General features: G+C 31.3%; 54 protein-coding genes and 4 tRNA genes (1 of these 58 only partly in view). 37 read left to right on the forward strand and 21 right to left on the reverse strand.

The features are described from left to right. The 4 genes in view from BMX42_RS11990 to mraZ are tightly spaced (each overlapping or abutting the next) and all read right to left on the reverse strand, a layout consistent with a single transcriptional unit that may run on beyond the window. On the reverse strand, window positions 1-800 hold the beginning of the coding sequence (locus BMX42_RS11990; protein WP_091314583.1) for a penicillin-binding protein. It extends 1192 nt beyond the left edge of the window; only the first 800 of its 1992 coding nucleotides appear in the window; it begins with the start codon at window positions 798-800; its stop codon lies beyond the left edge, outside the window. After that, a complete protein-coding gene (locus tag BMX42_RS11995) occupies window positions 791-1150 on the reverse strand; it encodes an FtsL-like putative cell division protein (RefSeq protein ID WP_091314586.1) in 360 nt (119 codons plus the stop codon). The genes BMX42_RS11990 and BMX42_RS11995 overlap by 10 nt, the downstream gene beginning before the upstream one ends. Next, window positions 1150-2058 (reverse strand): 16S rRNA (cytosine(1402)-N(4))-methyltransferase RsmH, encoded by a 909-nt coding sequence (rsmH, locus tag BMX42_RS12000; protein ID WP_177169169.1) that lies wholly within the window; start codon window positions 2056-2058, stop codon window positions 1150-1152. The genes BMX42_RS11995 and rsmH overlap by 1 nt, the downstream gene beginning before the upstream one ends. Next, the gene (gene mraZ / locus BMX42_RS12005; RefSeq protein ID WP_091314867.1) at window positions 2033-2503 is read right to left on the reverse strand and encodes a division/cell wall cluster transcriptional repressor MraZ; all 471 of its coding nucleotides are present in this window, start codon (window positions 2501-2503) and stop codon (window positions 2033-2035) included. Before mraZ ends, rsmH begins: the two co-directional genes overlap by 26 nt. Window positions 2504-2832: 329 nt before the next feature. Between mraZ and BMX42_RS12010 the strand changes: the two genes are divergently transcribed. Together BMX42_RS12010 and yihA are read left to right on the forward strand one after the other, a co-directional pair. After that, window positions 2833-3588, forward strand: a complete 756-nt coding sequence (locus tag BMX42_RS12010; RefSeq protein ID WP_091314590.1) for an alpha/beta fold hydrolase — start codon at window positions 2833-2835, stop codon at window positions 3586-3588. 50 nt (window positions 3589-3638) lie between these two features. After that, window positions 3639-4256, forward strand: coding sequence for a ribosome biogenesis GTP-binding protein YihA/YsxC (yihA, locus tag BMX42_RS12015; RefSeq protein ID WP_091314593.1), 618 nt, complete (start codon window positions 3639-3641; stop codon window positions 4254-4256). 62 nt (window positions 4257-4318) lie between these two features. On the opposite strand, the gene gpmI is transcribed toward yihA, so the two are convergent. Next, window positions 4319-5842, reverse strand: coding sequence for a 2,3-bisphosphoglycerate-independent phosphoglycerate mutase (gene gpmI, locus BMX42_RS12020; RefSeq protein ID WP_091314597.1), 1524 nt, complete (start codon window positions 5840-5842; stop codon window positions 4319-4321). 71 nt (window positions 5843-5913) lie between these two features. Then, window positions 5914-8352: a DUF5916 domain-containing protein gene (locus BMX42_RS12025; RefSeq protein ID WP_091314601.1), complete on the reverse strand. Its 2439-nt coding sequence runs from the start codon at window positions 8350-8352 to the stop codon at window positions 5914-5916. A 288-nt stretch (window positions 8353-8640) separates the two neighbouring features. On the opposite strand from BMX42_RS12025, the gene BMX42_RS12030 reads away from it, so the two are divergent. Beyond that, a complete protein-coding gene (locus BMX42_RS12030) occupies window positions 8641-9390 on the forward strand; it encodes a murein L,D-transpeptidase catalytic domain family protein (protein WP_091314604.1) in 750 nt (249 codons plus the stop codon). On the opposite strand, the gene BMX42_RS12035 is transcribed toward BMX42_RS12030, so the two are convergent. Then, window positions 9387-11105 (reverse strand): L,D-transpeptidase family protein, encoded by a 1719-nt coding sequence (locus tag BMX42_RS12035; RefSeq protein ID WP_091314607.1) that lies wholly within the window; start codon window positions 11103-11105, stop codon window positions 9387-9389. The two genes, BMX42_RS12030 and BMX42_RS12035, sit on opposite strands and share 4 nt — an antisense overlap. Before the next feature lie 56 nt (window positions 11106-11161). Next, the gene (locus tag BMX42_RS12040) at window positions 11162-11611 is read right to left on the reverse strand and encodes a GNAT family N-acetyltransferase (RefSeq protein ID WP_245748290.1); all 450 of its coding nucleotides are present in this window, start codon (window positions 11609-11611) and stop codon (window positions 11162-11164) included. Between the two features lie 120 nt (window positions 11612-11731). Here BMX42_RS12040 and BMX42_RS12045 point away from each other — a divergent pair. Together BMX42_RS12045 and BMX42_RS12050 are read left to right on the forward strand one after the other, a co-directional pair. Then, window positions 11732-11804, forward strand: a tRNA-Gly gene (locus BMX42_RS12045). Between the two features lie 32 nt (window positions 11805-11836). Next, window positions 11837-11909, forward strand: a tRNA-Gly gene (locus tag BMX42_RS12050). A 37-nt stretch (window positions 11910-11946) separates the two neighbouring features. On the opposite strand, the gene pepE is transcribed toward BMX42_RS12050, so the two are convergent. After that, window positions 11947-12654: a dipeptidase PepE gene (gene pepE / locus BMX42_RS12055; protein WP_091314611.1), complete on the reverse strand. Its 708-nt coding sequence runs from the start codon at window positions 12652-12654 to the stop codon at window positions 11947-11949. Between the two features lie 139 nt (window positions 12655-12793). Between pepE and BMX42_RS12060 the strand changes: the two genes are divergently transcribed. From BMX42_RS12060 to BMX42_RS12080, 5 genes are all read left to right on the forward strand, one after another. Then, window positions 12794-13585, forward strand: a complete 792-nt coding sequence (locus tag BMX42_RS12060) for a hypothetical protein (protein WP_091314615.1) — start codon at window positions 12794-12796, stop codon at window positions 13583-13585. Next, window positions 13578-14081, forward strand: a complete 504-nt coding sequence (locus tag BMX42_RS12065) for a DUF6702 family protein (protein WP_091314620.1) — start codon at window positions 13578-13580, stop codon at window positions 14079-14081. Before BMX42_RS12060 ends, BMX42_RS12065 begins: the two co-directional genes overlap by 8 nt. A gap of 104 nt (window positions 14082-14185) precedes the next feature. Beyond that, window positions 14186-16456, forward strand: coding sequence for a M1 family metallopeptidase (locus BMX42_RS12070; protein ID WP_091314623.1), 2271 nt, complete (start codon window positions 14186-14188; stop codon window positions 16454-16456). A gap of 139 nt (window positions 16457-16595) precedes the next feature. Beyond that, a complete protein-coding gene (locus tag BMX42_RS12075) occupies window positions 16596-16928 on the forward strand; it encodes a Sec-independent protein translocase subunit TatA/TatB (RefSeq protein ID WP_091314627.1) in 333 nt (110 codons plus the stop codon). Further along, window positions 16928-17500: a phosphatase PAP2 family protein gene (locus BMX42_RS12080; RefSeq protein WP_091314630.1), complete on the forward strand. Its 573-nt coding sequence runs from the start codon at window positions 16928-16930 to the stop codon at window positions 17498-17500. The genes BMX42_RS12075 and BMX42_RS12080 overlap by 1 nt, the downstream gene beginning before the upstream one ends. Here BMX42_RS12080 and BMX42_RS12085 read toward each other — a convergent pair whose 3' ends face one another. After that, window positions 17501-18142 (reverse strand): O-methyltransferase, encoded by a 642-nt coding sequence (locus BMX42_RS12085; protein ID WP_091314633.1) that lies wholly within the window; start codon window positions 18140-18142, stop codon window positions 17501-17503. An 80-nt stretch (window positions 18143-18222) separates the two neighbouring features. On the opposite strand from BMX42_RS12085, the gene rlmN reads away from it, so the two are divergent. The 10 genes from rlmN to dnaG all read left to right on the forward strand — a co-directional run bounded on the left by rlmN (window position 18223) and on the right by dnaG (window position 28577). Next, window positions 18223-19263, forward strand: coding sequence for a dual-specificity RNA methyltransferase RlmN (gene rlmN, locus BMX42_RS12090; RefSeq protein ID WP_091314637.1), 1041 nt, complete (start codon window positions 18223-18225; stop codon window positions 19261-19263). Window positions 19264-19298: 35 nt separating this feature from the next. Next, entirely contained in the window at window positions 19299-20279 is a 981-nt protein-coding gene (locus BMX42_RS12095) for a polyprenyl synthetase family protein (protein WP_091314641.1), read from the forward strand. A 199-nt stretch (window positions 20280-20478) separates the two neighbouring features. Beyond that, window positions 20479-21051, forward strand: a complete 573-nt coding sequence (locus tag BMX42_RS12100) for an RNA polymerase sigma factor (RefSeq protein ID WP_091314645.1) — start codon at window positions 20479-20481, stop codon at window positions 21049-21051. Further along, the gene (locus BMX42_RS12105) at window positions 21038-21733 is read left to right on the forward strand and encodes a hypothetical protein (RefSeq protein ID WP_091314648.1); all 696 of its coding nucleotides are present in this window, start codon (window positions 21038-21040) and stop codon (window positions 21731-21733) included. Before BMX42_RS12100 ends, BMX42_RS12105 begins: the two co-directional genes overlap by 14 nt. 33 nt (window positions 21734-21766) lie before the next feature. Further along, window positions 21767-22804, forward strand: a complete 1038-nt coding sequence (locus BMX42_RS12110; protein WP_091314652.1) for a V-type ATP synthase subunit E family protein — start codon at window positions 21767-21769, stop codon at window positions 22802-22804. Between the two features lie 116 nt (window positions 22805-22920). Further along, the gene (locus tag BMX42_RS12115) at window positions 22921-23544 is read left to right on the forward strand and encodes a DUF6705 family protein (protein WP_091314657.1); all 624 of its coding nucleotides are present in this window, start codon (window positions 22921-22923) and stop codon (window positions 23542-23544) included. Between the two features lie 86 nt (window positions 23545-23630). Continuing rightward, complete coding sequence (locus BMX42_RS12120; protein ID WP_091314660.1) at window positions 23631-24251, forward strand: DUF6705 family protein; 621 nt, start codon at window positions 23631-23633, stop codon at window positions 24249-24251. Between the two features lie 157 nt (window positions 24252-24408). Next, window positions 24409-25764 (forward strand): hypothetical protein, encoded by a 1356-nt coding sequence (locus BMX42_RS12125; protein ID WP_091314664.1) that lies wholly within the window; start codon window positions 24409-24411, stop codon window positions 25762-25764. Window positions 25765-25775: 11 nt separating this feature from the next. After that, window positions 25776-26381 (forward strand): DUF6705 family protein, encoded by a 606-nt coding sequence (locus tag BMX42_RS12130; protein WP_091314668.1) that lies wholly within the window; start codon window positions 25776-25778, stop codon window positions 26379-26381. Window positions 26382-26597: 216 nt separating this feature from the next. After that, window positions 26598-28577 carry a DNA primase gene (dnaG, locus tag BMX42_RS12135; RefSeq protein ID WP_091314672.1) on the forward strand — a complete coding sequence of 660 codons (1980 nt, stop codon included), beginning with the start codon at window positions 26598-26600 and terminating at the stop codon, window positions 28575-28577. 87 nt (window positions 28578-28664) lie between these two features. Here dnaG and BMX42_RS12140 read toward each other — a convergent pair whose 3' ends face one another. Both BMX42_RS12140 and nadE read right to left on the reverse strand, forming a co-directional pair. After that, the gene (locus tag BMX42_RS12140; protein ID WP_091314676.1) at window positions 28665-29294 is read right to left on the reverse strand and encodes a response regulator transcription factor; all 630 of its coding nucleotides are present in this window, start codon (window positions 29292-29294) and stop codon (window positions 28665-28667) included. A gap of 75 nt (window positions 29295-29369) precedes the next feature. Then, window positions 29370-30197, reverse strand: coding sequence for an NAD(+) synthase (gene nadE, locus BMX42_RS12145; RefSeq protein WP_091314679.1), 828 nt, complete (start codon window positions 30195-30197; stop codon window positions 29370-29372). Between the two features lie 79 nt (window positions 30198-30276). On the opposite strand from nadE, the gene gldB reads away from it, so the two are divergent. Both gldB and gldC read left to right on the forward strand, forming a co-directional pair. Then, on the forward strand, window positions 30277-31236 hold the full coding sequence (gldB, locus tag BMX42_RS12150; protein WP_091314681.1) for a gliding motility lipoprotein GldB: 960 nt from the start codon (window positions 30277-30279) through the stop codon (window positions 31234-31236). A 57-nt stretch (window positions 31237-31293) separates the two neighbouring features. Next, entirely contained in the window at window positions 31294-31623 is a 330-nt protein-coding gene (gene gldC / locus BMX42_RS12155; RefSeq protein ID WP_091314685.1) for a gliding motility protein GldC, read from the forward strand. 28 nt (window positions 31624-31651) lie between these two features. Here gldC and BMX42_RS12160 read toward each other — a convergent pair whose 3' ends face one another. Beyond that, window positions 31652-32920 carry an acetyl-CoA hydrolase/transferase family protein gene (locus BMX42_RS12160; RefSeq protein WP_091314688.1) on the reverse strand — a complete coding sequence of 423 codons (1269 nt, stop codon included), beginning with the start codon at window positions 32918-32920 and terminating at the stop codon, window positions 31652-31654. A 123-nt stretch (window positions 32921-33043) separates the two neighbouring features. Here BMX42_RS12160 and map point away from each other — a divergent pair, with 123 nt between their 5' ends. The 5 genes from map to pruA all read left to right on the forward strand — a co-directional run bounded on the left by map (window position 33044) and on the right by pruA (window position 38162). Then, the gene (gene map, locus BMX42_RS12165) at window positions 33044-33862 is read left to right on the forward strand and encodes a type I methionyl aminopeptidase (protein WP_091314691.1); all 819 of its coding nucleotides are present in this window, start codon (window positions 33044-33046) and stop codon (window positions 33860-33862) included. 70 nt (window positions 33863-33932) lie between these two features. Continuing rightward, on the forward strand, window positions 33933-34703 hold the full coding sequence (locus BMX42_RS12170; protein WP_091314695.1) for a class I SAM-dependent methyltransferase: 771 nt from the start codon (window positions 33933-33935) through the stop codon (window positions 34701-34703). A gap of 49 nt (window positions 34704-34752) precedes the next feature. Further along, the gene (locus BMX42_RS12175) at window positions 34753-35994 is read left to right on the forward strand and encodes a type IX secretion system plug protein (RefSeq protein WP_091314698.1); all 1242 of its coding nucleotides are present in this window, start codon (window positions 34753-34755) and stop codon (window positions 35992-35994) included. Between the two features lie 51 nt (window positions 35995-36045). Continuing rightward, window positions 36046-36432, forward strand: a complete 387-nt coding sequence (gene apaG / locus BMX42_RS12180; protein WP_091314702.1) for a Co2+/Mg2+ efflux protein ApaG — start codon at window positions 36046-36048, stop codon at window positions 36430-36432. Between the two features lie 104 nt (window positions 36433-36536). Further along, entirely contained in the window at window positions 36537-38162 is a 1626-nt protein-coding gene (gene pruA, locus BMX42_RS12185; RefSeq protein WP_091314706.1) for an L-glutamate gamma-semialdehyde dehydrogenase, read from the forward strand. A 57-nt stretch (window positions 38163-38219) separates the two neighbouring features. On the opposite strand, the gene BMX42_RS12190 is transcribed toward pruA, so the two are convergent. The 3 genes from BMX42_RS12190 to sppA form a co-directional block, all read right to left on the reverse strand. Beyond that, window positions 38220-38498 (reverse strand): hypothetical protein, encoded by a 279-nt coding sequence (locus BMX42_RS12190; RefSeq protein ID WP_091314709.1) that lies wholly within the window; start codon window positions 38496-38498, stop codon window positions 38220-38222. A gap of 14 nt (window positions 38499-38512) precedes the next feature. Further along, on the reverse strand, window positions 38513-41092 hold the full coding sequence (locus BMX42_RS12195) for an AsmA-like C-terminal region-containing protein (protein ID WP_091314712.1): 2580 nt from the start codon (window positions 41090-41092) through the stop codon (window positions 38513-38515). A gap of 135 nt (window positions 41093-41227) precedes the next feature. After that, on the reverse strand, window positions 41228-43000 hold the full coding sequence (gene sppA, locus BMX42_RS12200) for a signal peptide peptidase SppA (RefSeq protein ID WP_091314716.1): 1773 nt from the start codon (window positions 42998-43000) through the stop codon (window positions 41228-41230). A gap of 208 nt (window positions 43001-43208) precedes the next feature. On the opposite strand from sppA, the gene folK reads away from it, so the two are divergent. Further along, the gene (gene folK, locus BMX42_RS12205; RefSeq protein ID WP_091314719.1) at window positions 43209-44345 is read left to right on the forward strand and encodes a 2-amino-4-hydroxy-6-hydroxymethyldihydropteridine diphosphokinase; all 1137 of its coding nucleotides are present in this window, start codon (window positions 43209-43211) and stop codon (window positions 44343-44345) included. A 20-nt stretch (window positions 44346-44365) separates the two neighbouring features. Here folK and BMX42_RS12210 read toward each other — a convergent pair whose 3' ends face one another. Next, a complete protein-coding gene (locus tag BMX42_RS12210) occupies window positions 44366-44893 on the reverse strand; it encodes an RNA methyltransferase (RefSeq protein ID WP_091314722.1) in 528 nt (175 codons plus the stop codon). A 111-nt stretch (window positions 44894-45004) separates the two neighbouring features. On the opposite strand from BMX42_RS12210, the gene BMX42_RS12215 reads away from it, so the two are divergent. From BMX42_RS12215 to BMX42_RS12235, 5 genes are all read left to right on the forward strand, one after another. Continuing rightward, entirely contained in the window at window positions 45005-45814 is an 810-nt protein-coding gene (locus BMX42_RS12215) for a tetratricopeptide repeat protein (protein ID WP_143055649.1), read from the forward strand. Window positions 45815-45970: 156 nt separating this feature from the next. Then, window positions 45971-48538: a DNA mismatch repair protein MutS gene (mutS, locus tag BMX42_RS12220; protein WP_091314880.1), complete on the forward strand. Its 2568-nt coding sequence runs from the start codon at window positions 45971-45973 to the stop codon at window positions 48536-48538. A gap of 145 nt (window positions 48539-48683) precedes the next feature. Continuing rightward, a tRNA-Gly gene (locus BMX42_RS12225) sits at window positions 48684-48756 on the forward strand. A gap of 45 nt (window positions 48757-48801) precedes the next feature. Beyond that, window positions 48802-48887, forward strand: a tRNA-Leu gene (locus BMX42_RS12230). 125 nt (window positions 48888-49012) lie between these two features. Beyond that, window positions 49013-49378, forward strand: coding sequence for a DUF1508 domain-containing protein (locus tag BMX42_RS12235; protein ID WP_091314725.1), 366 nt, complete (start codon window positions 49013-49015; stop codon window positions 49376-49378). A gap of 192 nt (window positions 49379-49570) precedes the next feature. On the opposite strand, the gene BMX42_RS14545 is transcribed toward BMX42_RS12235, so the two are convergent. The 4 genes from BMX42_RS14545 to BMX42_RS12255 all read right to left on the reverse strand — a co-directional run bounded on the left by BMX42_RS14545 (window position 49571) and on the right by BMX42_RS12255 (window position 53776). After that, window positions 49571-49792 carry a PG1828 family lipoprotein gene (locus BMX42_RS14545; protein ID WP_091314729.1) on the reverse strand — a complete coding sequence of 74 codons (222 nt, stop codon included), beginning with the start codon at window positions 49790-49792 and terminating at the stop codon, window positions 49571-49573. Window positions 49793-49930: 138 nt separating this feature from the next. Then, a complete protein-coding gene (locus tag BMX42_RS12245) occupies window positions 49931-52096 on the reverse strand; it encodes a S46 family peptidase (protein ID WP_091314883.1) in 2166 nt (721 codons plus the stop codon). Between the two features lie 5 nt (window positions 52097-52101). Beyond that, a complete protein-coding gene (locus BMX42_RS12250) occupies window positions 52102-52545 on the reverse strand; it encodes a GNAT family N-acetyltransferase (RefSeq protein ID WP_091314732.1) in 444 nt (147 codons plus the stop codon). Between the two features lies 1 nt (window position 52546). Then, window positions 52547-53776, reverse strand: coding sequence for a 3-deoxy-D-manno-octulosonic acid transferase (locus BMX42_RS12255; protein WP_091314735.1), 1230 nt, complete (start codon window positions 53774-53776; stop codon window positions 52547-52549). A 97-nt stretch (window positions 53777-53873) separates the two neighbouring features. Between BMX42_RS12255 and BMX42_RS12260 the strand changes: the two genes are divergently transcribed. The 4 genes from BMX42_RS12260 to BMX42_RS12275 are packed head-to-tail and all read left to right on the forward strand — an operon-like array spanning window position 53874 to window position 57609. Continuing rightward, on the forward strand, window positions 53874-55004 hold the full coding sequence (locus tag BMX42_RS12260; RefSeq protein ID WP_091314739.1) for a DegT/DnrJ/EryC1/StrS family aminotransferase: 1131 nt from the start codon (window positions 53874-53876) through the stop codon (window positions 55002-55004). Between the two features lie 4 nt (window positions 55005-55008). Beyond that, window positions 55009-56022 carry a UDP-glucose 4-epimerase GalE gene (gene galE, locus BMX42_RS12265; RefSeq protein WP_091314743.1) on the forward strand — a complete coding sequence of 338 codons (1014 nt, stop codon included), beginning with the start codon at window positions 55009-55011 and terminating at the stop codon, window positions 56020-56022. An 18-nt stretch (window positions 56023-56040) separates the two neighbouring features. Then, window positions 56041-56931: a DMT family transporter gene (locus tag BMX42_RS12270; RefSeq protein WP_091314745.1), complete on the forward strand. Its 891-nt coding sequence runs from the start codon at window positions 56041-56043 to the stop codon at window positions 56929-56931. Between the two features lie 12 nt (window positions 56932-56943). After that, window positions 56944-57609: a hypothetical protein gene (locus tag BMX42_RS12275; protein ID WP_091314748.1), complete on the forward strand. Its 666-nt coding sequence runs from the start codon at window positions 56944-56946 to the stop codon at window positions 57607-57609. The last annotated feature ends 62 nt before the right edge of the window (window positions 57610-57671 follow it).

The following is a 57671-nucleotide window of genomic DNA, read 5'->3' on the forward strand; positions in this document are numbered from 1 at the left end:
GTTTCCATAACAACTACACAACCATGATCTGCTTCATACAATTCTAATTGTTTAAGCAACGCATGATGCGCAATATCTTGGATAAAAACATCGATAGTTGAAATAATATCGTATCCATCAACTGGATCTAATTCATTGACATCCGATATTGGTTTCCACTGATTTTTTGCAATTTTTTGCATCCAGTGGTGACCATTTGTTCCGTTTAAATATTTACGAAATGCGTACTCTAAACCTTTACCTTGATTTCCATCACGTTCATACCCAATCGTTCTATTAGCAATTAATCCGACTGGATGCTTACGAACTGTTTGTTGTTCCGTAATGATTCCACCTTTGTTCGCACCTAATTTGAATAATGGAAATTTTTTAATTCGCATATATTCTGTGAAACTCAATTTTCTAGCAACTAAAAAATATCTGTTTTTGGTGTTTTTTGCTTTTCTTAAATCTCTTTGAAATTCGCCTGAAGGTTTTCCTAAAAGACGCGCTAACGAATCAGATAGCGCTACATAATTTTTTTCGAAATTTTCATCTGAAGGTGCTACAGCATCAAAACGAATGGTGTATTCAGGAATAGATGTTGCTAATAAACTTCCGTCAGAAGAATAAATATTTCCTTTGTTAGCAGGAATATCGAAGTTTTTAACTGTTCGTTGTTTCGCTAAATTTCTGTAATAATCACCTCCAACCCATTGGATATTGAATAATTTTACAGCGATGGCAATAGAAAACGCAAAAACACAGACTACTACAAAAGTGAGTCTGTATGAAATGATGTTATCTTTTTTTACTGCCATATTTTCAATTTATCGAAAAAGCTTTTGTCTTCTGGTTTATGAATTACAATTTTCTTTGGTGGAACCGATGAAGGTAAAATTTGTCTTTCTTCCATTTTTTTTGAAATTGTAGATTCCATTTTGAGTTTCATTAACTCGGAACGGGTGTCTACAAATCGGGAACGCAACTCTTTTACTTCATTGGTTAACCTTGTGATTTTATAATTTTTTTCGTCGTAATTATGATTAAAATATATCATTAACATAGCCAATGAAAACAAGAAAATAATGAATTTCCAAGTTTTAAGCGCGTCATCATCAATTAAGAATTTCGCTTTTAAAAGACTATATATGCTACTTTCTTTTGTCATTATTTTTTTTCTGCTACTCGTAATTTCGCACTTCTTGCTCTGTTGTTGATTTCAATTTCTGCTGCTGAAGGCACAATTAGTTTTTCAATAATTTTAAAAGGCACTTCAAAATTTCCGAAGAAATCGCGTTCTGGTTCACCTTCAAACATTCCATTTCTTATGAATCTTTTCACTAATCTGTCTTCCAAAGAATGATACGAAATCACGCTTAATCTTCCACCAGAAACTAATAATTCTTCCGTTTGTGTTAGAAATTCTTTTAGCACTTCAATTTCCTGATTTACCTCAATACGAATCGCTTGATAGATTTGCGCTAAAATTTTATTTGCTTTATGTCCAGGTAAAAATCTTGCTAAAACTTCTTTTAATTCTTCTGAACTTTTAATTTTTTTATCAGCTCTAGCCGCAACAATCACACTTGCCATTGCACCACCATTTTTCAATTCTCCGTAATCTAGAAAAACGCGTTTTAGTTCTTTTTCTTCGTAATCATTAATGACTTCATAAGCTGAAAGTGTATCATTTTGATTCATTCTCATATCTAAAGCACCATCAAAACGAGTTGAAAAACCCCTATCAGCTACATCAAATTGATGAGAAGAAACTCCGAAATCACCTAAAATTCCATCAACTTGTTTCACCCCGTAAAAGCGTAAAAATCTTTTTATGAATCGGAAATTTTCATTGATTAGCACAAATCTTTCATCGTCAATTGTGTTTGCTAATGCATCTGTATCTTGATCAAAACCAAACAATTTTCCGTTTGGTCCTAAATGTTTCATTATTTCTCTAGAATGTCCTCCGCCACCGAAAGTTACATCTACATATATTCCGTCAGGCTTAATATTTAAACCTTCAACCGTTTCTTTTAAAAGTACAGGATTATGATATTCCATCTTCGTCTTCATTTTGATTACCCATTACTTCTTCTGCCAAATCTGCAAAATCTACCATCGCATTATCTAAAGCAGATTCGTATAAATTTTTATCCCAAATTTCAATAATTGAAACCGCAGAGGACAATACAATATCTTTATCTATTTTAGAAAACAGCACTAAATCTTTCGGGATTAACAAACGACCTGTTGTATCAATTTCAACCATTTTCACACCAGCCGTAAACGCTCTAATGAAATCGTTGTTCTTTTTAACAAATCGGTTTAACTTGTTAATCTTTTGCATCACTTTATTCCATTCGCTCATTGGATACAATTCCAAGCAAGGTTGAAATACAGAACGCTTCAATACAAAACCTTCCTCAAGATTGCCCAATTGTTTCTTGAGGGGCGCAGGCACCATTAGCCTTCCTTTTGCATCGACTTTACACTCGTATGTTCCTAAAAATGTATTCAACTTTTTTGAATGAATTAATAATGAGACAAATTTAAAAAATATTTTACCACTTTTTACCACAAAATACCACTTTGTTAATAAGTTTTTACTCAAAAAAGACATAAATCCCACTTAACATCAGAAAACACACTTATTAACGAAGATTGGAAGTTTTTAACTAATTTTTATTTGATTAGAAAAACCTTGTTAATTACACCGATTGTCACGCAAACAAATTGAACATTAGACATTTAGCCATTAAACAATTTAATAATGAGCGATATAGACCAAATGTGAAAAATTTGTGTATTTTTGTAAATATTAGATTATTTGAACACGATACAGCATTTATGGTAAAGAAAGAAAAGAAATACACCTATTTTGAAGCAGGAGAAGGTACACCGATAGTGGTTTTACATGGATTAATGGGTGGTTTAAGTAATTTTGATGGAGTGGCTAATTTTTTTCCTTCGAAAGGATATAAAGTTATTATTCCAGAATTGCCTATTTACACGCAGAGTTTATTAAAAACGAATGTGAAAGCATTTGCTAGATATGTAAAAGATTTCATCACTTTTAAAGGGTATGAACGCGTTATTTTAGTTGGAAATTCTTTAGGTGGACATATTGGTTTATATTTTACGAAACAATATCCAGAATTGGTCAGAGGCTTGGTTATTACTGGAAGTTCAGGATTATATGAAAGCGCGATGGGTGAAAGTTATCCAAAGCGTGGCGATTATGAATACATTAGAAAGAAAGCTGAAGATGTATTTTACGATCCGAAAATTGCGACAAAAGAAATTATTGATGAAGTATTTGCAACAGTAAACGACAGAATTAAATTACTGAAAACGTTAACGATTGCTAAGAGTGCTATACGTCATAATATGGCTAAAGATTTACCAAAAATGCACGCACCAACGTGTATTATTTGGGGAAAACAAGATAAAGTAACTCCGCCAGAAGTGGCAGACGAATTTAAAAAATTGCTACCAAATGCGAGTTTATATTGGATTGACGAATGTGGACACGCAGCAATGATGGAAAAACCAGACGAATTTAACGATTTGTTATACGGATGGTTAACCGAAAAGAAATTATAACATAATTAAAGTCATTCTGTTTTAGAGTGGCTTTAAATTTTTTGAATAGTATGAAAATTAATACTGCAGAATTTGTAATTAGTAATTCCGAAGTGGAAAAATGTCCGAAAGACAGAATTCCGGAATATGCTTTTATTGGACGATCTAATGTTGGAAAATCATCGTTAATTAACATGATTACCAACCATAAAAACCTAGCTAAAACTTCAGGAAGACCAGGAAAAACACAGTTAATTAATCATTTTTTAATTAACAAAAACTGGCATTTAGTCGATTTACCAGGCTATGGTTATGCGAAAGTTTCGAAAACAACAAAAGCGAAATTTCAGCAATTTATTACCGACTATTTTGAAACACGTGAACAATTAATTTGCGCGTTTGTTTTAGTCGATATCAGACACGAACCACAAAAAATCGACACAGAATTTATTGAATATTTAGGCGAAAGCGAAATTCCGTTTTGTATTGTTTTTACGAAAGCCGACAAATTAGGAAAAACGCATATTCACAAACATGTGGAAGCTTATAAGAAAAATTTATTAGCGAATGATTGGGAAGAAATGCCTCAGTATTTTGTAACTTCTGCTGAAAGCACTTTGGGTAAAGAAGAGATTTTAACTTATATTGATGAAGTAAATCAGAGTTTATTTACGGGTTCTGATTTTTAATAACTCAATTACCGTATTAATAGAAACCCTCCAAGAGTTCAAAACTCTTGGAGGGTTTTTCTTTACCTTAACAACAACGAGTGCTGCGTCATCGCTTCTGGTTGTGCAATTCCCATTAAATCTAAAATAGTTGGTGCAATATCACCTAAAACGCCTGATTGAATGTGTATTTTATCGTTATCCACTAAAATCACAGGAACTGGATTAGTAGTATGCGCCGTATTTGGTGAACCATCACAGTTTATCATCGTTTCGCAATTTCCGTGATCGGCAATTACAATTGTAGTATAATTATTAGCTAAAGCTGTTTCTATAATTTCTTTCACACAAACATCAACCGCTTCGCATGCTTTTATAGCAGCTGGCATGCTTCCTGTATGTCCAACCATGTCGCCATTAGCAAAATTTAAACATACAAAATCAACCTCGCCTTTTTGCAATTCGGGAACTAAAGCATCTTTTAATTCAAAGGCACTCATTTCGGGTTTTAAATCGTATGTGGCAACTTTTGGTGAGTTTTTTAAGATTCGAGTTTCACCTTCAAAAGGCATTTCTCTTCCGCCAGAAAAGAAAAACGTTACGTGTGGATATTTCTCTGTTTCAGCAATTCTGATTTGTTTTTTTCCAGCTTTGGAAATCACTTCTCCTAAAGTTTCTATGATATTATCTTTATCGTAAACAACGTGTACATTTGAGTAGGTATTGTCGTAATTAGTTAGCGTAACGTAATACAAATCTAATTTGTGCATGTTTTCCTCATGACAATCTATTTGTGAAAGCGCTTCGGTTAATTCTCTACCTCTATCGGTACGGAAATTAAAGAAAATCACCACATCATCATCCTGAATGGTTGCTAGTGGATTCCCAAAAGGGTCGACAGAAACTAACGGATTGATGAATTCGTCAGTGACATTTGCATCATAACTTTTTTGAATGCTATCTACTAAATTCGTTGATTTTTCTCCTATTCCATTTACTAATAAATCGTAAGCAATTTTTATACGTTCCCAACGTCTGTCTCTATCCATTGCATAATATCTTCCAACAACAGAAGCTAATTGCGCATTGGTATTCGAAAGGAAATTTTGTAAATCTTGAATGTATTTTTTTCCTGATTTTGGATCGACATCACGACCATCGGTAAACGCATGAACAAAAGTGTTTTTCACACCATTTTCTTCAGCAGCTTCAATTAATCCACGTAAGTGCGAAGTATGAGAATGCACGCCACCATCTGAAACTAAACCTAGAAAATGAACTTTTTTATCATTTACTTTTGCATAATTGAAAGCACTAAGTAAAGGAAGTTCGTTTTTTAAGGTATGATTTTGAACCGCTAAATTTATTTTGGCTAAATCTTGATACACAATTCGACCAGCACCTAAATTCATGTGTCCCACTTCCGAATTTCCCATTTGTCCTTCAGGCAAACCTACATGAAGTCCGTCTGTACGTAATTCGGCATTTGGATAATTTTTATAAAGTGCGTCTATAAAAGGCGTATTGGCGTTGTCTATTGCAGAAACTTTCGGATCTGGAGAATGTCCCCAACCGTCTAAAATCATTAAAATTACTTTCTTGTTCATGATAAAAGTTTAAAGCACGAATTTAGCTAAAAAAATAGACTCTTCGTGCTTCAAAATGACAAAATTTAACTCTAAGATTTAAATACGTTCTTTGCTTGATTATAATCAATAAAATAACGAAGACTTATAGAAAACGTGTGATTTAATTGATCATTATTAAATACCGTTTTTAAATTATGATTAAAGTTTTTATCAATATTATCAGTACCAAACTCAGCATTATTACGATATAAAATTGTCATTTGACTTCCTGGCGCAAACCACCAACTATAGGTTAAATCATAATTCCAAGAACTATAATTTTCATTTGCGTTACCAGCATAAGCATAATCTTCCACATAACCGTTATCCAATAATTTATGATACGAATGGTTTTCAGAAAAAGACCAATATTGTCTTACATTTAATCCGAAATTCATTCTAGAAGTTATAGAATATTTACCTTCTAAGCCAGTTTCTACTGTTCGATTGTCTCTTTTAGCAAAAACAATATCATCTCCAACTCTATCTACTCTTCCTAAATCTTGATATTCATTATAAAAATTATTTCTATAAATTAAAGTAAATCTGTCATTGAAGCGGTATCTCGGACTCAGATTTAAGCCCCAAAACCACCAACCTTTGGCTTCAGCGAAACCGATATTTGGTTCAATATCAAAAGCAAATTTGTTATTATAATTAGAAGAAATAAAAACCCAAGTATTATAGTTTTTAGGAAAGATTACATACCTTCCTTTCACTCTTGGATTGTAAAAATCATGTCTTTCAAAAGGATTTACATTCATTCCAAAACCAGCAGAATGGTTCTTTTTATTGGTAAAATTCAAATTAATATTAAAATTTTGATCTTGTAAATAATTGGTTCGATTATCAAACTGAACATACGTATTAAAATTAACTCGGAATGAGTTTAGTTTATCTGTTGATTTTAAAATTCTATAATTTACATTTCCACTTAAAGAAAAATAGTTGGTTTGAAAATTCACACCTAAATCGTTATTATCAAAATCTTCAGAAATATATTGTCCTCCAATTGAATACCTAATTTTACCTGCTGTTTCTGCTAAATTTATATTGGTTGAAATTCCTTTTTTATCATCAAAATTTTTATAGCTATTTACATAACTGTATCTAAAAGCTCCACTTGCATTGTATGTGTTTTTCTTCGTGTTTAAATTAAAGACTGTAGCAGTAACATTTGAATCACGGAACTCTCCATTTCTGGTAACATTCGTATTTATTAAGGAAACTGATGAATTTCCATTAAAACGCTGATCAAAAACCAAAACATTATAATTAGCTAAAGGCTCAATAGTTTCAACTCTTTGATTTTTAGTTATTGTGTCTCGAATTACAACATTGGTATTTTCAGTAACTGCATTTAGAAATCCAATTCCCAATCCGTTTTTTGTTCTTCCAGAAATTTTTGTAGCATTTAGCAAACCTACAGCACTTGGCGATTCAATTATTTCTTCATTGTCACCCAATTCAAGTCTTTGCGTCGGTTTTCCACCAATTCTTCTCGAATAAAACAAGCCACCTTTATTAAACAAATCCGTTCCTTCTGTAAAAAAAGGTCTGTTTTCGTTTAAAACTTGTTCGAAAGGACCGAGATTTAGAATTTTATTATCGAATTTGGTTTGTCCGAAGTCGGGAATCAAAACCATATCTAAAGTAAACGCATCTGTTAATCCGTATTTTAAATCTAAACCACCTTTAATTGTTCCATAAGCCTTTTCTTGTGCTGGACTATTTAAATAAAAAGAAGAATATGGAATTAAAAACAAACGTGTTGGCGTATTAATATTTTCAATTCCTTCTAAAATACCAGATTGCTGCGTTAAATTTCCTGCTTTATTATCGACCTTATTCCAAGTAAATGTATGACGTAATTTTCTAACTTCTCTAAAGAAATTAATACCCCAAGTTTGTTTTTCTTCACCTGAAAAACGCAAAGCAGCATAAGGTATTCTCATTTCGACCACCCAACCTTTATCTGTTATTTTTGTTTCACTTGACCAAATGGCATCCCAAGAATAATCTTCACCTTGCGCACTTTGAACACAATCTGACTGACAGTTTGTAGGCCCAACATAAAAAGTATAACTCTGTTGCCCATCGTTAAACCCATTGATAAAAACCCCAAAATAATCTGAAGTTCCATCTTTATCTCTTTCTGTAATTTCTTTTAAAATGGAAAGAGGCTTATCATCATATAAGATAGCACCAATATAAATGGCGTCATCATCATATAAAACTTTAACTTCAGTTTTACGTTCTGCAGGTTCTGGCTTTCCATTATCTGGTTCCATCATAATAAAATCGTTAGCAACTGGAGCATTTGCCCAATCTGCTTCATTTAAATTAGCATCAATTTTAATTGAGTTTTTACTTTTTACTGTACTAATTTTTCTTTTAACGGGAAGTGTATTCTCTTTTTTTTCTTCTTCTTGCGCAAAAGAGTAATTAGAGAATAATACTAAACAACCAATCAACTTAATTAACTTCATGAAAACAATTTTATATGATATTAAGGTTTGTCTACGTGTAACAAGATTTGTTTCTAAAAGAAATGTTAAATTTTAAATCTAAAAAATTTAACACAAAAATAACGCAACTTGTTGTAAATATGAAATATACCCGTTTTAAAGGCGATTTGAAACCGAAAAAATCGACGAAATGCAAAATAATCGACGAAATGCAAAAAATAATCGTTAAAAAACACTGAAAATTTTTTTTTATTCGAAATAACTTCTATATTTGCGATATCAACAAACCAACTAACAATAAGATTAACAATGAGTTACAAATTCATACCCCTTGTTTTTTTAGGATTTATATTAAATTTATCAAACGATAAAACGACATCTAAAAGTATTTATAAGTCAGATTCTGTGAAAATAGAAGCTGGTAAGCCAACAGTTATTGCAGAAAACAAAGAATTAAGTTTTGAAGAAAAAACTGAAGCATTATATAACGAAATTGAAGCAGGACAATATTCATTACCAAATTTAGAAACTTTCATTCAAGCTTTTGAAGGATATACTGCATTAGAAAACCAGGGAAAAGTAAAAAACAACGTTTTAACGATTGTTGATTTTAGTTTTTCTTCTACTAAAGAAAGAATGTGGGTAATTGACATGGATTGCAAAAAAGTGATTTTACAAACTTTAGTTTCTCATGGAATGAATTCTGGTACAGAATATGCAAATTCATTTTCTAACCAAAACGAGTCATTTAAAAGTAGTTTAGGATTTTTCATTACTGGAGAAACTTACACTGGGAAACACGGAATTTCTTTAAAATTAGATGGTCAAGAATACGGATTAAACGACAACGCAAGACAAAGATCAGTTGTAGTTCATGGAGCAGATTATGTTTCTAAAAAATTAGCTAACAGACAAGGTTATATTGGAAGAAGCCAAGGTTGTCCAGCAGTTTCACCAGAAGTAGCTCCAACATTAATCAATACAATTAAAAACAAATCAGTTTTATTTATTTACCATCCAACAAGAACGTATGTAAATAAATCTAAATTAGTTTCTTAACTCCCTAGTTTATCATATAAAGTTTTATCTAAATTATAGATATCATCCCTAAATTGCAACCCCTTTTTATCTAACCAACTTGTCCAGTACAGTTGGTGGATATAAATGGGTTGTTTTACTTTAATATAATACGTTTCTTTTTTAGCTATAATTTCATCAATCTCATCTTTCTCTTCAGCAAGGAATTTTTGTTTTGCTTCTAATTCTTCAGCAGTGAGTTTTGCAGGCCTATAGTTTTTATTCTGTTTTAATTTAGCTTCTTTTGCAGCTCTCTCTTTTCTTATTGTTTCAATACTTTTCCAGCGTCCATTATCTTGTCCTTCTAAAATCATCTTAGCTAATACTACAGGATATTGTACTCGCACACAACCAGAACTTAAAGCTCTATATTTATAAACGAAATAATCTCTATGATTGGTATCGTGTAAATATACCGAATGGTGATTTGGAAAATTAAATTTCACAACACCTAACGAATTATCATAACCTGGCGTTTGCACATATCTATAACTTTCCGCTTTTTCAGGATTCCATTCGTATGGAGAAACTACAGTATTTGTTCCTTTATAAATTGTAATTCTGTTTCTACTAAAATAATTTCTATTAGCGGTTGCTTCTACAGACAAATCTTCTTTAATAATAGTTGGTGGCACTGTCCAAGTTGGATTGAACACAAAATTAGATAGTTTTGAAGATAAAATTGGTGTCATTCGTTGCGGTCTTCCACAAACAATTTTATGTTTTGCAACAGTGTCTTTATTTACAATATAATCTAATTCATAATCAGGTAAATTAATTAGAATATATTTCTCGCCTAAATTTCGAGAAAACCAACGCCAACGCTCTAAGTTAGCCAGAATTTGTCCTTTACGCGTCTCTTTATTACAATTTAAAGCTCTTATCGTTCCAATGCCAATTACACCATCAGCAAATAAACCATGTCTAGATTGAAATTTCTTTACAGCATCAAGCATTTTAGCGTCGTATTTACTCGTGTACAAAGTATCTTGTGGATTTAAATCTTTCCAATATGAAAGTCGTTTTTTAATTTCTTTTACGACATCTAAATTATCATTAAATTTAATTTTAAGATTTTTATCAATCGAATCAAACTTACTATTTGGTAATTTATCAATCTCCACTAAAGCCTCTTTTAAAGAAAAATACACAGGATGAGTTGGCAACAAACCTTTAATGGATGGTGCGATTTTTTTAGTATCTATTGATTCTTTCAAAAGTTTTGCGACGGAAAGTTTTTTATCGAATAAATCCCAATTATTATAAACTTCATCAGGATTAAATTTCCCTCTGTAGTAATGATTACAGAGTTTCTCATAGGTTTGAGTTAATAAAATATCGTAGGCTAATTGTTCTTCTAACTGTAAAGAATCCTTTCTTAATTCTAGTTGAAATATTTTATTGATGTTATAATCTTCAGGGTTTAAACCTTCGTTTTTTGTTTTTTCAATTTGAGAAATTAAATCTTCTCTATTCTCTCTGTCAACCCATATCTCATGGTTTTCAAACATTTTATAGAAACTTCTAATACTATCCGATTTATCTTCTAATAAATCCTCAGGCATGGCATGAATGGTAATCTTTCTAATAGTATCAAAATAGTCTTCACTTTCTTCAAAAACTTCTTTTTTGCTGTTTTTACAAGCCATAAAAACAACGAATAGCAACACAACGAATATGCAGATTTTTTTCATCATATAACAAATTTAACAAAATATGCGTGCATAATAAATTTTGTCGTTAAAATACTTTTTTATACGACGAAATACTTAAACATAGCAAAATGCGTTCCAATTTCAGGAATTTCAAACGAATTTCCTAGCACAGAAAACCCGAAATTTTGATAAAATTTAACCGCATTTTCTCTTGCATTAAACCACAAAACTTCTGCTTTTTGGGCATCAACAAATTTACAAACTTCATCCAAAATTAGATTACCATAACCCAAACCTTGATATTCATTTAACACAGCCATGCCACGCAATTGAAATTGATTCTTTTCATCGAAATTTTCATTTTTGACTTTAAAAACAGAAGCAACTCCAATTAAATTATTTTCATCAAATAATCCAAAATGAGTCGTATCATTTGCATCATCACCTAAAAAAAAGCAAGTTTCAATAGGTTTTCCTTGTCGTAAAACAGCACTTCTAACAGGAAAAGTGTCTAAATATGTAATTTTTTTTATTTTTATTTCACCCATAACCATTTCTAAATTAATAAATTACAAAGTCATTTTTTAAAATTTATATTTTTTTTTCTAAAAAAACTTGCAATTAATCAGTTTTTCATATTATATTTGCACTCACCAAAACAAAAAAATGCGAAAGTAGCTCAGTTGGTAGAGCGTCAGCCTTCCAAGCTGAATGTCGCGAGTTCGACCCTCGTCTTTCGCTCTAAAATTTATTGAATTTCAAAATTCTACCATGCGAAAGTAGCTCAGTTGGTAGAGCGTCAGCCTTCCAAGCTGAATGTCGCGAGTTCGACCCTCGTCTTTCGCTCTAAAGCCTCAAATTAATTTGAGGCTTTTTTTTGGTCTTATCTCAAATTACTTAAATCGGCTCCTGTTTCAATTTCAACAGCTTCTTTACCTTGTTGAAACAATCTAGCTGGTAAATCACCTTTCAAAGTAATGGTTTTACCTAAAACTTCTAACCAACTTCCTTCTCTTAATCCTAAAACAGATTGCGGATTATAATGATGGAATTCTCCAATTCTAGTTTCTCTAGTTTCACCCATATGTTGTGAACCTTCAATCGGATCCAAATAATGCGGATTCAAATTAAAAGAAACCAATCCTAAAGTTCTAAAACTTGGTGGATATGCAATTGGCATATCATTAGTGGTTCCCATTGTTAATCCACAAATATTACTTCCAGCACTTGTTCCTAAATATGGCGTTCCATTTTCAACGGCGTTTTGTATCGCATCCAACAAATTAAATTTATACAACATACTCACTAAAACAAACGTATTTCCACCACCAGTAAAAATAGCTTCTGCCTTTTTTATTGCATCAATAGGATTTTCAAACTCATGAATTCCTTTTACATCTATATTTAACTGTTTGAAAACTGGTTTTACTTTTTCTGTATATTCTTCATGAGAAATTCCGCCTGGTCTTGCAAATGGAATAAACACTAAAGTGGACACATTTTTGAAATGTTCAGCCAAAGTTGGAAGCAGATAATCTAAATAAGTTCCTCCAAAAACGGTTGAAGTGCTTGCAATAATTACTTTTTTCATAAATTCTAAAAATTTTACTCTATTCTTAACAAAATTTTATATTGATTCTGATTTTGTTCTTATATTTTTACAGAAAATTAATTCTTTTATTATTAAAAAATACTTACATATACTATTACTACTACTTTCTCAATTTGTTGTGTCGCAAAACGACTCAATTATCAAGGGAAAAATCATTGTTGAAACCAACGACAATGACGGTATTACTATTGTAAATATATCAAACAAAACTAATACAATTTCTGGAAATGGTGGATATTTTAAAATAAAAGCCAAAGTAAATGACACCATTATGTTTAGCGCTATTCATTTGGTAGGCAAAAAACACGTCGTTACAAAAAAAGATTTCGGTAGAGATTTACTTTTTATAAAATTAGAAATTTACACCCGACATATTAAAGAAATTATGGTAACCAATGCAGATGATATAAATGCAGAATCATTGGGATTAGTTCCGAAAGGACAAAAAAAATACACTCCAGCTGAAAGAAGATTAAAAACCGCTGGCGACTGGTCTGGAACCGGAATTGATGGCGCTTTACTTTCTTTAGATCCTTTAATAAATGCTATTTCAGGAAAAACAAAAAAATTAAAAGCCGAATTAGAAGTAGAACGAAAAGAATTTTTACAAAGTAAAATTAATTCCAATTTTGATTCTGAATTTATCATGAATCAATTACACATTCCAGAAGAATACATTGAAGGTTATATTTTCTACATTGTGGAAGATGCAGAATTAAAAGCAGCAGCAAAAGCGAAAAACAAAACTTTAATTACTTTTAGGATGAGTGCTTTAGCTGTCGATTATTTAAAACTAAAAAATCTACAACCCTATTACCCAAAGCCTGTTGAGCCAGAAAAAAAAGTAGAAGAAAAAACGGAAAATACAGAAATTAAAAAACCTGAAACCGAAGAAAAAAAAGATGAATAAAATTAGAATAAGTTTATTAGTTGTACTATTTGTGCTTTCAAGTGCATTTACTTTTCATAAATTTTATGTTGGGGTTTTTCAGGTGGATTATTTTAAAGAAAAAAAAGCCGTACAAATCACTGCCAGATTATTTATTGACGATTTAGAAAAAGTATTACACAAAAAATACAACAAGCATTTCTACATCACTACAAAAGATGAAGTTGCTGATGCAAATACTTATATTGCAAAATATTTAGACGAAAAATTGAAAATAAAAATCAATAATAAAATTCAATCTATTCAGTTTTTAACCAAAGAACAAGAAGAAAATATTGTAATTTGCTATTTGAAAATTAATTTTAAAGACAACATAAAAGACTTAGAAATCACCAACAATGTTTTGTTTGATATTTTTAACGAACAACAAAATTTATTACATTTGAACATTAATGGTAACAAAAAGACAATTTTGTTTACTAATACAGAAACCAACCAAAAACTGAAATATAAATAATACATAATATGAAATTGCCATTAACAAAAAAGTTTGCTTACGCAAACACCAATAAATAAAAAGGCGATAACATTTATGACTACTAAAAAATAAAAATTACATATATGAAAAAGTCAATTTCAATTGCTTTCTTATTTTTCGCATCACTTACTTCTTTCGCACAAGAAGTGAAAAAAGAAGAAGTAAAAAAAGATCAAGGTCACACTGACATTAATAAATTTAGTCAGATGTATGCCGAAATGGCCACACCAAACATGTTTCGTACTGCTTCTGGTGCCCCAGGACCAGCTTATTATCAACAACGTGCCGACTACAAAATCAATTTAGAATTAGACGATAAATTATCTAGAATGTATGGAAGCGAAACCGTAACTTATTACAACAACGCACCAGAATCATTAGATTATTTATGGGTTCAATTAGACCAAAATATTGCTAAAAGAGATTCTCAAACTCCTTTAATTGATAACCAAACAATGCCTTCTGCAACTTCACCAGAAAATTTCGCAAAAACCTACATGGGTAAAAGTTTTGATGGCGGTTACAATTTAGAGTACGTAAAAGACGAAAAAGGGAATGCCATGAAATATACCATCAACAATACAATGATGCGTATCGACTTACCAAAAGCATTAAAAAAAGGTGAAAAAGTAGTTTTCTCAATCAAATGGTGGTACAATATTAATGACTACATGAAAGACGGTGGAAACGGTCGTTCTGGTTATGAACTTTTTCCTGATGGAAACAAATTATATGTAATTGCTCAATTCTACCCAAGAATGTGCGTTTACAATGATGTGGAAGGCTGGCAAAACATGCAATTCTGGGGAAGAAGTGAATTCGCTTTAACTTTCGGAAATTACGATGTTAAAATTACAGTTCCTGCAGATCATATTTTAGATGGAACTGGAGTTTTACAAAACAGAAGTGAAGTTTATACTGCAGAACAAGTTAAAAGATGGCAATTAGCCGAAAATTCTTTCGACAAGCCAGTAGTAATTGTTACTCAAGCAGAAGCTACAGCTGCAGAAAAAGGTTTCTCAACTGCTAAAAAAACATGGCATTTGAAAGCAGAAAATGTTAGAGATTTTGCATTTTCAACTTCTCGTAAATTCATTTTAGATGCGATGGCTGTCCAAATCGGAAACAGCAAACCAATGGCAATTTCTTTATATCCAAAAGAATCAAATCCACTTTGGGAAAACTTATCTACAAGAGCTGTAGCACATACTTTAAAAACCTATTCAAAATATACTTTTGACTATCCTTATCCAAAAGCGATTTCAGTTTCTGCTGAAGATCAAGGAATGGAATACCCAATGATTTGTTGGAATTATGGTCGTCCAGATGAAAATGGAAAAATTAGTGACCGTGTAAAATACGGAATGTTAGGAGTAATCATTCATGAAGTTGGACATAACTTTTTCCCAATGATTGTAAATTCAGACGAAAGACAATGGACTTGGATGGACGAAGGTTTAAACACATTCTTAGAATATTTAACAGAACAAGAATTTGATAAAAATTTCCCTGCTGATAGAGGTCCAGCAAAATCAATTGTTCCTTACATGAAAGGTAATCAACAGTTTTTAGAACCAATTATGAGTCAAGGTGATGTAGTTTATAATTTTGGAGCAAACGCTTACGGAAAACCAGCTACAGGATTAAATATCTTACGTGAAACGATTATGGGTCACGAATTGTTTGACCATGCTTTTAAAACATATGCAAACCGTTGGATGTTTAAACACCCAACTCCAGAAGATTTCTTCAGAACTATGGAAGATGCTTCTGCTGTAGATTTAGATTGGTTTTGGAAAGGCTGGTTCTACTCTACTGATGTAGTAGATTTAGGAATTAAAAACGTAAAACAATTTTATGTAACGGAAGATGCAACTAAAGAAGTTAAAGATTCTTTCAACAGAAGAGGGAGAAGAATTGCTGATGCTGGTCCAATGCTGTATTTAGTAAATAGCGAAAATGCAGAATTAAAACCAGAATTAAAAACGGCTTTAGAAAACAATAAAGTTCAAGCTTTAAACGATTACATAAATAAAAATTATACAGCTGAAGAAAAAGCAACATTAAAAAATCCGAAATACTTTTACGAAGTAGAATTTGACAAACCTGGAAGCTTAATGATGCCAATTATTGCAGAATTAAATTTTGAAGACGGAACAAAAGAAGTACATAAATTCCCAGTTCAAATTTGGAGAAGAAATAACACTACTGCAAAACGTGTTTTTGCAACAGAGAAAAAAGTAGTTAAAATTCAATTAGATCCAAAATTAGAAACTGCTGATATTGATGTAACTAACAACACTTGGCCAAAAGAAGAAGTGGTTGATAAATTTAGTGAAATCGAAAAAAAATAAAAAATCTTAAAAAAGTGTAATTCAAACGAATTACACTTTTTTTTGTTAAAAACTTCTAACTTCTAACTTCTAACTTCTAACTTTGTATTAACTTTGCAGTTCGGTTATTTATTTAACTAAAAATTTAAAAATCAAAACTATGTTTGGTATAGGCGGAGACGAAATATTTTTAATTTTAATTGTCATTTTAATGCTTTTTGGATCAGATAAAATTCCAGAAGTTGCTAGAACTTTGGGTAAAGGTATGGCACAATTGAAAAATGCAACAAATGAAATTAAACACGAAATTCAGAAAGGTGCAGAAGAAAACGGTTTAGATATGAAAAGCATAACGGGCGGAATTTCAGATGAAATTGCAAGCGCTAAAAAAAGCATGACTGAATCCGTAAACCCTGTTGAACTTGCCAATCCAATAAATGAAATTAAAGAAGATATTGAAAACTTATCTGGACCAATAAAACGTCAAATGTAATGCTAGAAGAATTAATAAATTTAGATAAAAAACTATTTATTTTTCTAAACAATTTGGGTTCAAAACCTTTTGATGACATTTGGTTATTAGTTACCAAACAATTCAATTGGATTCCGTTTTTCCTTTTACTTTTAGTAATTCTTTATAAAAAAATTGGAACTAAGCAATTACTTATTTCTTTACTAACTATTGCTGCATTAATTACTTTCACCAACGAAATTACCGATTTAATTAAATTCTCAGTTCAACGAATTCGACCTTGCAACGATGAAGAATTAGTTGGCTTTATTAGAATTGTAAAAGACAGCGATACATTTAGTTATTTTTCAGGACATGCCGCCAATTCTACCGCAGCGATGATGTTAGTATTTTTAATCTTGCGACAATTTTACAAATACGCTTATCTGATTTTTTTATATCCATTAATTTTCGCGTATAGTCGAATTTACTTAGGCCTACACTTTCCTTTAGATATTATTTCTGGATATATTTTTGGAAGTTTAACTGGGATTTTGTTTTATAGAATTTACATTTTAATTTCTACAAAACTGAAAACTTCAACTGAAAACTAATTATTTCACTCGAGTAACAGTTAACCCATCACGAATAGGTAATAAAACCGTTTCTACACGTTCGTCTTCATTGATGATTCTGTTGTAATCTAATAGAATTTGTGTGCTTTTGTCGTTTGCTTTTACTTCTTCTAAAACTTTTCCGCTCCACAAGACATTATCGGATAAAATAATTCCTCCTTTATTCATCAAAGGCACAATTAAATAAAAATAATTGATGTAATTTTCTTTATCTGCATCAATAAAAACCAAATCGAATTTTTTATTTAAGGTCGGAATAATTTCAATCGCATCACCAATATGCTGAAAAATTTGATTCGAATAAGGCGACAAATCAAAATATTTTTGTTGAATTTCTTCTAATTCTTCATTGATATCAATCGTGTCTAAAGTTCCGTTTTCTTGTAAACCTTCTGCTAAACATAAAGCTGCGTAACCTGTATACGTTCCAATTTCTAAAATAGTTTTTGGGTTAATAATTTTAGACAGCATACTCAAAACTCTGCCCTGAAAATGTCCACTTAACATTCTTGGCTGCAAAATTTTCTGATGTGTTTCTTTATTCAACTTCACCAATAATTCTGGTTCTTGCTGAGAATGATTGGCAACGTAATTTTCTAAATCTTCTGAAATGAAATGCATTATTCTATAAATTTATAAGTACAAAAGTACAAATTCAAAAACTAAATAAATCAAAAAATAAAAAACACTAACTTTGCACCATGCAAGCAGACAAAAAAGACATCAGAGCTTTATCAAAAGAGCAATTAAGAGATTTTTTCGTTACTAACGGAGACAAAGCCTTCCGTGGGAATCAAATTTACGAATGGTTATGGAGCAAAAGTGCGCATTCTTTTGAAAACATGACAAACGTTTCTAAGGAAACGCGAGCTATGTTAGAAGCTAACTTCGTAATTAATCATGTAAAAGTTGACACGATGCAACGTAGTGAAGATGGAACGGTTAAAAACGCGGTTCGTTTACACGATGATTTAATTGTGGAAAGTGTGCTGATTCCAACAAAAACAAGAACGACTGCTTGTGTTTCGAGTCAAGTTGGATGTAGTTTGGATTGTAATTTTTGCGCAACTGCTCGTTTAAAACGTATGAGAAATTTGACACCTGGTGAAATTTATGATCAAGTTGTAGCGATAGATAATGAAAGTAAATTGTATTATGACAGACCACTTTCTAATATTGTTTTTATGGGAATGGGTGAACCTTTAATGAATTACCCAAACGTAATGAAAGCGATTGACATGATTACGTCAAATGAAGGATTAGGCATGTCACCAAAACGTATTACGGTTTCTACTTCTGGAGTTTCGAAAATGATTAAAAAAATGGCTGATGATGATGTGAAATTCAATTTAGCGGTTTCTTTACATTCTGCGATTGAAGCGACTCGAAATGAAATTATGCCATTTACCAAAAGTTTTCCTTTAACAGAATTACGTGAAGCATTAGAATATTGGTATGCCAAAACAAAAAACAAAATCACATACGAATACGTAGTTTGGAAAGACATAAATGACGACAAAGCTTCTATTGATGCCTTGGTGAAATTCTGCAAATATGTGCCTTGTAAAGTCAACTTAATTGAATACAATGCGATTGACGATGGCGATTTTCAACAAGCCAGCGAACAAGCCACAAAAGATTACATTACTGCTTTAGAAAGAAATAATATTGTAGTAAAAGTCAGAAAAAGTCGTGGAAAAGATATTGATGCCGCTTGTGGACAATTGGCGAATAAGAGTTAGTAAATTAACTTGAAAATTGCTACTTTTGAAGCACCATGAAAATAACCGAACAAATTAAAGAACCCATAACACATGAAATGGAACTTTTCGAAAAGAAGTTTCAGGATGCTATGTCTTCTAAAGTGGCGTTACTTAATCGGATTACGCATTATATAGTGAACCGAAAAGGAAAACAAATGCGACCAATGTTTGTGTTTTTAACGGCAAAAATGGTTTCAGGCGGCACAGTAAACGATAGAACTTATCGTGGTGCTTCGGTAATTGAGTTGATTCACACCGCAACTTTAGTGCATGATGATGTGGTGGATGACAGTAATAAACGTCGTGGTTTTTTTTCTATCAATGCGCTTTGGAAAAATAAAATCGCTGTTTTAGTTGGCGATTATTTACTTTCAAAAGGTTTATTACTTTCTATTGATAATAACGATTTCGATTTGTTAAAAATCATTTCGATTGCCGTTCGTGAAATGAGCGAAGGGGAATTATTACAAATTGAAAAAGCCAGAAAATTAGACATCACAGAAGATATTTACTACGAAATTATCCGACAAAAAACGGCTACCCTTATTGCAGCATGTTGTTCACTTGGCGCTTGTTCTGTACTTCCTGAAGACAAAGAAGTGGTTGAAAAAATGCGAAAATTCGGTGAATTAATCGGAATGGCTTTCCAAATTAAAGATGATTTATTCGATTATACTGATGATGCCATCGGAAAACCTACTGGAATCGACATCAAAGAACAAAAAATGACGTTGCCTTTAATTCATACGTTGAACAATTGTACTTCAAAAGAAAAAAATTGGATTATCAATTCGATAAAAAATCATAATAAAGATAAAAAACGCGTAAAAGAAGTCATCGCTTTTGTAAAAAACCATGGTGGACTAACTTATGCAGAACAAAAAATGGTGCAATTTCAACAAGAAGCACTACTACTTATACAAGACTTCCCCACTTCTGTTTATAAAGATTCACTTACCTTAATGGTAAATTACGTAATTGAAAGAAAGATATAATTCTGGTTTTCTATAAATTTTAAAACTTTATACAACCATAATAAAATCATTCTCGTCTATACTAATAGAAACCTTTAAAATTTAATTTTTGAAAGTTTTTTAAAACAAGATGCAACCATTTTAAAACAACAATCGTCTATATTAATAGAAGCCTATAAAACTTGATTTTTGACATTGAAATGGTCATTGAAATTAAAATATGAAAGTAATAGCATTACATAAAAATGAACAACAACTAATTAGCGAAGCGATTGCAAATAATCGCCAAGCACAACAGCAGTTGTATTCAAAATATGCTTCTAAAATGTTAAGTGTTTGTCGACAGTATATCAAAGACATTCACCATGCGGAAGATGTAATGATTACTGGTTTCATGAAAATGTTTACCAATTTGAAAAAATTTGAAAACAAAGGCAGTTTTGAAGGTTGGATAAGGCGAATTATGATTCATGAATGTATTGATTATTTAAGAGTTAAAAAAAACAGTTTTAATCATAAAGATATTGACGATGTAATTTATTCAGAAGAAGAAGATAATTACGAAATGGAAGGTGATTTTTCTATAGATGACATACAATTATTAATAGATAATTTACCAGAAGGATACAAAACGGTTTTCAATTTATATATCATTGAAGGCTATAAACATAATGAGATTGCCGAATTATTAAATATTTCAGAAGGCACCTCAAAATCACAATTGTCACACGCAAAAAGAATACTGCAAACCCAAATTTCAGAATTAAAAAGCAAGAGCAATGGAACCAAATAAATTCAATAATAACATACAAAAGAAATTCAATTCACGCGAAATTGAACCTTCTGCGCAAGCTTGGGACAGATTAGATGCTATGCTAACTGTTGCCGAAGAAAAAAAACAACCTGCAACATATTTTTGGTTAAAAATTGCTGCTTCGTTTCTACTATTTACAGGAGTAGGTTACGTTTTTTTTCAACAAAATCAGAAATCGGAAATTTTACAACCAACAAATCAAGTAGTTATTTCAAAAGAAACACCTACAAATGAAGTTGAAAATTATGATACAAATGAAATTACAATTTCGTCAGAAACAGAAAATGAACTAGCGGTTTCTACACCAAAAACTACTAATCCAACTACTGAAAAAGTTTCAAAACAAAATAATAACACGAAATACAAATCTGAATTAGATTCTCATAAAGCAGTAGTAGAAAAACTTAACGAATTAATTGCTCAAAATGAAAATAAATCAGAACACATAAACCCAAAAACTAATTATGACAATTCCATTGCCGAAGTACAAGGCAATGAAAAGTCAAATGGAAATTCAAATACGCATAAATCTACTTTAAAAGTAAACCCCAACGACTTACTTAGTTCGGTTGAATCAGAGCTCGATCAATCGTTAAAAGACAAAGCGTTGACTAAATTTAAACAAGCAAAATCAGCATTCGTAAACAGAAACTATAACTAAAAACCTTTAAAACAATTTTAAAAACTAGAAATCATGCAAAAAATTATTTTATACATCAGTGTAGCGGTAATCGCACTAGTAAATACTGTTAGTGCACAAGAGAAAACATTCGAACAAAAAGCAAAAGAAATTGCTGTTAATATCAAAACAATTGCTCAAGAAGAGAAAAAAGCTTTAAAAGCAGAAATTGAAGCCATTGACAAAGAACTGGAATCTGGTAAAATCACTAAGGAAGAAGCCGATAAAGCAAAAACAAAAGTTGCCGAAGAACGTGCTAAAAACATTGAAACCAAAACAGCTGAATATGAAACTGCATTAAGAGAGTTAATTAACAACCAAGTTCAAACAACAGCTACAGATTCAACGGATATTGGAACTTCGAATTTAATTAGTATCAAATCGAAAAAGAACAATCCAAACAAATCTGAAAACAGAACTACAAGTCAATTTGTACTTGCTTTTGGAGCTAACAATCTTGTAACAGATGGCGCAGTAGCCAACTCACAATTTGGTTATGGACGTTCTTCTTTTTATGAGTGGGGACTTACATGGAATACACGTTTAACTAACAACAGTAATCTTTTACATTTAAAATATGGAGTAGGATTTCAATACAACATGTTACATGCAACTGACAACAGAGTGTTTGCAGACGTTGACGACCAAACCATTTTAGTAGATGCTGGTGTAGACACAAAAGCTAACAGAACTTATTTTAAAAACGTATATTTTGTAGTGCCAATGCATTTAGAATTTGATTTTTCTGAAACTAAAACGGTAGATGACAAAAAGGTTTTCAAATCACATAGAGGTGCTCGTGTTGGACTAGGTGGATTTATTGGAGTAAACACAAACTCAAAACAATTTATTGAATACAAAGCAGACGGATATAAATTTTCTGAAAAACAAAAAGGAGATTTCAATGTAAATGATTTCACTTACGGATTAAGTGCTTACGTTGGGTACAAACAAACATCGTTATATATAAAATACGATTTAAATCCGATGTTTAAAAACAACGCAGTAGATCAAAACAACATTTCATTAGGATTACGTTTTGATTGGAATTAAAAATTAGAATTACATTTTTTGAGTTATATTACCATACTTTTTTTAAAACCTACAGGAATTTTCTTGTAGGTTTTTTTTTATTAAGAAATATTGTAACTTTACTTAAACTTTGTATTATGAAAAAAATAATTTTTATAACATGTTTAATACTTTCAATAGTATCATGTAAAGCACAAACAATTATTCAGTCAAGACAAAATTTTTATACTGACACTCCTGACGGAGGATATTATCAAGATGTTAACTTCTTATTAGACCCTTATGTAGGAACATGGGTGTACACAAATGGAACAACATTATTAACTATCAAATTAAGAAAAATCATCAATTTTTATAACGGAAAATTTTATTCTGATTTATTAGTTGGTGAATACCAGTATATAGAAAATGGTGTTGAAAAATTAAACACTCTTAGTCAATTTAATACAGATTATCCGATTCAATACGATCATAATCTATTTAGTAGTAATTTGTTAAACACTAATGACAAACCAAATCCTTGCACCTCTTGTAATAATTCAATTTCCCGAGTTACAATAACATATAGTGATGATGTAAAAGATATTTCAGGTAGTTTTTATATCGGCTTATCAGCAACAAGTAATTTAGTTGCTATTACGTACATATCTTCAACTGGTATAGCTTACTCAGGTGGTGACCCAAGTAATTTTACTACATGGACCCAAACAAATGTTGGAACCACCATACCAAATGGATGGTATAGTTTTATAAAACAGTAAATAAAATACTTTTTTTAAAACCTACAGGGAATTTTCTTGTAGGTTTTTTTTTAAGAAATATTGTAACTTTACTTAAACTTTGTATTATGAAAAAAATAATTTTTATAACATGTTTAATACTTTCAATAGTATCATGTAAAGCACAAACAATACAGTCAGCAAGGTCAATTCATCCAGCTGAGACTCCTGATGGTGGATATTATCAAGATGCTAACGACTTATTAAACCCTTATATTGGAACATGGGTACATACAAATGGAACAACATCATTAACTATTAAATTAAGAAAAATAATCAATTTTTATAACGGAAAATTTTATTCAGATTTGTTAGTAGGTGAGTACCAGTATATAGAAAATGGAGTAGAAAAATTAAACACTTTAAGTCAGTTTACAATTGATTATCCTTTACAATATGATCACAAACTTTATAGTAGTCATTTATTATATGCATCTGACAAACCAAATCCGTGTACCACTTGCAACAATTCAATTTCAAGAGTTAACATAACTTATAGTGATAGTGTAAAAGGAATAATGGGAAGTTTTTATATGGGCTTATCATCAACAAGTAATTTAGTTACAAATGTGTATATATCTTCTACAGGTATTAAATATTCTGGTGATCCAAATGATATTTCTACATTAACATCAGAACATGTTGGCACAACCATACCAAATGGATGGTATAGTTTTATAAAACAGTAAATAAAAATACTTTTTTTTTAACCTACAGGGAATTTTGTTGTAGGTTTTTTTTATTATGAAAAATATTACTTTAACATTTTTTACGGTAATGCCGTAAGATTTATACCTAGTGTTTGTTTACTATTGTACTTGAGGGATTTTAACTATAAAAATATTTATGAGAAAAGACAATTTAATTAGGCTATTACTTTTTGGTATAGTTTTTATACTATTTGGTTGTAGTGAAGATTTATTTGACAAACAAATTAATCAAAACAAGGACCTTATTATCAAGAAAGTTTCCATGCAAGATATTCAATTTAAGGATAATGCCAGATTAGTTAAGAGTGTTGCAAATTTGAAGCAGGTTCAATTGAATAGTTCTAGTAGATATGTATATAACGAAGCATATGATTTTTACATAGACGAAGAAAATGGAGTTTATCTAAAAAAAGACAGTTTAGAATCATATACATTTCCAATTTATAAAACGGAAACAGACAGTACGGTTACAGATATTATTTTTAATAAAAGTGCAACGGGAGATTATGATATAATATTAGGAAAGTATGATATTTTAAAAAGAGATTTAGCTGATATTACTTTACAAGAATTATTTCAATCAGATGTAGAATTTATTAATCTTATCGGAAAATATGGTCTTCCTGAATTAGTGTGTTTTGAAGAATATTCGTATGTAGATACGGGTGTCAATGTTGGTGCCGACTCTGAGCTAATTTTTGATTGGATATCAACAGGTTCTTTCTGCTATATGCAATATGATAATGGCGGCGGTGGCGGTGATTTTAGTCATATTTCAGGTGGAGGAATAATAACAGGGCCAATTGATTCTCCTCATGGTGTTGGTGGAGGAAGTCCAACCTCAAATCCTTGTATAAAACTAAAAAATTTATTTGACGCAACTAAAGCAAATATAAAACCATCTCTGATAGCACTACAAAACACAATAACTCCAACTAGTACTGGTGAAAATGCAGTTACTTTTAAAAAAGACACAAATGGGAATTTTAGTAATACACCAGTACCGTCTACAAGTAACAATTCAATAGTAGGTCCTGTTGGTCCAAATATTTATGGGGAAGCTCATACTCATCCATTAGATGTTTATCCAATGTTTTCTTGGACTGATGTTAATAGATTATTAGAACTTGCTACTTATACTTCAACAAGTAATTTAGATAGTGTTGTGAATATGGTTGTTGTTCAAGATGACAATGGTGTATTTCAAACGTATGCCTTAGTATATAATAATGATGGTTTTGGCATAAATACTGTTGAAGATGTTTTGAATCAACCTGAACTTAATGGATGTTCGAAAAGAGAAAAACTTAATATCTACGATAATGAATTAGGCGATAAATATCAAAAAGATTCAAATTATGAACGTGGCTTTTTACGACAATTCTTTGGGTTTAATGTATCTTTGTACAAAGCAAATGCAAATTTATCAAATTGGAGTAAATTATCAATTAATTCAATAACCGCGAATGTTACTACAACACCTTGCAATTAAAATTAAATGTTATGGAAAATATAATTAAAATTATTATACTTACAATTTCTTTAAATTGTTATTCTCAATCACCAATAATTGATATTATCGATAAAGATGGAACTAGAACAACAAATGCATATTATAAAGATGTAAACAATTTATTAAATACATTTGAAGGAACTTGGCTTTATACTAATGGAGCAACTTCATTAAAAATTGTAATGATAAAAAAAATGCAACAATTTAATGGTAGATATTATGAAGATTTAATTATTGGCGAATACGAATATAAAGTAAATGATGTTATTGTGATTAGTACTTTAAGCGAATTAAATAATAATTATTCAAACCAAAGTTCTCATAGCATAGCGGGAAGTTCAATAATGAATAACAATAATAGACCAATATGTACAAATTGCACAGTAAACGAAAAAAGATTACGAACAGGTTTTGAAGACCCTGTGAGAGATTCGTATGGTACAATGATAGTTAAAAAAACAACACAAAATGGTTTAGAAGCTATTCAAATAAAGACAAGACTATCAGGCTATGGAACACCTTGGATTGAAGGCCAGCCTCAACCACCAACAGATTTTACAGTGCCTGCAGGCGAATATATATTAATTAAACAGTAACTCATATCTCATAACTTAAAACCTACAGGAATTTTCTTGTAGGTTTTTTGTTTTTAATCTGTCCCGAAACTTCACGATTATTTCTGATTCTTAATTAACTTCAAAATTCATTATTGATTGTTCGTTATTCAAAATTTTAAACTTGGAATTTTCAACTTGGAATTTTGAATATAGAAATTTAATTTCTTTGTATATTAGCCGACCAAAACATCAACATTGATATCAAAAGAAACCATAGAAAAAGTATTTGACCAAGCTCGTGTAGAGGAAGTCATTGGCGATTTCGTACAACTAAAACGTTCAGGAAGTAATATGAAAGGACTTTCTCCGTTTGTGAACGAAAAATCGCCTTCGTTTATGGTATCTCCAGTGAAACAAATTTGGAAAGATTTTAGTTCGGGAAAAGGTGGCAACTCCGTGACTTTCTTAATGGAACACGAACATTTTACGTATCCGGAAGCCATAAAATATTTGGCCAACAAATACGGAATTGAAGTGGAAGAAACTATTGTTACCAATGAAGATTTAGAACAAGCCAACGAAAAAGAAAGTATGTATTTGGTTTCGGAATTTGCCCGAGATTATTTTCATAAAACGATGTTGAATACAGATGAAGGTCAAGCTATTGGTTTATCGTATTTTAAAGAACGTGGTTTTTCAAAAGGCACAATAGAAAAATTTCAACTTGGTTATTCTCCAGATTCTTGGGACGCATTTACAAAAGAAGCCTTAGGAAAAGCTTATAAATTAGAATATTTAGAAAAAACTGGTTTAACCATCGTCAAACAAGAAGACGGAAAAACATTTGACCGATTCAAAGGTCGTGTCATGTTCCCAATTCAAAGTATGAGCGGTAGAGTTTTAGGTTTTGGTGGAAGAATTTTAACCAACGACAAAAAAGCAGCCAAATATTTAAATTCGCCAGAAAGCGAAATCTATCATAAAAGTAAAGTTCTTTACGGAATTTTTCAAGCAAAGCAATCGATTGCCAAACTAGACAATTGTTATTTGGTAGAAGGTTATACCGATGTAATTCAGTTCAATCAAAGTGGAATTGAAAACGTGGTAGCTTCTTCTGGAACGGCTTTAACGCCAGACCAAATTCGTTTAGTAAACAGATTAACCAATAATATTACCGTTCTTTTTGATGGTGATGCGGCGGGTTTACGCGCTTCTATTCGTGGTATCGATTTAATTCTGGAAGCTGGAATGAACGTAAAAGTTTGTAGTTTTCCTGACGGAGAAGATCCAGATAGTTTCGCGAAAAACAATTCGTACGAGGTTCTAAAACAATATTTAGACGAAAATTCGAAAGATTTTATTCAGTTTAAAGCCGATTTATTAGTTAAAGAAGCCAATAACGATCCGATAAAAAAAGCCGAATTAATTAGAGATATGGTTGTCAGTATTTCTAAAATTTCGGATTTCATAAAACGTGAAATTTACATTAAGGAATGTTCTCGTATCATGGATATTACGGAAGACGTGATTCGTAGTACATTAGCACAAATAGAGAAAAAAGACGTTTCAGACGCGAATAAAAAATTCACTGAAGAGAAAAAAGCATTCGAAGTTCATAAAAATAATGAACAGTTACAACCAGAAAAAATTGATAGTCAGTATATTTTCGAACAAAAAATTATTGAAATTTTATTGACTAACGGTTTAAAATCGGAAACGTTCACAGAAATTTTTCAAGCGGAAGACGAAACGGGAAATTTAGTCGATATTAAAGAAATAAATTCTTATAAAATTTACGAAAAAATATATTTGGCACTTCATGAAGATGAAATTGAATTGTCTAATCCTGTTTTCAAGAATATTTATACGGATATTATCAATTATTACAATCAGAATTTAGAATTTGAGATTGATAAATACATTTCGGAAACTACACCTGAAATTACAGATAAAATCACATCAATACTAATGTTAGAAGAACGCGATTCTTTACACAAATGGCATTTAAGAAAAATTGTTGTGGAAGATAAAGACATCAATTTAGAGCAAAATGTTTCTGAAACTATTTTATCTTACCGGTTTTTATTAATAGATAAAATGATTGCGGAAAATATGAAAAATATTTCGCCAGATGTGACTGTTGATAATTCAGAAATTTTATCTAATAGCAAGGATTTAATCACGTTAAGAAATGTAATTGCTAAAAACTTAGGTCGCGTTTTGGTACGATTTTAAAACGAAAACATCAGATACAGCAAAGCGAGTCGAAATATAAAACACACTTCGACTCTACTCTTTCTTACTGTCAGATTTTTTAAACCCTTAAATAATCTCTAACTGTTTTGCCTTGTTGATTAAATCCAATAAATTAGTTACACTTAATTTTTGGAGTAAACGTAATTTGTAGGTACTAATAGTTTTTTCATCTAAACCTAGTATTTTAGCGACTTCTTTGTTTTTTCGACCTTCGCTAAAATAGCGCAAAACCTCAATTTCTCTTGTAGATAATTTTTTAAATAAGCGTTCTGATTTTTTAGTTTTATTTAAAATCTCAATTGCTTTTCTAACTTCTGAACTGAAAACAAATTCTCCATTATTTACACGGATAATTGTGTTTTCTAATTCATCTAACTCAATGTTTTTTGACACATAACCTTTGACACCAGATTTTATAGCTGGTGGCGCATACAACGTATCAGAAACATTCGTAAAAAAAATCACATTCAACTTTGGGGTTTCTTGCAACAGTTTCTTAATTTTTAAAATACTATTTAGCCCTGATAATTCCGCATCTAAAATCACACAATCAACTGGAGAAGCTTCAATTTTTCGTAATAAATCATCATAATTTGAAACGACTTCTTCAATCTTAATCGTAGAACTATTTTTAAAATAGGTTTGTATTCCCAGGTGTACCACCGGAGAATTATCTGCTAAACAAACTGTAATCATACTACTATCTTTTTAAAATGTTAGCAATAATTTTATTACACAAAATTAGCGAAAATTTTTCTAAAAAAGTACTATTTATCTGATTATAAATTCTTTCGGAATTTCACAAACCGGAATAGGTTTCATTTTATGTTGGTTGATCTTATTTCGTTGCGAATAAATCCTAAAAACTTCCGCTTGTCTTCCTTCAAAATCTTCAGCAACTTTTCCTTTATCCTTTTCTAACATCGCCCATTCTAATTCGTCATAACTCGCTCCTAATTGGTCTTCATCACTTCTATCACCACCTAATGCAGCATCAGTAAACAAACCATCAGTTGGTTTCGCAACTAAAATACTTTCAGGAACACCTACAAATTTAGCAAGTTGTCTTACTTCACTTTTCATTAAATCGGCAATCGGACTCACATCTACTCCACCATCACCATATTTTGTATAAAATCCAACACCAAAATCTTCCACTTTATTTCCTGTTCCTGCAACCAAAAAGCCATGAATTCCTGCCAAATAATACAAAGTTGTCATTCTCAAACGAGCTCTTGTATTGGCTAAAGCTAAAAACAATACTTCTTCTTTTTCACAAGTTGGCACACTATTTTTAAACGTTTCAAAACTTGGCGTTAAATCAACCCTATCGTTAAATACGTTAGGAAAACGTTTTTTCAATTGATTAATATGTTCATTAGCTCGATTCACATGACTTTCCGCTTGGTGAATTGGCATTTCCACACACAAAACAGGAAAACCCGTTTGTGCACACAAAGTTGAAGTTAGCGCGCTATCAATCCCGCCAGAAATTCCAATTACAAAACCTTTTACGCCAGAATTCTCCGCATATGTTTTCAACCAATTCACAATATGAGCGTTAATTCCTTCTAAATTTAACGTTGTTTTATTTGACATAATTTTAATAAATAATTTAGGTATATAATTATATATTTGCAGTTCAATAATTTTTGATAAAAATAGTAAATTTCATACGATGAAAAAATTAATCTTTTTACTTATTTCAGGATGCTTCTTCATTCAATGCAAAAAAAATGATGCTGTTGAAATTGTGGACGTCAAAAAATCAGTAGATTTAAATATAGAACGTTTCGATAAATTATATGCCAAAGCAACTGTTAAAACGCTACCCGATTTAAAAAACCAATATCCGTTTTTATTTCCAAAACAGTTTCCAGATTCTATTTGGTATGCAAAAATTAGCGACCCAATTTTTAAAGAATTAAACGTGGAAGTTGAAAAACAATTTCCTGATAATAAAAAATTTGAAGACGGTTTAGAAATGATGGTTTCTCGTGTAAAGCATTATTTTCCAGATGAAAAAACGCCAAGAGTAATTACCTTAGTAAATGAAGTTTTAATTGACAAGAAGGCCTTTTACACCAATGATTTGATCTTAATTTCTTTAGATACGTATTTAGGGAAAAATCATAAGTTTTATGAGCCTTTTGCAGAATATCAAAAAGCAAATTTAGAACCAAATCAAATATTACCTGATTTAGTGACTAATTTTGCCTTCAGAAAAATTGTCCCTTCACAAGACAAAACATTAATTAGTGAAATGATTTATTTTGGGAAATTACACTATTTAAAAGACTTACTAATTCCAGAAGTTCCAAATTATCAGAAAATTGGATATACAGAAATGCAAGAAAAATTCTGTATCGAAAACGAATCGCAAATGTGGAGTTATTTAGTAAATGAAAAATTACTATACGATAATAACATTAAAAACTACCAACGTTTTATTGAAGACGGACCATTTACAAAATTTTATTTGGACATCGATAGAGAATCACCTGGTAGAGTTGGACAATGGTTAGGTTGGCAAATTGTAAAAAGTTATATAGAAAATAACGATGTTACTTTAGACGAACTTTTAAAAACAGAACCAACTGTAATATTTAACAAATCAGGTTATAAGCCTAAAAAATAATTTTCGATTTACGATTTACAATTAAAAATTTACGATTAAAAACTATAAAACACAAACATGAGCAAAACATCTGAAATAAAAGTAAATATAGAATTAGACCAAAACAATGTGCCTGAAAAATTAACTTGGTCAGCACAAGACGGCGGTGTAAATAATGAAGAAGCAAAAACCGTTTTATTATCTATTTGGGATGCGAAAGCGAAAGAAACACTTCGTATCGACTTATGGACAAAAGACATGCCAGTTGATGAAATGAAAATCTTTTTTCACCAAACATTAGTAGCCATGACAGATACCTTTCAACGTGCGACTGGCGATGAAAAAATGGCTGGAGCAATGACAGATTTCTGTGATTATTTTGCCGAAAAATTAGAATTAAAGAAATAAAAAAAATCTCCCGATTGGGAGATTTTTTTTATTTAATCATATCAAAATACCCTTTTTCAACCGCTTCTTGATGATTGGGATGTGCAATTTTTACCATTTCATTTACACGTTGCTTTAACGTTTTTCCGTATAAATTCGCAATTCCATTTTCAGTAATAATATATTGAACATGAGAACGAGTGGTTACTACTCCAGCGCCTTGTTTTAAATATGGAACAATTCTGCTTTCGCCTTTTTTGGTTATTGATGGTAATGCAATAATTGCTTTTCCACCATCGCTTAAAGACGCACCTCTAATAAAATCCATCTGACCTCCTACTCCAGAATACATTTTTGCTCCAATTGAATCGGCACAAACTTGTCCGGTAACATCAACTTCAATAGCAGAATTAATAGCAATCATTTTTGGGTTTTTTCTAATAATTGCCGTGTCATTTACTAATGAAGATTCTTTCATTTCAATAAATGGATTGTCGTTTACAAAATCGTATAATCTTTTCGAACCAATAAGAAAAGTAGCCAAAGCTCTTCCTCTTGAAGTACCTTTATAATTACAATTAATGACATCGTTTTCAATTAAATCAATTACACCATCGGAAAACATTTCAGTATGTAAACCTAAATCTTTATGATTTTTTAATTTACTCAAAGCCGCATTCGGAATAGAGCCAATTCCCATTTGCAACGTACTTTTATTCTCTATTAAAGAAGCTACATATTCACCAATTTTTTCTTCTTCCGCAGAAAAACTACATACTTCGTGAGCGAAAATAGGCACATCAACTTCTACCAAATAATTAATTTCAGAGACGTGTAAAATTCCATCTCCAAAAGTTCTTGGCATATTTTTATTGACTTGAGCGATCACTATTTTTGCGTTTTCAATCGCAGCGATACTCGCTTCAACTGACACACCTAAAGAACAATATCCGTGACTATCTGGTGGTGAAACATGAATAAAAACTACATCTAACACCACAACTTTTTTCCGAAACAACAAAGGCAATTCACTCAAGAAAACTGGCGTATAAGAACCATTTCCTGCTTTTAACGTGTGGCGTACATTCGCACCAATAAAAAAAGAATTCACATGAAAACTTGCTGCTAATTCCGGATTAGCATACGGAGCTTCACCTTCTGTATGCAAATGACAAATTTCTACATCTCTTAATTCATTAGCTCTTTCTGCAAGTGCTTTAGTTAAAATTGTTGGAGTAGCCGCCGCTGCTTGAACATAAATTCTATCACCTGACTTCACAACTTGTACAGCTTCCGCTGCAGTAACATATTTACTCATACCTGATTTTTACACAAAATTACTAGCCAAATTATGCTTAAAATATGACAAAACTCATACTTCTTCATAAAGATAAAAATTATTGAAAGAATATTGTATTTTTGCAATCTCAATTTCAAGAAGATGATTATAATAAAAACCGCAGAAGAAATAGAATTGATGCGCGAAAGTGCTCTGATTGTTTCTAAAACTTTAGGAATGATTGCGAAGGAAATTAAACCAGGAGTTACTACATTATATTTAGATAAATTAGCAGAAACATTCATCCGTGATCATGGTGCTGAGCCAGCATTTTTAGGTATGTATGGATTTCCTAATTCATTATGTATGAGTCCGAATACGCAAGTGGTTCACGGAATCCCAAACAATGTTCCTTTACAAGATGGTGATATCATTTCTGTAGATTGCGGAACGCTTAAAAATGGTTTTTACGGAGATCACGCCTATACTTTTGAAGTTGGCGAAGTAGCTGAAGAAACTAAAAAATTATTACAAGTTACCAAAGAATCTTTATACGCAGGAATTAGAGAAACTAAAGCAGGTAATCGTGTGGAAGATATCGGATATGCGATTCAAACGTATTGTGAAAGTCGTGGTTATGGTGTCGTTCGTGAATTATGTGGTCATGGTTTAGGAAGAAAAATGCACGAAGATCCAGAAGTGGCGAATTACGGAAAACGCGGTAGAGGAAAAAAATTAGTCAACGGTATGGTAATTGCCATTGAACCTATGATTAATTTAGGAACCAAAAACATAATACAACATAAAGACGGTTGGACAATTACAACTGCGGATAACAAACCTTCTGCTCACTTTGAACATGATGTAGCTATCGTAAATGGAAAACCAGAATTACTTTCTACTTTCGCTTATATTTATGAAGCGCTAGGAATTGTGAGTAACGAAGAAGATGGATTAAGAAGCGTACCGTTAGTTTTATAAAAATCAACAAGTATATTATAAACCCTTCAAGAGTTTGAAACTCGTGAAGGGTTCAACATAAAAATAAAAAATGAAAAGAATTTTCAAATTTATCCTAAATACCATTCCGCGTCCTATCTTAATTAGATTGAGTATTGTGGCACGTCCTATTATTGCATTCTTATTAAAAGGAAATAAATTCACCGACCCAATTGATGGAAATAGCTTCCGAATGTTTTTACCTTACGGATACGGAACACAAAGAAATAATGTGTTATCACCAAGTACTTTATCTTTAGAAAGACATCGTTTATTATGGTTGTATCTTCAAAATGAAACAAACTTTTTCACTTCAACAGAAAAAATTAAAGTATTGCATTTCGCACCAGAACAAGAGTTTTACAAACGTTTTAAAAAACAAGCGAATTTAGATTACACCACTACCGATTTACTTTCGCCATTGGCAGATGTAAAAGCAGACATTTGTAATTTACCTTTTCAAGATAATACGTATGATATGATTTTGTGTAATCACGTTTTAGAACACATTCCAGATGATACTAAAGCAATGCAAGAATTATATCGAGTAATGAAACCTGGCGGAATGGGGATATTCCAAATTCCTCAAGATTTAAAAAGAGACATTACTTTTTCAGATGATTCAATTACCGATCAAAAAGAACGTGCTAAAATTTTTGGACAATACGATCACGTTCGTGTGTATGGAAGAGATTATTTCGACAAATTAAGAAGTATTGGTTTCCGTGTAGAAGAAGTGGATTACACCAACACCATTCCAACTGATTTAGTAGAAAAATATTGTTTAGCTAAAGGAGAAATTATTCCTGTGGTTTATAAATAGTTGTTTTTGGCATAGTTTTTATATCTTTATAAAATTGAAAACCTAATTTATGAAGAATTTATTTCGAATCATTACACTATTACTAAGTACATTCGTCTTTTCTCAAGAGAAAGAAGTAGCTCCGCCATATAATATTAAAACGGTTTCTTTTTCTCAAAATGTAAATAATACGATTCCTTTTTTTAGATTAGGTGAAAATTTCGATTTACAATTTGACGATTTATACGGAAACGAAGCCGATTACTATTATACAATTGAACAATATAATTACGATTGGACACCAAGTCAATTACTAAAAAACGAATATTTAAATGGCTTAGACAATCAGCGTATTCAAAACTATCAGAACTCGTTAAATTGCTTGCAAATCTATTCACATTATACCTTAAGTTTCCCAAATAAGTTCAATCAGATTACTAAAAGCGGGAATTATATCGTGAAAATTTTCGATGATGAACAAGAAATTGTTTTCTCTAAAAAATTCATTCTTTATGAAGACAACACATCTGTAGGAATTACCATCAGACGTTCTCGTGATATGGAAACACTGTATCAAAAACAAAACATTGAGTTTTTCATCGACTACAAAGACAAACCATTACAAAATCCGAAAGAAAATATTAAAGTTTCCATTTATCAAAACGGTAAATTCAGCAATGCCATTCATAATATTAAACCGCAATATACCATTGGCACACAAATGATTTACAGATACAATAAAGAAACACAATTTTGGGCTGGAAATGAGTTTTTAAATTTCGAAAATAAAAACATTCGTGGTACAACAAACTCGGTTTTTAAAGTTACAACTGGCGATATTTATAATTCGTATTTATACACTAACGAAGCTCGAAAAAATAAAATTTACACCTATTTTCCAGACATCAACGGAAACTTTTTCGTCAATAATTTAAATTCTACACAAAACACTATAGAAGCAGATTATTCTTGGGTGTATTTTAGTTTACTTTCCGATGTAAATCCGCTAGAAAAATCGGTTTATGTTACTGGAATGTTTAATAATTATCAGATTTCAGACGAATTTAAAATGGAATATAACCAAGAAACTAAATTATTTGAAAAACCAATATTATTAAAACAAGGATTTACCAATTACCAGTATACTTTAGTTGATAAAAACGGTAAAATTGACGAACAAAATGCCATTGATGGGAACTTCTATCAAACTGAAAATGAATACATTGTTTTAGTTTATTATAAAGGTGGCGCAGAACGTTACGACAGAATTATCGGAATTGGAAGAGCAAATAGCACAGAGATAAAAAATTAACATTTAGTTTTATTTATTTTTCAGTAACTTTGATTTAACTAAAAACAGAAGATGGTTACTCAAATCACAAGTGGTATAAAAATTTCGGTTGCAACTCGTTTCGAGGGCACTTATTATAAAGAATATAAAATGCTTTATGCATTTTCTTATGAAATTACCATAGAAAATTTGAGCACAGATATTGTACAATTACAAGCGCGTCATTGGGAAATTCTCGATTCTTTAAACTTTACCGAAATGGTAGATGGTGAAGGCGTGGTTGGACAAACTCCAATTATTATTCCTGGCGATAAATACGTCTATTCTTCTGGTTGCATGTTGCATTCAACAATTGGTGCGATGCATGGTTTCTATACGATGCTAAACTTTACAACTTCTGAAAACTTTGAAGTTAAAATTCCTACTTTTAAACTTAGTGTTCCTTTTGCGATAAGTTAAAATTATTTATTTTAGAATTCAATTTATCCTTTGTACTTTTGTACTAGTTTTTAGCACATAGCTGAATATCTTAAAAACACGTCTAACAAATAACAAACTAAATAATGTTAAAAGGATTTTTTAATATACCAAAAGCGGTAAACGAGCCTGTTAAAGGTTACGCACCAAATTCTCCAGAAAAAACAAGAGTTTTAGAAGCTTACAAAGCGATGTGGAATACGAAAATTGATGTGCCTTTATATATTGGTTCAGAAGAAATTTTCACTGGAAATACTAAAAATATGTCGGCGCCACATGATCACCAACACATTGTTGGAACGTATCATTTAGCTGAAAAATCTCATGTAGAAAAAGCTATTGCTAATGCTTTAGAAAGCAGAACAAAATGGGCTAATATGGCTTGGGAACAACGTGCAGCTATCTTTTTAAAAGCAGCTGAATTAATCGCTGGACCATACAGAGCAAAAATAAATGCAGCAACAATGATTGCGCAATCTAAAACCATTCACCAAGCAGAAATTGATGCGTCTTGTGAATTAATCGACTTCTTACGTTTCAACGTAGAGTTTATGACTCAAATTTACGCAGATCAACCGGCATCAAACTCAGATATGTGGAACAGAGTTGAATACAGACCTTTAGAAGGTTTTGTTTATGCGGTTACGCCTTTCAACTTTACAGCAATTGCAGCAAATTTACCTGCAAGTGCGGCATTAATGGGTAACGTTGTAGTTTGGAAACCAAGTGATAGTCAAGTATTTTCTGCAAAAATCATTATTGATGTTTTCAAAGAAGCTGGAGTTCCTGATGGTGTAATTAATGTTGTTTTTGGTGATCCTGTTATGATTACGGATACGGTTTTAGCATCACCTGATTTCGCTGGAATTCACTATACTGGTTCAACATTTATCTTCAAAGAAATTTGGAAAAAAATTGGAGAAAACATTCACAATTATAAAACTTACCCAAGAATCGTAGGTGAAACTGGTGGAAAAGATTTCATTATCGCTCACCCATCAGCAAACGTAAAACAAGTTACAACAGCTATCACTCGTGGTGCTTTTGAATTCCAAGGTCAGAAATGTTCAGCAGCCTCAAGAGCTTATATTCCTCAAAGTTTATGGCCAGCAGTTAAAGAACAATTGATTGCAGATGTTGCAACAATGAAAATGGGTTCACCAGAAGATTTTTCAAACTTCATTACAGCAGTTATTCACGAAGGTTCATTTAATAAATTAGCTGGTTTTATTGACCAAGCTAAAAAAGATGCGGATGCAGAAATTATTATTGGTGGAAACTATGATAAATCTAAAGGTTACTTTATTGAGCCAACAGTTATCGTAACAACAAACCCAAAATATGCGACAATGGAAACAGAACTTTTCGGACCAGTTATTACAATTTATGTATACGAAGATGCGAAATGGTCTGAAACATTAACTTTAGTAGATCAAACTTCTGAATACGCATTAACTGGAGCTGTTTTAAGTACAGATCGTTATGCAATTGAAGAAGCAACTGTAGCTTTACAAAATGCTGCTGGAAACTTCTATATCAACGACAAACCAACTGGTGCTGTTGTAGGTATGCAACCATTTGGTGGAGCAAGAGCTTCAGGAACAAATGACAAAGCAGGTTCTGCACAAAACTTATTACGTTGGGTTTCTCCAAGAACAATTAAAGAAACTTTTGTTACACCAGAACATTATAGCTATCCATTTTTAGGATAATCTTTAATTATCAGATATAAAAAATGCCAAGTGAGAACTTGGCATTTTTTTATGTAATTAATTTCGGCTTTTAATGAAACAAATAATATTATAAACGCTAATACCCAGCCAAGCGATAAGTAATATAATTCCAACAGGAATAGTTACTAAACAAAGCCATCCAAAACTCATAAAAACACTATTTCCTTCATGAACTCGTTCTCCTGTAACAATACCTTCAAAATAGCTTCCAACGAAAGCTAAAATAACTGGAAAAAAAGCAACTAAAGCCAATAAAATAATTCCTAATACTATTTTATAAAAGTCTTTAAATTGATGAATAAAAATTAATTTCATTTTTGAGAAATTAACTATTCTTTTTTCTTCTTACCAAATAAACCTTTAATTCCATCTTTTATAGCACCACCAACTTGCTCTTTTGGAGTTGTTGTAGTTTTTGTAGAATCGGTTGGTTTTTTTCCTCCAATAATATTAGACAATGCCCCAGTTCCTTGACTTAACAACTTGTCTTTTTGCATTTTTACTAATTGTGTCGTCAAGTTTTTAGTCGCACTTTGTAAATCGGTTGTAATTTTTGGCGATTTGAAAGTTCCGTTCATTAATGCATTTACTGGAATACTTTCAATTTTCTTAGCGTCAGCTGGAGTTAGTTTCGCAATTAAGTTATTCACATCTTTTCCTAAATATTTAGTAGGAACATCAAACTTTAAGTCGTATTTCATACTTTGGTCAAAGCCATGAGAACCTGCAATTTGAACAGAAATGTCTTTATGTTTTAAGGTAAATGGTTTTACCGAAACTTTTCCATTATCAAAAGTTAATGCCGCTTTTACATCTTTCAAATTAATATCTTTTAAATCTAAGAATGTAGCTTTACTACTTAATTCTGATAATAAAGTTGATTTGTTTTTATTTAATGAACCTTGTAAAATACTCGCAAATAAATCTCCTGAAATACTTTTGATATCTGGCATCATACTTTGCGTTAAATTACCATTTAATTTAATAGTAGAATTCATTTTACCACTAATTACATCAGCAATTGGAGTAATCGCTTTCAATGTATTTAACATAGAAAAAGTTTGGCTAATATCAACCGTATTTAATCCTAAATCCATATCGAAAGTTGGAATTTTTCCTTTAGTTGAAACCAATCCGTTTAAACCAATTTTCCCACCAAAAACATCCATTGTTAAACCTTTCAAGTTTACGGCTTGGTCGCGAATAATTAATGTTCCCGCAACATTTTTCAGATTTAAATTATCGTAAATTACGGTTGTTGCTTTTGCAGTTAAAGTACAATCTAAGAAACTTGGAATTTTAACTTGTTCTGTAGTTTTCTTTCCTTCATCATTAGTTGTTGTCGTTGGCGCCATAAAATCGGACACCGCAAAAAGAGAAGAATTTAAGTTGAAATTCCCTTTTAAGATTTGATTTTTAAACAAAAATCCATAGAAATTATCTAAACTTCCTGAAACATTTATATCCGATTTTCCTGTTTTCGCTTGTAATTTATTCAAGTTAATTCGAGTTGGATTAAATGATACATCGGCAACAGCTACACTAACTGGTTTTGCCATTTCTGGTCCAGCATAATTGAATCCTGTTAAGTTGATATTTCCAGAATTTTTAATGTTTTGATACTGACTTGTTTCAACCGATTTCATATCGAAAGCTGTTTTTACATCTGCTCTTAAAATTCCATTTAGTGGTTTATCTAATTTTACAGGGTACGCTTTTGAAACATTCGCTAAATTAATTACACCTTTTAAAGCGGCATCAACATTCGGATTTTCAGCTAAGTTTTTCACATGAGCACTTGCATTAAAAACATCTTGATCAATAGCAAAAGACAACTTATCTAAATCAACGAAAGTGTCATTCATTAAACCTGTTTCGTTCACAATATGCGTGTCAATATGAATATTCTTAACCGATTTTGGTAAGTCTTTATATTTGAAAGAAGCGTTGTTTGACAACATTTCTATATTAAAAGTAGGAACAGTTGTATCGGTTAAATCACCTTTTACTTTTCCTTTTACTTCAAATTTTCCAGTCGTTTCAACATCTGCTAAATTTCCAGCATATTGAGCAGGAATTAAGCCTAAAAAGTTTTTAAAATCTGAAGATGGTGTGTTGAAAGTTAAATCGTACACCTGACCTTTTTCAACCATTTGAATAAATCCATTGAAATTTAATGGCAATTGATTGATTAAAGCTTTATTTTCTTTGAACGTGTATTTACTATTTTTCAAATCGATTCCTAAAACGGCATCCAAAGAAATTTTTACGTTACGCATAAAATTACTTTTATCCATATCGAAAGTTAAGTTGGCTGTTGTTTTCGTATCTAAATCTAAAACATCTTGTTCAAAATTTCCAGTTCCTTCATGATTGATACTATCTAAAACCATTTTCATTTTGGAAGCTTCATCTTTATAAGTGAATTTTAAATTTTCCACTTCATAATTCTGAATGCTTAACGCGAAAGGTTTTTCTTTTTTATCAGTTTCTTTTTCGTCGGTTTTTAAGGCAATATCATAATTACCAACACCGTCTTTATTGAAAAGTATATTTAATTTTGTGTTTTCTGTACTAATAGATTCGATTTTCATTGGTTCTTTTTCACCATTGAATAATTCCATCATACTCATTTTTAAGCTGATTTTATCTGAATATACTAACGTATCACCTTCAAATGGCGCTTTGTTAATGATACTCATTTTATCTAAAGTTACATTGGCTTGTGGAAAACTTTTAAATAAGTTTAAACTTACATCTTCCAAACCAACTTTAGCATTTACATTTTTATTTATGGTTTCAACAATTTTTGCTTTGATTTTATCTTTAAACAAAAAAGGTACTGCCGCTAAAACAATTACAAGTGATAGCAACGTAATTCCCGACCATTTTAAAACTTTTTTCAACATATGAATGAATTTTTGAATATTTTTTTTAATAACTACAAAGTTAGTACCAAAGTACAAAAACTTAACCAAATTATTGTTAAAAAAAAACGCCAAACTTATTAAGAATGGCGTTTTTGTATTAGTTTTTATTAGTTTTTACAAACTCAAATCGAAAGGCATAAGCATTTGCACGCCTTTTCTGTTTTGCATTTCTTTCATTTTTTTAAGCAAACTATAATTTTCTTCACCTAATTCTTCTTTCATTATTGTTTCCTTAGATTTATAAATACTTGCACCAGCTAATCCTTCTAAAAACTCATTGAAGTTTTTCTTGTATTCTGGATAGTTTTCTGTTCTGAAACTCTTTGTTTTTCCTAAACTAGCAGCGTGAGCAATAGCTGCATCTAAATTTCCTATTTTATCTACTAAGCCATTTTTAATCGCATCCGAACCTGTCCAAACTCTACCTTGTGCAATAGCATCCACTTGATCGAAAGTCATTTTTCTTCCTACTGCAACTCTATTCACAAACGTCTTATAAATTTGATCAACACCTTCTAAAGCAAATGTTTTGTATTCTTCAGAAATTGGTTCAAAAACACTATAACCGATTGCGTTTTTGTGTGTTTGTACTTGTTCTGCATTTACTCCATATTTTGTAGCAAATCCGTGCGCATTTGGCATCATTCCAAACACTCCAATTGAACCCGTAATTGTTGTTGGTTCTGCAAAAATGGTATTCGCATTACAAGCAATGTAATATCCGCCAGAAGCTGCTAAATTACCCATTGAAACCACAACTGGTTTTACTTTTTTAGTCAATTCAATTTCTCTCCAAATTAACTCTGAAACCAAAGCACTTCCACCTGGACTATCAATACGAAGTACAATTGCTTTAACATCTTCGTCTTCTCTTGCTTCTTTCAAAGAACGATTTATTGAACCTTCTCCAATATAATCTACATCACCTTCTCCACCTCTAATTTCTCCTTGTGCATAAATAACCGCAATAATATCATCTTTAGTAAAATCTTCAGATTTTGTAGATGAATGATCAACGTAATCTGTAATAGAAATTGATTCCACATCTTCGTCTTCTTTTACTTTCAATTTGGTTTTCAACATATCATTGAACTCATCTTCATAAGCCACCTTATCCACCAATTTTTGTTGTAATGCCATTTGTGGTGTTCTTGCTAATAATCCATCAGCAATTACATTTAATTGAGCCACAGAAATGTTTCTGTTTTTTGCAATATCTTTTACGATGGTTTGCCAAACCGATTGCAATAAAACAGTCACTTGCTCTCTGTTTTCTGGACTAATTTCTTGAGCTAAGTAAGGTTCCACTGCACTTTTAAACTTTCCATGACGAATGATTTCCATTTTTAAACCCGTTTGATCTTGGAAATTTTTAAAGAATAACAATTCCGTACCTAAACCTTTAAAATCAACTTCTCCAGCAGGATTTAAATATACCGCATCTGCAATTGAACTGATATAATATTCTTTTTGGGAAAAAATATTAGCATACGCATATACAAACTTCTTCGATTTTTTAAAATCTTCTAGTTTGTCTCTCAATTCTTTACTTTGAGCTAAACCTAAACTAGATTGATTATTTACAAGTGTAATTCCCTTAATTTTATCATCTGTTTTTGCCGCATCAATAGCTTTTAAAACTTCAACAAAACCAACTTTGTCCTTATCTAACATTAAAGAACTAAACGGACTATCCGATTCGTATTTCCCAGCATAATCGAATTTAATTTTCGCTAAATCTAACTGAATAACCGAATTATCTTTCAATTTTACCTTATCCTCACCACTTCCTAATAATGCGCCAAGTCCAATCAATAAGAAAAAACTAAGCAACATAAATAAAAATATTCCTACAACTGTAGCAAAAACGCTCTTAAAAAAATTCATAATTATTATTTTATATACTGATAAGTAGCTTTTTGAGTGAATTTGTTACATGTTCATAAAAAAATATTTTTTGTAAAGTATAAGTCTAAAATTGTTTGTTAATTTGCCTTTACATGAAATCGCTAATTAAGAACAATTTGTTGAAAACAAAATCAAATGAAGGTAAAGCGATAACATTTGTCATTTTAAAAACAATTATTATCTTCAAATGAAATCACAAAACACAATTATACTTTCTTTAGGTACAAATATGGGTCACAAATTGGAAAATTTGCTAACCTGCATAGATGCCATTCATCATACTATTGCTACAACAATTAAAGTTTCAAAAGTCTACGAAACACCAGCTTGGGGATTTGATGGCGAAGCATTTTATAATTGTGCGGTGAAAATTCATACCTATAAATCGGCCCCAAAAATATTGAGTCAGATTTTAAAATTAGAAAAAGAATTAGGTCGAGTTAGAAGTCATTCTGGAAATTACGAATCGAGAAAAATTGACATTGATATCATTTCATTTAACGATGAAATTATTGAATCTGAAAACCTAAACATTCCACATATTCACTTACATAATAGAAAATTTGTTTTGTTTCCTTTGCGAGATGTTGCTCCGAAATGGAATCATCCAAAATTGAATAAATCTATTTCTGAACTGATTCTTTCTTGTGAAGATGAATCTGAAATTACAGAAATCGGACAGTTAAAAAATCCAATAGAAAATTTAGATTTCCAACAACTGAATTACATTGCTATTGAAGGAAATATTGGCGCTGGAAAAACCACCTTAGCCACAAAAATTGCAGAAGATTGTAATGCTAAAACCGTTTTAGAACGTTTTGCAGATAATCCGTTTTTACCCAAATTTTATAAAGATCAAAGCAGATATGCTTTTCCGTTAGAAATGTCTTTTTTAGCCGATCGATACCAACAATTATCAGATGATTTGGCCCAATTTGATTTGTTTAAAGATTTTGTGGTGGCTGATTATCATATATTTAAATCGATTATTTTTGCAAAAGTTACGTTGCAAGAAGACGAATTTCGTTTATACAAAACCATGTTTGACATCATGTATAAAGAAATGCCAAAACCCGATTTATATGTGTATTTGTATCAAAACACCGAGCGTTTATTGGCCAATATCAAAAAACGTGGAAGAAATTACGAGCAAGAAATTCCTGCAGAATATTTAGAAAAAATCAATCGTGGTTATTTAGATTACATCAAATCGCAAGCCGATTTAAACGTCTTAATTATTGATATTTCCGATTTAGATTTCGTTAAAAAACAGAACGATTACGTTTTTATTTTGAATGAGATTAAAAAGAAAATAGAGAATTAGCACTTTTTGTGAAGCTGAATTTATTTCAGCTTCTGAAACAAATCCCAAATTACAATTCCAGCACTTACTGAAATATTCAACGAGTGTTTACTTCCTAATTGCGGAATTTCAATCACACCATCGGATAAATTAATCGCTTCCTGAGAAACACCTTTGACTTCATTACCAAAAATCAACGCATATTTAGTTTGCGTTTCAGGTTGAAAATTATCTAACATAATGGCATTTTCCGTTTGCTCAATTGAATAAATTTTTACGTTTTCTGCTTTCAAATTCGCTACAACTTCTAATACATCTTTCGCATATTCCCAAGTTACGGTTTCCGTTGCACCTAAAGCCGTTTTATGAATTTCCTTATTTGGTGGAACAGCCGTAATACCACATAAATAGATTTTTTCAATCAAAAATGCATCTGAAGTTCTAAACACAGAACCAATATTATGTAAACTTCTAATATCGTCTAACACAATAATTAATGGTGTTTTTTGCACAGCTGCAAATTCTTCTTTACTAATACGATTTAATTCGGCGTTGGCTAATTTTCTCATGATGCAAAGGTATTTTATTGATTTCAAGCTTCAAAATTTTTGTTTAACAATTATTAACATGTCAATAACAACAACTAACAAATGGTTTGTCTAAATTGCCCGAAAAAACTTATGAAATTATTAATCTGCTTATTTACTTTACTGTCAACATTTTGTTATTCACAAAACTCAACTGCTTTAGAAAAAGTCAAACAAAAACAAGATGCAATCATTGAAGAATATTATACAAATTGTGCTCTAAAACATAATTACAAATATGAAGCATCACAATGGCAAGCTTGTTTAGACAAAGGTTTAGCAAAAGATTCCACAATTGCGTATTTATGGCAACAAAAAGCAATGCCTTTATTTAAAGCAAGAAAGTATGAAGCCGGAATGGTTTTCTTAGACAAAGCTGTGGCTCTTGACGAAAACAAATGGCTAGATTATAGAGCTTTCATCAAATGTATTTTCGCAAAAACTTTTAAAGAATCTATTATTGATTTTGAAAAATGCAAAGCCAGAATTGGAAATTCATATGTTATGGATCATACCTATGATTTTCATATTGCTTTATGTTATTTGCAATTAAATGAATTTGAAAAAGCTGAAAAAACATTTAAAGCGGACACCGATTTCCAAAAACAAAACCAAGGTGAAGCACATCATTTAGATTTATTTTATTACGGAATTTCCATTTTTGAGCAAAACAGATTTGAAGAAGCCATTACTGTTTTCGATAGAGCTTTAAAACAATATCCAACATTTTCAGATGTGAAATTTTACAAAGCTTTATGTTTAAGAAAAATCTCAAAAATGGAAGAAGCGAAAATTTTATTTGAAGAATCGAAAAAAGATTTAGAAAATGGTTCAACAATAAATGAAGACCAAATTCATTATGAAATGTATCCGTATCAAATTAGAAAATTAGTCAAACTTTAATTTCTTTTTTATTAAAATTTCGAATACAATTGACATTAAAAATGCATTTTGTCATTGCCTTTGAAATTACTACCTTCGCAAGCACTAAAATTTTACATTGTGGCTAAAAAATCAGCATCCGAAATCAAAGATTCGACTCCAAAAGTATCACCGTTAATGCAACAATACAATACCATTAAGGCCAAATATCCTGATGCGTGTTTGTTGTTTCGAGTTGGAGATTTTTACGAAACTTTCGGTGAAGATGCCATTCGTGCTTCAAGAATTTTAGGAATCACCTTAACCAAACGTGGAAATGGAAGTGAAAGTGAAACGGCTTTGGCTGGATTTCCGCATCATTCTATTAATACTTATTTACCAAAATTAGTAAAAGCTGGACTTCGAGTAGCGATTTGTGATCAATTAGAAGATCCGAAAATGACGAAAACAATTGTAAAACGTGGTGTTACCGAATTAGTGACTCCTGGAGTTTCTTTTAACGATGACATTTTACAATCGAAATCAAACAACTTTTTAGCTGCTGTATTTTTAGGTAAAAAAACCAATGGAATTACGTTTTTAGATGTTTCAACTGGTGAATTTTTAACCGCAGAAGGAAACGAAGAATATATTGACAAGTTGTTGCAAAATTTCAGACCAAGTGAAGTTTTGGTTTCGAAGCAACAAAAAGCCGATTTCAAACAGCACTTCGGAGAAGATTTCCATGTTTTCTATTTAGAAGATTGGATTTACAAAGAAGATTATGCTTTCGAAAGTTTAACTAAACATTTTCAAACCAATTCATTAAAAGGTTTTGGAGTGGATGATTTTAACGAAGCGATTATTTCTTCTGGTGCGATTTTATATTATTTATCGGAAACGCAACATAATAAAATTCAACATATTACCAACATTCAACGTATTGCAGAAGATGCGTATGTTTGGATGGACAGATTTACGATTAGAAACTTAGAATTATATCATAGTTATAATCCGAACGCGGTGACATTAATTGATGTGATTGACAAAACGCTTTCACCAATGGGTTCACGTTTATTGAAACGTTGGCTGGCTTTGCCTTTGAAAGACATCAATAAAATCAGAGGGCGTCATGAAGTTGTCGCATATTTAAAAGAAAATTCGGAAGAATTAAACCAAATTCAATATCAAATAAAACAAATTTCCGATTTGGAACGTTTGATTTCGAAAGTCGCGACAGGTAAAGTTTCTCCAAGAGAAGTTATACATTTGAAAGATTCGTTAGATGCGATTATTCCAATTAAAACATTGGCTTTACAATCGAAAAATGAAGCTTTGAAAACCATTGGTGATAGTTTACATGCTTGCGAATTATTACGAGAAAAAATCGGTGCGACTTTAAACCCTGATGCGCCAGTTGCGATAAACAAAGGAAATGCAATTGCAGTTGGTGTGAATGTCGAATTGGATGAATTAAGAACTATTTCTTCAACAGGAAAAGGCTATTTGGATGCTTTAGAAAAACGTGAAAGCGAAGCAACAGGAATTCCATCGCTAAAAATTTCGTTTAATAATGTATTCGGATATTATATTGAAGTTCGAAATACACATAAAGATAAAGTTCCTACGGAATGGATTAGAAAGCAGACTTTAGTCAACGCTGAAAGATATATTACAGAAGAATTAAAAGAATACGAATCGAAAATTTTAGGTGCGGAAGATAAAATTTCACAACTAGAAAGCATGTTGTACGAACAATTAGTAAATTGGATGGCAACATATATTAAACCGGTTCAATTAAATGCCAATTTGGTAGCACAAATCGATTGTTTGCAAAGTTTTGCACAAATGGCAATCGAGAATAAATATGTGCAACCAGAAATTGATGACACTTTCGATTTAGAAATTAAAGAAGGTCGACACCCAGTTATTGAAAAGCAATTAACAGTTGGAACACCTTATATTTCTAACGATGTATTTTTAGATAGAGAAACGCAACAATTAATTATGATTACTGGACCGAATATGTCGGGTAAGTCTGCTATTTTGCGTCAAACAGCTTTAATTGTTCTATTGGCGCAAATGGGAAGTTTTGTTCCTGCTGAAAATGTGAGAATGGGCGTTGTAGATAAGATTTTTACACGTGTTGGCGCGAGTGATAATATTTCTATGGGCGAATCGACATTTATGGTGGAAATGAACGAAACCGCTTCGATTTTGAATAACATTTCTGATAGAAGTTTGGTATTGTTAGATGAAATTGGAAGAGGAACCTCAACATATGACGGAATTTCGATTGCTTGGGCTATTGCCGAATATTTACACGAGCATCCGAGTAAAGCCAAAACACTTTTCGCAACACATTATCACGAATTAAATGAAATGGAAGCTATTTTTAATAGAGTTCAGAATTTTAATGTTTCGGTAAAAGAATTAAAAGATACCGTTTTATTCATTAGAAAATTAGTGAAAGGCGGAAGCGAACACAGTTTTGGTATTCACGTGGCTAAAATGGCTGGAATGCCACAATTGGTAATTCAGAAAGCGGAAAAAATATTAAAAAAGTTAGAAAAAGATCATTCTGGAGAAGCTTTAAATGGAATTAAAGCCGAAAAAGATGAAATGCAATTAAGTTTTTTCAATTTAGACGATCCATTATTGGAAGATATTAAACAAGAAATTATGAATATTGACATCAATACGTTGACTCCAGTGGAAGCTTTAATGAAATTGAACGAAATAAAAAGAATGATTAGTAAAAAATAATTTGCTATAACATTTTCAAATTCAAAACATTAAAGAAAAGATTAAAAAAAGATTAATTTTTTTTTCAAAAAGTACTTGCGAGAATAAAATTATGTACTATATTTGCACTCGCAATACGGAAGTAATGCCAATGTTCTTAAAAATCGCGAAAATAGCTCAGCTGGTAGAGCGCGACCTTGCCAAGGTCGAGGTCGCGGGTTCGAGCCCCGTTTTTCGCTCAGAAAATATATAAAATACCAATTATTGTGTTTACACAATAAAATGCTTGAGTGGTGGAATTGGTAGACACGCTGGACTTAAAATCCAGTGGGTAGTAATGCCCGTGCGGGTTCAAGTCCCGCCTTGAGTACTAAAAGCTTCAAACTATGTTTGGAGCTTTTTTTGTTTATATAAATTTGAGATACTCCTCTCGAAATTTTCAAGATCTAATTTCACAATTAAATACTATATTGCACCAAAATACAATCCCAACAAATGGCAACCTTTGTAATCAGTAAAAAACTTAGCGGACATTACAAATACGAATTAACTTCTCGTAGAGGAAAAACCATTTTTATTAGCAACGCTTTTGAATTGCGCTTTGAATGTGAAGACGAAATTGAATTACTTAAGAAATCAATTGAGAAATTATTTTTTATGCGTTTCCGTTCCCCAGCAGGGAAATTTTACTTTAAAATCATTTTAAATGATAAAGAATTAGCTGTTAGCCGAAAATACTCCACACAGTTAATGCTAGAAAAAGGAATTAATGAAATTTTAAAGTACGGCGCAAAAGCCGAATATTTAGATTTCTCTAAATCTGAAGATATTTTTCCGCCAGCGGAAGATGTTTTTGGATAACTAAGAATTGTTTCACAAAGACACACAAAGATTCACAAAAAACTCTCTTTATCACTATTACTTATACAAACTTACAAAGTGACGCTTTCAGCGCTCAGCACAACAAATTTAATATATAATTTCGTTAAGTTTTAAGCAAAAAAAATCCCAGCAAAGCCGGGATTGATTTCTTTTCGAAAAGAAGGTCAAATATTATTTTTTAACTTCTTCTTTAGCAACTTCTTCAACTTTAGCAGCAGCAGAATCTACTTTTGTAGCAGCAGAATCAACAACAGCAGCAGCAGAATCAACAACAGCAGCAGCAGAATCAACTACAGCAGCAGTAGAATCAGCAGAAACTTCTCCTTCAGCTTTTTTGTTACAAGATACTAATACTGCAGCAACGAATGCTAAGCTTAAAACAACTTTTTTCATCTTAATTTTATTATAAAGGTTAATTATTTATGGAGCAAAGATATAAAAAAATTTAAATGACAAATACTTTTTCGTCTTTTTTTTAAATTATTTTTTCTTTGTTGTCCGAAATGCTTTTTACAACTACCGTGCCAAAGTTTATTTTTTAGCTTTTTTCGGTGTATTTGGTTGATTATAAATGATTTTCATTTCATCAATTAAATTTTTTGCACCCGCAAACTTATCAATGATAAATAAAATATAACGCGAATCAACCATAATATTCCTACAAATATCTGGAGAATAATACACATCACTCATCGTTCCTTCCCAAACTCTATCGAAGTTCAATCCAATCAAATTTCCGTTAGCATCTAACGCTGGACTTCCTGAATTTCCACCTGTTGTATGATTCGTAGCAATGAAAGCAACTGGCATTTTACCGTTTTCCGCATATTTACCATAATCTTTCGCATTATATAAATCGATTAATTTTTGTGGCACATCAAATTCATAATCACCAGGAACGTATTTTTCCATTACTCCATCTAAGTAAGTAAATGGTGTATAAACTACTGCATCGCTTGGCTTATACCCTTTTACTTTTCCGTAAGTAACACGTAAAGTTGAATTTGCATCAGGGAAAATTCGAGCTGATTTTGGACTTAATTCTAAAATCGCTTTCATATACGTACGTTGTGTTGCAACATTTCTCAAATTGATTTCATCATATTTTGGAGCCACATTTTTATTGTAAGCTTCAGCCAAAGTTTTCACGAAAGCAAATCCTTTATCTTGATTTAATTTTTCTAAAACTGTTTTCGCATCACCAGCTAATAATTCTTTTAAACCAGCATAAGATGTTAATTTAGAAGATTTAAAAATATCCGAAGCCAATTGTGTTGCATTAATTCCTTTTAAACTCGCTGGTAAAAATTGTTGTGGCGATTTTTTACTGTAAATATCTATTAGTTTTTCGAAAACTTTTTCATCTACTTGCGCATTGAAATCCTTGTATAAAGGTTCGAAACTCTCAATTAAATTCTTTTTTCTATCATTGAAAGATTGTTCTCCTTTTGAATTATATACTTGTTCTAGTTGAAATAATCTATATCCGAAAGTTAATATTTCTGAATGACGTAACACTACTTCACTATAATAATCTCTTGCAATAGCATATTCTTTAATCTCAGCATAATTTTTTGCGAAATCAGACAATAAAGTTCCATATTCAGCTTGCTTACCAGCTTTTGTAATTTTATCTGTTAAATCTTTTTCAAATTTTTGTTTTGCACCAACAGCATTAGACTTGATTAATCCTTTACGTTCACCAATCCACTTTTTCCAAGCATTAGCAATTGAAGCATATTTTGAAGCATATTGGATTTTAATCGCTTGATCTTTTCTCATAAATCCATCTTGTACTTTCAAAGCAGCATCACGCACTTCAATACGAGCTGGATTTAAATCGTTTACCATTTGTTCTACAGCATAAGAAGGTAAATATTCTGTAGTTCTTCCTGGATAACCTAAAACCATTGTGAAATCGTTTTCTTTAATTCCTTTTGCAGAAACCGGGAAAAAATGTTTCGGCGTATAAGGCACGTTGTCTTTTGAATATTCTGCCGGACGATTATTTTTATCCGCATAAACTCTAAATAAAGAGAAATCTCCTGTATGACGAGGCCAAACCCAATTGTCTGTATCTGAACCAAATTTTCCAATCGAACTTGGTGGCGCTCCAACTAAACGAATGTCTTTAAAGTTTTCTGTTACGAATAACAAATACTGATTTCCATCGTAAAATGAACGCACTAAAACATCTTGCCAAGCTTCTCTTACATACGATTTGTTTAACGCAGCAATGTTTTCTTGAATTTTCTTTTGTTTATCTGCTTCAGAAGTTAATGCAGCTGTACCTTCAAATACTTTCGCCGTTACATCGTCAATTTTTACAATAAAAGTCACTACCACACCTGGGTTTGGTAATTCTTCCTCCATTTTGTAAGCCCAAAATCCATTAGCTAAATAATCATGTTCAACTGTAGAATGACTTTGAATATTATCATAACCACAGTGGTGATTGGTTAATAACAATCCTTTTGAAGAAATCATTTCTGCTGTACAACCTCCATCAAACTGAGGAACAGCATCTTTTAAAGAAGAATGATTAATTGAATAAATCTGATCTGCAGTAAGTTTTGAACCTAAAGCTTTCATTTCGTTTTCGTTCATTCCTTTTAATAAAGAAGGAATCCACATTCCGCCTTGTTGGGCATTTACCTGAACGATAAATAGTAGTAAGAATAATTTTAAAAATCTCATATGCATTATAGTTTATGTTTTAATATTTTTCGATTGTGATTGACAAAATCGTGGGCAAGATACAATTTTTGTGCATTTTCATTATGCTCTTCCACCTCCAAGTAGAGCATTTTAACATTTAATTGTGAACTTTCTTGTTGAATAAATTGAACGGCTTGCTTTCCAAATCCTTTACCTTGATGCACATTTTTAATATACAATTCGTCTAAAAAAGCCAATATTCCTTTGTATTCGAAACTAAAAACAAACGTTAGAATTACGTATCCGACAATTTCTTCTTCTTGATAAATCAACCAAGCTTTTCCTAAGTTAGGATTAGTAATAAATGTTTCAAAAAGTTGTTTCGATTCGGCAACATCAATTGGATAATTATCAATCGCATAAAAATCTTGCATCATAGAAACGATGGTAGGAATTTGTTTTTGTTGAAGATCTTTAAAAGTGATCATTTTATACAACCAATTTTAAAATTCTATCTGTTGCGCCTTTATTCATTTGAACAAACGTGCTACAAATATGTCCTTTTTCATAACGCTCGTCTTCATTTTGAAGTAATAAATTAAACGCTTCATTTAATTCCGTTTGGTTTTTTATTGAAATACAACCTTCCAGACCAACCAAAGCAGTTGCTTCTGCAAAATGCGAATAATTCGAACCAATTACAATTGGAATTCCGAACGTAGCTGGCTCTAAAATATTATGGACACCTGGATTTCCAAAACCTCCACCAACATAAGCAATATCAGCATAACTGTAAATTTTGGTTAAAATTCCGATGGTATCAATGATGAAAACTTGATAATTCGATACATTCTGATTTTCTTTTTCCGAAAATAGAATCGTAGATTTTGTTATTGAGTTTTTTAAATTCTGAATTTGCTCCGATTTAATATTATGAGGTGCAATGATAAATTTCACATTATCTACCGATTGATTAATGAAATTCACCAATAATTCTTCATCTTTTGGCCAACTGCTTCCAATCACAATTGTAGTTTGATTATTCTTAAATTGTTTGATAAAATCTAAAGAATTGTCTTTTTCTAGAATCGCAACTACTCTATCAAAACGCGTATCGCCAGAAACTCTTACATTGGTAAAACCAATAGATTGTAGTAATGCTTTCGACTTTTCATTCTGCACAAAAAAGTAATTAAACATTTTTAATGCATTTCTATAAAATCCACCATACCACTTAAAAAAAACTTGCTTTTCTCTGAAAATTCCAGAAATTAAATAGGTAGAAATGCTTCTTTGTTTTAACTCGTTTAGATAATTAGGCCAAAATTCGTACTTAATAAAAAATACTTTTTCTGGATGAATTAAATCTAAAAATTGCTTCGCATTAGCTTTTGAATCTAAAGGCAAATACACCGTAACATCAGCAATCGCATTGTTTTTTCGAACTTCATAACCTGAAGGTGAAAAAAATGTAATTACAATTTTATGATGTGGAAATTGTTGTTTTACTTTTTCAATTACTGGTAAACCTTGTTCGTATTCACCTAAAGATGCAGCGTGAAACCAAAAGACTTTATCTTCAAGATGAATTTTATCTTTTAACGTTTGAAAAACCGACTTTCTACCATCCACAAACAATTTCATTTTCGGACTAAAAAGCGCCAAAAGTTTTAAAATTTGGGAAGCAAAAAGCACAACAAGGTTATAAATAAATAGCATATAAATAATTTATGTGGCTAAATTACGTTTCTTTTATGTAACACAAAAAATGTAAGTAGAATTTCTTACTTTTGCTACACTTAATTATATTAGGATTATGAAAAAACTACAAATGGTTGACTTAAAAAGTCAATACGAAAAAATAAAAGACGAAGTTAACGCTTCAATTCAAGATGTTTTAGAAAACAATACTTATATAAACGGACCTTTAGTACATCAGTTTCAAGCTAATTTAGAAAAGTATTTAGGTGTAAAACACGTTATTCCTTGTGCAAACGGAACTGACGCGCTTCAAATTGCGATGATGGGTTTAGATTTAAAACCTGGTGATGAAGTAATTACTGCCGATTTCACTTTCGCTGCAACAGTAGAAGTGATTGCTTTATTACAATTGACTCCCGTTTTAGTAGATGTGGATTTGGACAACATGAACATTTCGTTAGACGGAATTAGAAAAGCGATTACTCCAAAAACAAAAGCGATTGTTCCAGTACATTTATTTGGTCGTGCCGCTAACATGGATGCGATTATGGAAATTGCTAACGAACATAATCTATACGTAATTGAAGATAATGCTCAAGCGATTGGTGCGAATTATACCGACAAAAATGGTAAAAAATCTAAAGTTGGAACTATCGGACAAGTAGCTGCAACTTCATTTTTCCCATCTAAAAACTTAGGTTGTTATGGTGATGGTGGCGCTATTTTCACTAACGATGATAATCTAGCACACATTATTAGAGGAATTGTAAATCACGGAATGTATGAAAGATATCATCATGATGTAGTTGGAGTAAATTCGCGTTTAGATAGCATCCAGGCTGGAGTTTTAAAAGCAAAATTACCAAATTTAGACGCATACAACTTAGCAAGAAAAACGGCTGCAAAAAAATACAATGAAGCGCTTTCTGTGAACAATAACATTGTAGTTCCAAGTTTTGATTTTAATGGTGACGATCACGTATTTCATCAATATGTAATTAGAATTACGAATGGAAAACGCGATGCTTTATTAGCACATTTACAAGAAAAAGGAATTCCTTGTGCTATTTATTACCCAATTCCATTACACAGTCAGAAAGCATATGCTGATGTTCGTTATAAAGAAGAAGATTTCCCAGTAACTAACCAGTTATGTAAAGAAGTTATTGCCTTACCAATGCATACAGAATTAGACGACGAACAAATTAAATTTATTACGGATACCGTTTTAGAATTTTTAAAATAAAAGAATGAAAATAGTAGTTACAGGAGGTTTAGGTTTTATTGGTTCTCATACTGTCGTAGAATTACAAAACGAAGGTTTTGAAGTTATCGCAATTGACAATTTATCCAATTCTTCTATTGAAGTTTTAGATGGAATTGAGCGCATTTCTGGTAAAAAACCAATTTTCGAAAATATCGATTTAAGAGAAAAGGCTGCTGTTCAAAATTTCTTTAAAAAACATTCTGATGTTTCTGGAGTGATTCATTTTGCTGCCAGCAAAGCTGTTGGAGAAAGTGTTGAAAATCCGTTATTATATTACGAAAACAACATCAATGCTTTGGTTTATGTGTTGCAAGAAATGACGCAATTAGAAAACTCGAATTTCATTTTTAGTTCTTCTTGTACAGTTTACGGTCAAGCCGAAGTGATGCCGATTACGGAAAACGCTTCTGTGCAACCAGCCATGTCTCCTTATGGAAACACGAAGCAAATTGGAGAAGAAATCATTACTGATGTAGCCAAAGTGACGAAAATGAATTCGATACTTTTAAGATATTTTAATCCAATTGGCGCACATGAATCGGCTGAAATTGGCGAATTACCTTTAGGAGTTCCTCAGAATTTAGTGCCTTTTATTACACAGACTGCTTTTGGTTTGCGAAAAGAACTTTCGGTTTACGGAAATGATTATCCAACACCAGACGGAACGGCTATTCGTGATTATATTCATGTAGTTGATTTAGCCAAAGCACACGTAATTGCGATGCAACGTTTGTTAGACAACAAGAATATTGATAAAGTAGAAACTTTCAATTTAGGAACTGGAACAGGAAGTTCTGTTTTAGAAGTGATACAATCTTTTGAAAAAGTTTCTGGAGAAAAACTAAATTATAAAATTGTAGGAAGACGTGAAGGTGACATCACCGAAGCTTACGCCAACACTGATAAAGCCAATAACATTTTAGGCTGGAGCGCCAAACTAAGTTTAGATGAAAGTTTAGCCAGCGCTTGGAAATGGGAACAGAAAATTAGAAGTTAATAGTCAAAAATAAAATAAATGCCTAAAAATGTAGATGTCAAACTAATACTTTCCATGATAATTGTGGGGTTAGTTTGGGGAACCACATTTTTAGGCATTTCAGTTGCAGTAGAAACCATTCCACCATGGTATTCCACAACAATTAGAAATTTTATTGCGGCTTCTATCCTATTCATCATCTTACTTTTTCAAAAAGAATTCAAATGGATTGGTTGGTTGGCTTTTCGACAGCAATTAATATTATCTGTTTTGATGATAGTTTTGGCAAATGGTTTTACGACAATTGCCGAACAAACTTTACCTTCTGGTTTAACATCAATTATAAGTGCCATAAATCCAGTTGTAATCTTTTTACTAAGTATCTCTTTCCAACTTCAAAAAGCAACCTTAAAAGGATTTATTGGCGTTTTATTAGGGTTTTCAGGTGTGCTTTTTCTCTTCAAAGATGGCTTAGGCGATATTTTAAATCCAGATTATAAAACTGGTGTAGTATTTTTAAGCATTGCAATTTTAACATGGGGATTAGGCACCATTTATTCGAAAAAATTAAGCTATCAACCTAATAATTTAACGCTAAATTTATTTTATCAATTTTTCTTAGCTTCTTTGATACAGATGGTTTTGTCTGTGATAATTTATCCAAATTCTGAAATTGAAACCTGGTCAGCAAAAAGTATAGGAGCTGTTGTATATTTAGCTATTTTCGGATCAGTGATAGCCATGTTTTGCTATCAATACGCTTTACAAAGAGTTACACCAATACAGGTTTCTATTTTAAGCTATGTCAATACGGTAATTGCAGTTTTCTTAGGTTGGTATTTAAATAACGAAGTAGTTACCAAAGATTTCATTGTTGCTGTAATTTTAATTATCATTGGTGTCTTTGTGATTAATTATAAGAAGAAATAAATTCTTAAAGAAATGAAACAATTTAAACTTAACAATGTAGATTCTGAAGACATAGAAGACGCAATTATTAAAATTGAAAAGTCATTTAATATAAAGTTTGAAGTAAACGAATTGTCTCAAGTAAAAACATTTGGAGAATTATCAGATGCAATTATCGATAAAATTCAACTTGAAAATATAGAAAGCTGCACCACACAACAAGCTTTTTATAAAATTAGAAAAGCAATATCAGAATTATTTTATATCGAAAACATCAAACCTGAAACTAAACTTGTAGAAATTTTTCCTAGAAAAAATAGAAGAAAAGACATTAAAAAATTTGAAAAAACATTAGGATTTAAAACTGATATTTTAAACCCAAAAACAATTATTTCTATAACTTTAACTTTGTTTACAATAGCTTCTTTGATTTATATTTTTTTCAATTGGAAAATGGGTTTATTAGGAATAATTACATCAATATTTGGACTTAAAATTGCAAATATTTTTGGAAAAGAATTCCATCTGAAAACTATTGGGGAATTATCTAAAAAAATAACCAAAGAGAATTATTTAAACTCAAGAAGAGATTCAAATTCATTTAATAAAAAAGAAATTGAATCTATAATTATTGAATTATTTTGTGAATATACTGCTATCAAAAAACACGAACTCACAAGAGAATCTACATTTGTATAAACAAAAAAAATCCCAACTTTCATTGGGATTCCTTTTCAAAGAATTACTTTTTAGAAGCTTCT

The organism is Flavobacterium terrigena (assembly GCF_900108955.1).
Classification (GTDB): domain Bacteria; phylum Bacteroidota; class Bacteroidia; order Flavobacteriales; family Flavobacteriaceae; genus Flavobacterium; species Flavobacterium terrigena.

Excerpts from the sequence above, each read along its gene's own strand:
- BMX42_RS12245 (WP_091314883.1), bottom strand. The coding sequence starts at position 52,096 with ATGAGATTTTTAAAATTATTCTTACTACTATTTATCGTTCAGGTAAAT.
- BMX42_RS12100 (WP_091314645.1), top strand. The coding sequence starts at position 20,479 with ATGAAAGTAATAGCATTACATAAAAATGAACAACAACTAATTAGCGAA.
- BMX42_RS14545 (WP_091314729.1), bottom strand. The coding sequence starts at position 49,792 with ATGAAAAAAGTTGTTTTAAGCTTAGCATTCGTTGCTGCAGTATTAGTA.
- BMX42_RS12270 (WP_091314745.1), top strand. The coding sequence starts at position 56,041 with ATGCCTAAAAATGTAGATGTCAAACTAATACTTTCCATGATAATTGTG.
- BMX42_RS12035 (WP_091314607.1), bottom strand. The coding sequence starts at position 11,105 with ATGATGAAAAAAATCTGCATATTCGTTGTGTTGCTATTCGTTGTTTTT.
- BMX42_RS12170 (WP_091314695.1), top strand. The coding sequence starts at position 33,933 with ATGAAAAGAATTTTCAAATTTATCCTAAATACCATTCCGCGTCCTATC.
- rlmN (WP_091314637.1), top strand. The coding sequence starts at position 18,223 with ATGCAAGCAGACAAAAAAGACATCAGAGCTTTATCAAAAGAGCAATTA.
- map (WP_091314691.1), top strand. The coding sequence starts at position 33,044 with ATGATTATAATAAAAACCGCAGAAGAAATAGAATTGATGCGCGAAAGT.
- apaG (WP_091314702.1), top strand. The coding sequence starts at position 36,046 with ATGGTTACTCAAATCACAAGTGGTATAAAAATTTCGGTTGCAACTCGT.
- folK (WP_091314719.1), top strand. The coding sequence starts at position 43,209 with ATGAAATCACAAAACACAATTATACTTTCTTTAGGTACAAATATGGGT.
- sppA (WP_091314716.1), bottom strand. The coding sequence starts at position 43,000 with ATGAATTTTTTTAAGAGCGTTTTTGCTACAGTTGTAGGAATATTTTTA.
- BMX42_RS12120 (WP_091314660.1), top strand. The coding sequence starts at position 23,631 with ATGAAAAAAATAATTTTTATAACATGTTTAATACTTTCAATAGTATCA.
- BMX42_RS12125 (WP_091314664.1), top strand. The coding sequence starts at position 24,409 with ATGAGAAAAGACAATTTAATTAGGCTATTACTTTTTGGTATAGTTTTT.
- yihA (WP_091314593.1), top strand. The coding sequence starts at position 3,639 with ATGAAAATTAATACTGCAGAATTTGTAATTAGTAATTCCGAAGTGGAA.
- BMX42_RS12275 (WP_091314748.1), top strand. The coding sequence starts at position 56,944 with ATGAAACAATTTAAACTTAACAATGTAGATTCTGAAGACATAGAAGAC.
- BMX42_RS12105 (WP_091314648.1), top strand. The coding sequence starts at position 21,038 with ATGGAACCAAATAAATTCAATAATAACATACAAAAGAAATTCAATTCA.
- BMX42_RS12175 (WP_091314698.1), top strand. The coding sequence starts at position 34,753 with ATGAAGAATTTATTTCGAATCATTACACTATTACTAAGTACATTCGTC.
- BMX42_RS12065 (WP_091314620.1), top strand. The coding sequence starts at position 13,578 with ATGAATAAAATTAGAATAAGTTTATTAGTTGTACTATTTGTGCTTTCA.
- BMX42_RS12075 (WP_091314627.1), top strand. The coding sequence starts at position 16,596 with ATGTTTGGTATAGGCGGAGACGAAATATTTTTAATTTTAATTGTCATT.
- BMX42_RS12195 (WP_091314712.1), bottom strand. The coding sequence starts at position 41,092 with ATGTTGAAAAAAGTTTTAAAATGGTCGGGAATTACGTTGCTATCACTT.
- BMX42_RS12140 (WP_091314676.1), bottom strand. The coding sequence starts at position 29,294 with ATGATTACAGTTTGTTTAGCAGATAATTCTCCGGTGGTACACCTGGGA.
- BMX42_RS12110 (WP_091314652.1), top strand. The coding sequence starts at position 21,767 with ATGCAAAAAATTATTTTATACATCAGTGTAGCGGTAATCGCACTAGTA.
- BMX42_RS12115 (WP_091314657.1), top strand. The coding sequence starts at position 22,921 with ATGAAAAAAATAATTTTTATAACATGTTTAATACTTTCAATAGTATCA.
- rsmH (WP_177169169.1), bottom strand. The coding sequence starts at position 2,058 with ATGAAGACGAAGATGGAATATCATAATCCTGTACTTTTAAAAGAAACG.
- BMX42_RS12025 (WP_091314601.1), bottom strand. The coding sequence starts at position 8,352 with ATGAAGTTAATTAAGTTGATTGGTTGTTTAGTATTATTCTCTAATTAC.
- BMX42_RS12160 (WP_091314688.1), bottom strand. The coding sequence starts at position 32,920 with ATGAGTAAATATGTTACTGCAGCGGAAGCTGTACAAGTTGTGAAGTCA.
- BMX42_RS12190 (WP_091314709.1), bottom strand. The coding sequence starts at position 38,498 with ATGAAATTAATTTTTATTCATCAATTTAAAGACTTTTATAAAATAGTA.
- gldC (WP_091314685.1), top strand. The coding sequence starts at position 31,294 with ATGAGCAAAACATCTGAAATAAAAGTAAATATAGAATTAGACCAAAAC.
- BMX42_RS11995 (WP_091314586.1), bottom strand. The coding sequence starts at position 1,150 with ATGACAAAAGAAAGTAGCATATATAGTCTTTTAAAAGCGAAATTCTTA.
- BMX42_RS12255 (WP_091314735.1), bottom strand. The coding sequence starts at position 53,776 with ATGCTATTTATTTATAACCTTGTTGTGCTTTTTGCTTCCCAAATTTTA.
- BMX42_RS12080 (WP_091314630.1), top strand. The coding sequence starts at position 16,928 with ATGCTAGAAGAATTAATAAATTTAGATAAAAAACTATTTATTTTTCTA.
- BMX42_RS12210 (WP_091314722.1), bottom strand. The coding sequence starts at position 44,893 with ATGAGAAAATTAGCCAACGCCGAATTAAATCGTATTAGTAAAGAAGAA.
- BMX42_RS12070 (WP_091314623.1), top strand. The coding sequence starts at position 14,186 with ATGAAAAAGTCAATTTCAATTGCTTTCTTATTTTTCGCATCACTTACT.
- BMX42_RS12215 (WP_143055649.1), top strand. The coding sequence starts at position 45,005 with ATGAAATTATTAATCTGCTTATTTACTTTACTGTCAACATTTTGTTAT.
- pepE (WP_091314611.1), bottom strand. The coding sequence starts at position 12,654 with ATGAAAAAAGTAATTATTGCAAGCACTTCAACCGTTTTTGGAGGAACT.
- BMX42_RS12040 (WP_245748290.1), bottom strand. The coding sequence starts at position 11,611 with ATGGGTGAAATAAAAATAAAAAAAATTACATATTTAGACACTTTTCCT.
- nadE (WP_091314679.1), bottom strand. The coding sequence starts at position 30,197 with ATGTCAAATAAAACAACGTTAAATTTAGAAGGAATTAACGCTCATATT.
- BMX42_RS12235 (WP_091314725.1), top strand. The coding sequence starts at position 49,013 with ATGGCAACCTTTGTAATCAGTAAAAAACTTAGCGGACATTACAAATAC.
- BMX42_RS12085 (WP_091314633.1), bottom strand. The coding sequence starts at position 18,142 with ATGCATTTCATTTCAGAAGATTTAGAAAATTACGTTGCCAATCATTCT.
- galE (WP_091314743.1), top strand. The coding sequence starts at position 55,009 with ATGAAAATAGTAGTTACAGGAGGTTTAGGTTTTATTGGTTCTCATACT.
- mutS (WP_091314880.1), top strand. The coding sequence starts at position 45,971 with ATGCAACAATACAATACCATTAAGGCCAAATATCCTGATGCGTGTTTG.
- BMX42_RS12095 (WP_091314641.1), top strand. The coding sequence starts at position 19,299 with ATGAAAATAACCGAACAAATTAAAGAACCCATAACACATGAAATGGAA.
- BMX42_RS12260 (WP_091314739.1), top strand. The coding sequence starts at position 53,874 with ATGAAAAAACTACAAATGGTTGACTTAAAAAGTCAATACGAAAAAATA.
- gldB (WP_091314681.1), top strand. The coding sequence starts at position 30,277 with ATGAAAAAATTAATCTTTTTACTTATTTCAGGATGCTTCTTCATTCAA.
- pruA (WP_091314706.1), top strand. The coding sequence starts at position 36,537 with ATGTTAAAAGGATTTTTTAATATACCAAAAGCGGTAAACGAGCCTGTT.
- BMX42_RS12030 (WP_091314604.1), top strand. The coding sequence starts at position 8,641 with ATGAGTTACAAATTCATACCCCTTGTTTTTTTAGGATTTATATTAAAT.
- BMX42_RS12130 (WP_091314668.1), top strand. The coding sequence starts at position 25,776 with ATGGAAAATATAATTAAAATTATTATACTTACAATTTCTTTAAATTGT.
- gpmI (WP_091314597.1), bottom strand. The coding sequence starts at position 5,842 with ATGAACAAGAAAGTAATTTTAATGATTTTAGACGGTTGGGGACATTCT.
- BMX42_RS12010 (WP_091314590.1), top strand. The coding sequence starts at position 2,833 with ATGGTAAAGAAAGAAAAGAAATACACCTATTTTGAAGCAGGAGAAGGT.
- BMX42_RS12250 (WP_091314732.1), bottom strand. The coding sequence starts at position 52,545 with ATGATCACTTTTAAAGATCTTCAACAAAAACAAATTCCTACCATCGTT.